We start from the raw sequence: 57671 nt of genomic DNA, 5'->3' as shown, positions 1-57671 counted from the left end.
GCCGGGACGCAAGCGGAGGCCGCCGCGTGTGGCAGTGTTGTGGCCTCGATCAGGCAGTGGCCGGGGTCCGGGGCACGACTGCGAGACTGGCGGCATGAGTCTGGCAGCGCACCTGGAAGACATCGGACGGCCGATGGTCGACGAACAGCTCCGCCATCCCACGGTCGCGGGGATCGCCGCGGGCACGTTGCCCGACGCGGTGTTCCGCTCCTGGCTGGAACAGGACTACCTGTATCTGCTCGACTACATCCGGGTATTCAGCCGGCTGGCCTGGCAGGCGCCCGACGCGCATCTCGGCGATCTCGTCGACCTGGCGCACTCGACGCTGCACGACGAACTGGCGTTGCACCGTGGCCTGGCCGCCGAATTCGGCGCCGACCTCGACCACGCGGTCAAGGGCGCACCGTGCGCGGCCTACACCGCGTTCCTGCTCGACGCGGCCGCCGACTACGGCGACGGCCTGGCGGCGCTGTACCCGTGCATGTGGGGTTACTCGACGCTGGGCGCGCGGCTGGCGCTCGATCCGCCCGCCGACCCGCGCTACCGGCGCTGGGTGGACACCTACGCGGACCCGGCCTTCGCCGACCTCACCCGGCGCTGCGCGCAGATGCTCGACGAGTCGGGCGCGGATCCCGCGCGGGCGGAGCGCTTCTTCGTCGAGGGGATGCGCCACGAGCTGGCGTTCTGGGACGTTCCCTGAGCGTGGATATCACGCGCATGCCCGGCCGCCGGATGATCACCGCCGGCACGTCGGCGTCGGTCCGCCACGTCACTCCCCGCACACGCGAACGCCCGCCACCGTTACAGCGGTGGCGGGCGTCCGCGAAGCGTCGGTCAGGCGCCGATCAGTCGCTGGGCGAGGTAGCCCTCGACCTTGTCCAGGGCGATGCGCTCCTGGGCCATCGAGTCACGCTCTCGGATGGTGACGGCCTGGTCCTCGAGGGTGTCGAAATCGACCGTGATGCAGAACGGGGTGCCGATCTCGTCCTGGCGGCGGTAGCGGCGGCCGATCGCGCCCGCGTCGTCGAACTCGACGTTCCAGTGCTGACGCAGCTGGGCCGCCAGATCCTTGGCCTTGGGGGTCAGGTCGGCGTTGCGGGACAGCGGCAGCACCGCGACCTTCACCGGGGCCAAGCGGTAGTCCAGGCGCAGGCTGACCCGCTCCTCGAGGTTGCCCTTGGCGTTGGGCACCTGGTCGACGGTGTACGCGTCGACCAGGAAGGCCATCAGCGAACGGGTCAGGCCGGCTGCGGGCTCGATGACATAAGGGATGTAGCGCTCGTTGGTCGACTGGTCGAAGTAGCTCAGTTCGGTGCCGGAGTGCTCGGAGTGGGTCTTGAGGTCGTAGTCGGTGCGGTTGGCGACACCTTCCAGCTCACCCCACTCGCTGCCCTGGAAGCGGAAGCGGTACTCGATGTCGACGGTGCGCGTCGAGTAGTGCGACAGCTTCTCCTTCGGGTGTTCGTAGAGGCGCAGGTTCTCCGGGTCGATGCCGAGGCCGGTGTACCAGGCCATGCGAGTGTCGATCCAGTACTGGTGCCACTGCTCGTCCTCGCCCGGCTTGACGAAGAACTCCATCTCCATCTGCTCGAATTCGCGGGTGCGGAAGATGAAGTTGCCGGGGGTGATCTCGTTGCGGAAGCTCTTGCCGATCTGGGCGATGCCGAACGGCGGCTTCTTGCGCGCGGTGGTCTCGACGTTCTTGTAGTTGACGAAGATGCCCTGCGCGGTCTCGGGACGCAGGTAGTGCAGGCCCTCTTCGTCGTCGACGGGGCCGAGGTAGGTCTTGAGCAGGCCGGAGAAGTTGCGCGGCTCGGTCCAGGCGCCGGGCTGGCCGGTCTCGGGGTCCTTGATGTCGGCCAGGCCGTTGGCCGGCGGGTGACCGTGCTTCTCCTCGTATGCCTCGAGCAGATGGTCGGCCCGATAGCGCTTGTGCGTGTGCAGCGACTCGACCAGCGGGTCGGTGAAGGTCGCGACGTGGCCGGAGGCTTCCCAGACCTGGCGCGGCAGAATGACCGAGGAATCCAGGCCGACGACGTCCTCACGGCTGGTCACCATCGAACGCCACCACTGACGCTTGATGTTCTCCTTCAGTTCGACGCCGAGCGGACCGTAGTCCCACGCCGACTTGGTGCCTCCGTAGATCTCACCGCACGGGTAGACCAGACCCCGGCGCTTGGCGAGGTTGGCAACGGTGTCCACCTTCGACTTGGGTGCCACGCGAGAATTCTCCATCCACTGCGAGTCGGATTCGTCTGCAAGACGCAACTACTTGGTGCCGCAACTACTCGATGCGAAGTGCACGCGGTATCAGCCTATCGGCTCACCGAATCGCCAGCGCCTTCGCCTTCGCCTGCGTCCGCGCACGCGGCCCGTCGGCGGGATCGCGCGCCTATTTGACATGCACACCTGCGCATATCAAAATGGAATTGCTTTCCAATAAGGAGATGGTCCCATGACCGCCGACACGGCCGCCGCGCACACACCGTACCGCTCCCCCGGCCCCGCCCCGGTGCCCGCACGTACCGTACTGGAAGACGCCGGTGAGTTGTTGCGCGCGCTGGCCGCGCCCGTCCGCATCGCCATCGTCCTGCAACTACGGGAATCGCCGCGTTGCGTGCACGAACTGGTCGACGCGCTCGGCGTGACCCAGCCGTTGGTGAGCCAGCATCTGCGCATCCTCAAGTCCGCGGGCGTGGTGCACGGCGAGCGCTCCGGGCGTGAGGTGCTCTACGAACTCGTCGACGACCACCTCGCGCACATCGTCGTCGACGCCGTCGCGCACGCCGAAGAAGGGTGATCCGTGGCCGACAAGACTCAGGTTTCCGCCAAGGCCGCCGTCGGCGTCCGCAGCACGCGTCAGCGCAGCGCCATCGCCGCACTGCTGGGCGACATCGACGAATTCCGGTCGGCGCAGGAACTGCACGACGAGTTGCGCAAGCGCGGTGAGGGCATCGGGCTGACCACCGTCTACCGCACGCTGCAGTCACTGGCCGACGCCGGACTCGTCGACGTGCTGCGCACCGACTCCGGCGAGTCGGTCTACCGGCAGTGCTCCACCGGTCATCATCACCACCTGGTCTGCCGCCATTGCGGGCGCACTGTCGAGGTGGAGGGTCCGACCGTGGAGGCGTGGGCCGACTCGATCGCCGGGGAACACGGGTTCACCGAGGTCAGTCACACCATCGAAGTGTTCGGCACCTGCCGGGAGTGCGGCGAGCGACGCGGCTGAGGCGCCGACCGCGAGCCGCTCACCGATCCAGCCCCCGGTCCGGCCGCACCACGGTCGGACCGGTCCCGTGCACCCGCCTGCGGAGAAACCAGGCATATAGCGCGCGGCCCGCCCCGCATCGGGACGGGACCACGCCGCAGCTCGGACAGACCCTCACAGCGGCGCAGGCAGACCCACGCAGCGGCTCGGGCAGACCGGACCGACACAACGACTCGGGCAGCGGGCCGCGAGGCGGCAGCCTGCCCGAACCGTCGTGGCGGACACTCAGACCGAGACAGCCGCAACCTTCGGTTCAGCAGCTTCGACGCCGGGCGAGCGCTGTCCCCGCTCGCGCAGCGCGGCCAGGCCGAGCAGCGCGAATCCGGCCGCAGCCCAGACCAGAAGCACGACAAGCGGCCCGGTCCCACCCGCGCCGTCGAAGAAGGCGACCGAGCGCAGCAACGAGCCCGCGGCGCCGGGGGGAAGCAGCTGACCGATCGCACCCCACGGCTGCGGCAGGAGTTCCGGGGCCGAGGTCGCCGCGGAGAACGGGTTGCCGATCAGCAGCATGGTCAGCGCGCCGATGCCGATTCCGGGCGGGCCGATCAGCGAGGCCAGTCCCACGATCACGCCCGCCACGCCGAGCGAGGAGAGGCCGGCGACAGCGGCGAGAGCGAGATAGTTGCCCGGCAGCGCCGACAGCCACCCCTGAGCCAGCAGCATGCTCGCCAGGCCACCGACGACGCCGAAGGTCAGCACGCCCGCCGACCGCGCACCCACACCGGTGACGACCAGAGAGAGCAGCGCGCCCGCCGCGATCCCCGACATGACCAGCGGCAGCACCATGGACCCGAAGACCATGCCTCGCGGGTCGTCGGCATCGGCGGCCACCACATCCTCGACGGGCGCGCCGGTGGCGCCGGACAGTTGTTGCGCCATCGCCGTGAGTTGCTGTGAGACAGCGGGACTCGCGGCAGAGGCGACCAACAGTCGCGGCGCACCCTCGCCGGTGACGATCGCGCCGTAGACCTCGCGGTTCTCGATGGCGGTGCGGGCGGCCGCGGCGTCGGGCAGCGTGGTGACGGCGAATGCGTCGGGATCGGCGGCGACCAGCCGCTCGGTGACCATGACGGCCTGCGGTCCGGCGATCGCGATCGGCAGGTCACGTGGCGCGAGGTTGGCCGCGGGCCAGGCGAAGGCGACGAGCATGAGCAGCTGGAGCAGGGCCGCGCCGATGCCCACCGCGATGGCGCGCAGGGTGGCGTTCATGACTTCTCCCCATAAATCGAATGTTCGTTCTCTTTAACGTCTTCCACGGTCCCACCACCGGCGGAAACTTGTCAAGAACGAATGTTCGTTTTAATTTGGAAGTATGCCCAGAGTCAGCGAGGAACACCTCGAGCGCCGCCGACAGCAGATCCTCGACGCGGCCCAGTTGTGCTTCGCGCGCAAGGGTTTCTTCGACACGTCCATGCAGGACGTCTTCGCCGAATCCGGACTGTCCGCGGGCGCGGTCTACCGGTACTTCAAGTCCAAGAACGAGATCGTGGCGGCGCTGGCGAGCCAGACCATCGTGCCCGTGCGGACAGTGCTCGTCGAGAGCGTCCGAGCCGATCCGCTGCCGACGCCCGCCGAGCTGATCCGGATCGTCGCCGAAGAGGTGATCCGGCACAGCGGGCCAGAAGGCGTGGTGCGCCTGGCTCCGCAGGCGTGGGCACTGGCGATGATCAACGACGATATCGGCGACTTCGTGCACACGAATATGCACAGCATCCGCGAGGTCTGGCGCGAATACGCCGACCGGATGGTGACCCACGGCTGGCTGCCGCCCGACACCGATACCGATGCGATGGCCAAGACCTTCCTGAGCCTGCTCCCCGGATTCATCCTGCAACACCTGATCCTGGGCGACGTCGAGCCCGAAGCCATCGGACGCGGTATCGACGCGCTGATGCCGCTGCGAGCGCAGGCGACCGCCGATCGGGAATGAGGGCTCAGGGCGCGAGGAGCCCGTGGCGCGCGCGTTCGGCGTTGGAGAGCACCAGCAGCAGCATGGTGGTCAGCGCCGAATCGTCCAAGCCCGCGGCCGGGAAGGTGTAGCGCAGGATGACATCGGCCAGTTTGCCGTGGCCGATGACCGTGATCGAACCGAACTGCACCGCGTTGTTGCGCTCGGCGACCCGCTTGTGCAGCTGAGGTTTGAGCGGACGATCCCACGCCAGCACACAAGTCAACGTCAGTACGTCCAAGCCCGGTGCGAGTTCGACCGCACGCAGCGAGCACAGCGCGCCCTCGTATTCGAAGCCGAGCGAGCCCTCCGGATCGACGCGCACGTCGACGCCGTAGCGCGACAGGCATGAGCCCGCGCGCGCCTGGAGTTCCTGATCGGGGGTCACCGCCGCGTCCATCTCGCCTGCCACCGTTCGCCGCGCCTGGGACCGGCTTCGCGCCGGTCTCGTTCTGCCCCCGCTACTGCGTACCCGCCTATCCGGTGCCGCCTATTTGGTGCCACCGAAACGACGATCACGGGAAGCGTACTGCAGACAGGCGTCCCACAGGTTGCGCCGGTCGAAGTCGGGGAACAGCGTCTCCTGGAAAACGTATTCGGCGTAGGCCGACTGCCAGAGCAGGAAATTGGAGGTGCGGAACTCGCCGGACGGCCGCAGGAACAGGTCCACGTCGGGCATGTCCGGCTCGTCGAGGAACCGGGCGATGGTGTTCTCGTCGACCCGCTCGGGATCGATCTCGCCCGCGGCCACCCGGCGCGCGATCTCGCGGGCCGCGTCGGCGATCTCGGCCCGGCCGCCGTAGTTGACGCACATGGTGAGGGTGAGCACGGTGTTGTCCTTGGTGAGCTCCTGGGCGACCTCGAGCTCCTTGATCACGCTGCGCCACAAGCGCGGCCGCCTGCCCGCCCAGCGCACCCGCACACCCATCTCGTGCATCTCGTCGCGACGGCGGCGGATCACGTCGCGGTTGAAGCCCATCAGGAATCGGACCTCGTCCGGGCTGCGCCGCCAGTTCTCGGTGGAGAACGCGTACGCCGAGAGCCACTTCACGCCGATCTCGATGCAGCCCTCGACGGTGTCCATCAGCACCGCTTCGCCACGTTCGTGCCCGGCCGTGCGGGGCAGCCCGCGTTCCTGCGCCCAGCGTCCATTGCCGTCCATCACCAAGGCCACGTGCTTGGGCACGAGTTCCTTGGGCAGCTGCGGCGGACGCGCTCCCGACGGATGCGGCGAGGGCGGGCGCACGGTGCGCGTCGCGGTGGCGGAGTCACGACGGAGGATCACGGCTCCCATCCTGCCCGATGCGCGGGAGCCGCCCGGCAGGTGCCCTCCACGACCGGGGACCGAGCGGCCGCTCTGTGCCGGTGCTCGACGGTGCCGGGTACACCGGCGTCGACGCCCCTGCGCTCGTCTCAGGGCCCGACCGTTCGGACCGGCTCACACCGGCTGTGCCCGGGAGCCGACTTCGAGGTGGCACCGAGCACGGACGCCGACGGCCCGTACCGAGCGATGCCGCCTCAGGCGGGGTGGCCGGCTGGGGTGGGGCGCGAGGATCGGTCGGTGCGCTCGATCAGGGGCAAGGTGCGCAGCTGACGTTCCAGATGCCATTGCAGGTGCGCGGCGATCAAGCCGCTGGCCTGCTTGCGGGTCGATTCCGCGCGCTGTTCGACGCCGTCCCACTCCCCCCGGTCCAGGGCGATCAGATGGTCGAGGACGCCCGGGGGCGGGGTGGCCGCGCCCGCGGGACGGCAGTGCACGCAGACCGCGCCGCCCGCGCCGACGTGGAAGGCGCGGTGCGGGCCGGGGGTGGCGCACTTGGCGCATTCGTCGAGGGCGGGCGCCCAGCCGGAGAAGCGCATGGCGCGCAGCAGGTAGGCGTCGAGAACCAGTTCGTGCGGGCGTTGCTTGGCGGCGATGGCGCGCAAGGCGCTCGCGGTGAGGGCATGCAGTTTCGGGGCGGGGGCGCGTTCCTCGCCCGCGAGGCGTTCGGCGGTCTCGAGGACGGCGCAGGCGGTGGTGTAGCGACCGTAGTCGTCGATGATGTCGGCGGCGAAGGCTTCCAGGGTGTGTACCTGGGTGACGGTGTCGAGATTGCGGCCCGGATGCAGTTGCACATCGATGTAGGAGAACGGCTCGAGCCGGGCGCCGAAGCGCGACTTGGTTCGTCGCACGCCTTTGGCGACCGCTCTGACCAGGCCGTGCTTGCGGGTCAGCAACGTGACGATACGGTCCGCCTCGCCCAGCTTGTGCTGGCGAACGACCACCGCCTCGTCCCGATACAAACGCACGAGCCCATCCTTGCACGCCGGGGTGACGAGCGGACGCGAGGACATCGGCATCGGAGCGGCACCCCGCGCCCATGCCCATGCCGAGGATGTCGAGCGGTGGCGCGGCGCTCCCGGAGTCGATGCGGATTGCTCGCCGATTGCGATAACCCTCATGGACGGCCGACCAGATCAGCGCTACCGTCGGATACTTCGACGGTCCAGTAGAGGGAGTTTCACATGGCAGTGGCGAATCCCGACGGCGCCGAGGTGGGCGCCGACCTCGGGCTGTCGGAGCTGGCCGCCGCGCTGGCGGCGGGCACGGTGAGTTCGGTCGCGGCGGTGGGCGCGGCGTTGGATCGGATCGAGGCGAGCCAGTCCGGGCTGAACGCGTTCCGGGTGGTGCGACGGGACGCGGCGCTCGCGGAGGCCGCCGAGATGGATCGGCGGATCGCGGCGGGTGAGCGGCTGCCACTGCTCGGTGTGCCGATCGCGGTGAAGGACGACACCGACATCACGGGCGAATCGACGGCGTTCGGGTGCGGAGGCGAGTTCCCCGTGGCGACCGAGGACGCGGAGTCGGTGCGGCGGCTACGGGCGGCGGGGGCGGTGATCGTCGGGAAGACCACCACCTGTGAACTGGGCCAGTTGCCCTTCACCAGCGGTGCGGCGTTCGGGTACACCCGCAATCCGTGGAGCGCCGAGCACACGCCCGGCGGTTCGTCCGGTGGTTCGGCGGCCGCTGTCGCCGCCGGCTTGGTGCCCGCGGCGCTCGGGTCCGACGGGGCGGGATCGGTGCGTATCCCTTCGGCGTGGACGCATCTGGTGGGGATCAAGCCGCAGCGCGGGCGCATCTCCACCTGGCCGTCGGCCGAGGCGTTCAACGGGCTCACGGTGAACGGCCCGATCGCGCGCACCGTGGCCGACGCGGCCCTGCTCCTGGACGTGGCGGCCGGTCCGCACGCGGGCGATCTGCACACTCCCGCGCCGATCCGGGTGAGCGAGGCGGTCGGGCGCGATCCGGGGAAGCTCAGAATCGCCCTGTCGCTGAGCATTCCGTTCACCGCGACGAAGACGGCGCTGGATCCGGAGGTCGCCGGGGCCGTTCACTCGATCGCCGCCACCCTACGCACACTCGGCCACACGGTCACCGTCGCGGATCTGCACTACGGGCTGCTCATGGGCGCCTCGTTCCTGCCGCGCTCGATGGCGGGCATCCGCGAGGCGTACCTGCGCATGCCCGGCGCGGTGGTGGACCCGCGCACGGTCGCCAATGCCAGGCTCGGCCAGGTCCTCGGCGGGCCGGTGTTGGCCGCGGCGCGACAGGCCGAGAAGCTGCTGCACCGGCGCATCGGCGGGTTCTTCGACGACTACGACGTGGTGCTCGCGCCCACCACCGCCACCCCGGCCCCGCGTGTCGAGGAGATCGACGGGATCGGGGTGCGCGCGACCAACGCGCTGATCACCGCGGCCTGCCCGTATGCGTGGCCGTGGAATGTGCTCGGCTGGCCGAGTGTGAACGTGCCCGCCGGGGTCACCGCGGGTGGGCTGCCGGTGGGGGCGCAGTTGATGGGACCGGACTCCTCGGAGTCGCTGCTGGTGTCGCTCGCCGCGCAGCTGGAAGCCGAGCGGCAGTGGGAGCGGGAGCGGCCACGGCCCTGGTGGTGAACGCCCCGGGCCGCGCGTCTCATCTGCCGTTGCCGGAATCGGGCCGCACCCAGTCCTCGATCTCGTTGTCCGGCCTCACGGCCGGACGCGTGTCGACCGCACCGGTGTCCGCGTCCTTACCCGTACCCGACGGGCAGCCGTCACCCACGACCGTGTTCTCACCGGCCTGATCGCCTGGCGCGTCCGCACCGGCCGCGCCGGGAAACATCACCAGGCAATGATGCGGGCCCTGCTCGCCGACGGCGTCGGTGACCAGCACGGCGATCGAGGACGATTCCGCGACTCGACCGGATCGGAAGTCGATGTGCCCGGTGACGCCGTAGATGTCGGTGTCACGCAGTTGCATGGCGATCGCCGAGCGGCTGGGCATGTGGTCGATCCTCTTGGTGACCCGGACGGATTCGAGGAACAGGCCCGCGACGTCGTACCCCAGCCCGAGGCGATCGCCCACCCAGGGCGGTCCGGCCTCGGGCCAGTCGACGCCGGGAAAGCCGCGCATCTCGGCGACGAGCCCGGGGACGGCACCGCACAGGTCGGCATACGACGCGGGCACCTTCGTATCGCCGACCGCGGCCGTGCCGCTGAGGCAACCACGCCACCCGAGCACCGCGGGCGCGGCCTTGGCGACATAGCGCACGGTCAGATTGCCCGGCAGCGCCGCGGTCACCTTCGGGTCGGCGATCACGCGGGTCAAGGTGTCGTTGCCGAGGATCGCGGGGCTCTCCCCGCTGAGGCAGCCGCGGCCGACCGCGCGGGCGAAGGTCGGGAAGTCGTCGTTGCGTCCGGCGTAGAACAGCAGCGTCTCCTGATCGAACGCAGGTGTGCAGAAGACCGGGAAACGATTCAGCTCGTCCTGCGACATCCACGTGCGCTCTTGGATCTCGACACCGCGCTGCTTCAGCCGGTCGGTGAGAGCGGCGACGAGAGTGGTGACGTAGAGGTCGGCGGGTGTCTGCGGATCATCGGGCGCCTTCGGGTGGTACAGGATCACTTTCCGGAAACGCTGCTGCCCGGCCTTGTCCGCGCCCTGCGGGTAGCGCGCGCCCTCGACATAGTCGGCGATGAGCTCGGCGTGCGTGCTGTTGCTGGGCGCGGCCTGGAAATACAGCGGCGAAGCGCCGGCCAGCCCGTTCGCCGACAAGGTTGTCGCCACCACCGGCACCCCGAGCTCACCGAGGCGAGTGATGGCCGTGCTGGTTTCGGTGCTGCTGCGGTCCATCCCGACCACACCGAGTACGCCGTCGTCGGCGAACAGTGCGCGTAGGTGGTTGTCCACCACCCGCGTCGCGCGCCGCATCTCCGTGCCGCCGTTGGCGATCACGACGCGCAACAGCGGCTCGGATTCACCGGACCTGCTCAGTGCCAGTCGCTGCTGCACCGCCAGTCCGGCCAGCTCCTCGACCTGCGCCATCGGGTATCGCGCATTGGTGTCGGTGTAGCTGAGTCCGGCGAAGTAGACCAGCGTCACCAGTGGTCTGCGCGGGTTACCCGCCAGCGCGGTCCCGGCCTCGGCATTGAGTTGGAAGACCAACTGCTGCATGGCCTTCAGTTCGCCGTCGTCGGTGAACACCTGGTCGGCGTTGTCGCTGTAGCCGATGCATTCGCCCTCGTACATCTCCACGGAGATGCCCGACGTCCACGGCCAGTGCGCGCACGGCTCACCGCGCAGCGCCGGCACGGCCACCAGAGTCGCGGCCACCAGCAGCACCACCGGCATCAGCACGGACATGGTGACGAATCCCCGGCGCGCCGCCAGCGGCGGAGCGGGCGGCACCGCGAGGTGCGCATAGCGGGGGTCGCGCACACGCCCGTCGAGCGGATCGGGCAGGCGCACCCGCAGCGGCAGGTACCACGCGTGCGGCAGCCGATTGGTGCGCATGTGGTCGATATTGCGCAGCCAGCGCTGCAGCGGGTCCGGCTCCTGATCGGCGGACGGCCGATCGACGAGGCTTTCCAGGGTGTCGAGATTCGTCAGGTCGCCGATGCGGGCGAGGTCACGGACCTGCGGACGCGCGGGCGGGGATTCCAGGCAGGCCAGCACGACCAGCGGATCGAACAGTCCGGTCTCGTTGCGGATGTCGTTGATCCTGGCCAGCAGACGCGCGCCCGCGCTGTCCGGCGCGACCGGCCCGAGCAGTGCGACGGGGTAGGCCGTGCGCCGCCACCCCGACGGACGCCACACCGGACGGCGGTAGGCGTCGCGCAGATCCTCCAGGAACGCGTGCACCAGCAGCTTGGCGATCTGCTCCTCGTTCTCGTCGCTGCGGCCGGAGGCGGTCAGACGGGTCGCGAAACCCAGGAAGCTGTCGGAGAGTTCGGGCGCGAGGTAGCGCTGGTGCATGAACCACCGGGTCACCTTGGACATGCCGGGGATGCGGCCGCTGATCCACAGCCACAACCGCAACACCGGCCACAGCGCGAACACGCCGAACACCACCCGCGAGACGATGTCGCCCGCGGCGGCCTCGCCGGCATCTCCGGCCGTAGCAGTGGGAGAACCGCTGCGCAGCAGCCTCGGCAGCCGGGCGCGCAGTTCCACCGCCGCTTCGGTCTCGTCGCTGGTGACCCGCTGGCGGGTCAGCCAATCGGCGGTGCGATAGCGGGGGAACCGGATCGGGCCCATCGCGGTGTCGTCGGTGGAGAAGCCCTCGACGAGGCGTTGCAGGATCGGCAGGCAGTGACCCTCGACTTCCTCACCGGTGGCGTTGGGGTCGGGAGCGAGGGCGTCGGCGGGCAGGTCGGCGGCCGAAAGATCGACGCGCGCACGCGGAGTCGCGCGCCGACCGCCGGATTCGCCCAGCCAGCGATAGATCTCGACGAGCAGCGCGCTACCCGCGGGCGCGCCGATCAGGCCGATGACGGGCCGCGGCAACGGCCGTCTGCGGCGAATCATCGTGCGCAGCACCCGAGGACGGGAATCCGGGACGTTCAGCGCGCGTACGAGTTCGAGCAGTTTGCCGATGTCGTTCGCCTCGGACACGCGACGACCTCCCCCACCTGGTGCAACCGCGGGCCCGTGTGGAATTGTGCCCGCGTGTAACCGGCGACTGTACCGCCCGGCGGGCCGTCCGGCATCCGAAACCACCGGCTCGATCGCCGGATGTGACTGCGCCGTCACTCTTCCCGCGCGCTAGAAGCCCAGTTTGCCGAGCTGTTTCGGATCGCGCTGCCAGTCCTTGGCGACCTTCACGTGCAGGTGCAGATAGATCCGCACGCCGAGGATGCTCTCGATCTGTTTGCGGGCGTTGGTGCCCACTTCCTTGAGCCGCGCGCCGCCCTTGCCGATGACGATCGCCTTCTGGCTGGGCCGCTCCACATACAGCAGCGCGTGCACGTCGAGCATGTCCTCGTTCTCCTCGCGCGGGAGAACCTCCTCGATCACCACCGCCAGCGAGTGCGGCAGCTCGTCGCGCACGCCCTCGAGCGCGGCCTCGCGGATGAGCTCGGCCATGAGGGTTTCCTCGGGCTCGTCGGTCAGCTCGCCGTCGGGGTAGAAGGCCGGGCCCTCGGGCATCTTCGAGGCGATCACGTCGACGAGCACTTCGACCTGCTCACCCTTGACCGCGGACACCGGAACCACGTCGGCCTCCGGGCCCAGCAGTTCCGACACCGCCATCAGCTGATGGGCGACCTGGTCACGACTCACCTTGTCGATCTTGGTGACCACGCCGAGCACGGTGGTCTTCGGCGCCATCTGCCGGATCTGCTGCACGATCCAGCGGTCACCGGGGCCGATCTTCTCGTCGGCCGGGATGCAGATCGCGATCACGTCGACCTCGGAATAGGTGTCGCGCACGAGATCGTTGAGCCGCTGGCCGAGCAGGGTGCGCGGGCGGTGCAGACCGGGGGTATCGACCAGGATCAGCTGGGTGTGCTCGCGATGCACGATGCCGCGGATGGTGTGCCGGGTGGTCTGCGGCCGCGAGGAGGTGATGGCGATCTTCGCCCCCACCAGCGCATTGGTCAGCGTGGACTTGCCGGTGTTCGGACGGCCGACGAAACACACGAAGCCGGACCGGAATTCGGCCGGGGACTGGTCAGCCACCGTTGGCCTCCGAGCCCGCCGTCGCGGTGTCCACGTGCGGGCCGTCGGGCGCGGTGTCGTCCAGGATGTCGAATACGGTGCCCGCCTGATCGGCGAAGACGATGCGCGCGTACGGGGAGACCTCCCGCACGGCGAAAACCCCTGGGTCGGCGAACCTTCCGCCGATCACCACAGCCGCCTCGAATCCCTCGGCGCCGCTGGCGATCGCGGCCGCGACCGCCGCCTGCAAGGCGCTCAGCCGCAATGCCGACAACGCCACCTCGCCCGCGGCGTAGGTGCGGCCCTCGGTGTCGCGCACCGCCGCGCCCGCGGCCCCACCGGTGCGCCCGAGCGCGCCGCGCGCGAGCACGTGCAGCTTGGTGTCCTCGTCGTCCAGTTCGATCATCGGCCTTCTCCGTCCTCATCGTTTCTCGCGGGGTCGGGCGCGGCGGGCTGATCCCGCTGCGAGCCGTCGCCCTGTGTGCCGCTACTGCCCTGTCCGGCGCCGCTGCCCTGTCCGGCGCCGCTGCCCGCCGTGTCGCCGCTGTCCTGCCTGGCGCCGCTGCCCTGCGTACCGCCGTTGCCGCCCGTGCTGCTACGCCGTGTGCCGCCACTGCCGCGCGGGCTCTCGCCGGACTGCGCGCCACCGTTGCTGCGCGCAGGCACCGGCTGCTCCTCGGCCGCTCTGCGCACCAGCACCGTGTGCACCCGCATCCGGCCGCGCGCATCCGGTCCGCCCTCGCCCCGCAGTATCAGCCCGTGGGCCTGCACCTTGGATCCCGGCAACGGCACGCGACCCAATTCGTGCGCGAGCAGTCCGCCGACGGTGTCGACGTCCTCGTCCTCGATCTCCATGCCGTACAGCTCGCCGAGATCTTCCACCGTCAGCCGCGCCGACACGCGGAAACGGCCGTCACCGAGATCTTCCACCGGCGCGATCTCGTGGGTGTCGTATTCGTCGGCGATCTCGCCCACGATCTCCTCGAGCACGTCCTCGATGGTCACCAACCCGGCGATGCCGCCGTACTCGTCGACCAGCAGCGCCATGTGGTTGCGACGGCGCTGCATCTCGTCCAGCAGCGCGTCCAGCGGCTTGGAGTCGGGCATGAACACCGCCGGGCGCATCACCTCGCGCACCCGCACCTTCCGGCTGCGATCGGCGTAGGTCACCAGATCCTTGAGATAGACCACGCCGAGGATGTCGTCGACGTTCTCGCCGATCACCGGGATGCGGGAATGCCCGCTGCGCACCGCCAGCGACATGGCCTGCGCGGCGGTCTTGGTCGCCTCGATCCACACCATCTCGGTGCGCGGCACCATCACCGCGCGCGCGGCGGTGTCGCCGAGTTCGAACACCGACTGGATCATCCGGCGTTCCTCGTCGGCCACGACGCCGCGCTCGCTCGCCATCTCCACGACCTCGCGCAACTCGATCTCCGAGGCGAACGGTCCGTTGCGGAATCCTTTACCTGGCGTGATCGCGTTGCCGAGCAGGATCAGCAGCCGCGACACCGGGCTGAGTACCGCGCCGATGAACTGCAGCGGCAACGCGGCGGCCAGGGCGAGCGAGTAGGCGTGCTGGCGACCGAGCGTGCGGGGGCCGACGCCGATCACCACGTAGTCGACCAGCACCATGATCGCGGCCGTGACGAGCAGGGCGAAGGTATCGGTCCAGAGCTTCATCAGCGCGGCGGCCAGCGCGACGGTGGCGCCGATCTCGCACGAGACCCGCAGCAGCACCATGAGATTCACATACCTGGCGCGATCTGCGACGACACGGGTCAGCCGGACCGCCCCGGGGCGTTCGGCGCGCACCATGTCCCCCAGGCGCGCGGGCGAGATGGTGTTCAACGCGGAATCCAAACCGGCGAACAGCCCGCCGAGCGGCACTATCAGTACCGCGAGCACTATCAGTACCGGAGCACTCACGCGGGGCCCAGCGCGTCACCCGGCGTCGTGAAACCCGCCTTCCCGAGCAGTCGCGCGTCCCGCTCGGCGAGTTCGGCACGGCGCGCCGCTTCCCGCAGGCTCTCGTACCACTCCTCGAGCAGCCTGGCCTGCAGCTCGAACATCTCCTTCTCCTCCTCCGGCTCGGCATGGTCGTAGCCGAGCAGGTGCAGGACGCCGTGCACGGTCAGCAGCGCCAGCTCGTGGTCGAGCGAATGCTCCGCCTTGTGCGCCTGGGCCGCGGCGAACTCCGGGCACAGCACGATGTCGCCGAGCATCGACGGCCCCGGCTCCGGGCTGTCCGGACGCCCGCCCGGCTCGAGTTCGTCCATCGGGAAGGACATCACGTCGGTGGGGCCGGGCAGGTCCATCCACCGCATGTGCAGGTCCGCCATCGTGTCCAGGTCGACGAGCACCATCGACAGCTCTGCCGCCGGGTGCACGTCCATCCGCGCGATCACGAACCGCGCGACACTGACCAGATCTTCCTCGGGGACGTCCACGCCCGATTCGTTGGCGATCTCGATGCTCACCTGATCAGGGTATTCGGTGCCGTCGGACACGTCCCGACCGGCTCGCGGCATCGGGGGCGGATCGACGCGACGGTTCGGTGAGCGCACCTGTCCGGTGCGCCGGGCGAGACGAACCGGACCCGCCGGAGACGGGGCCGGTTCGGGTGAGTCAGCGCCGGTCCGGGCGGCCGGCCGCGCGACGCTGGGCGCGATTGCCCGGCATGTGCGGGCCCACCGGGCGGGTCTCGGCCTCGAAGCGCTCGTAGGCGTCGACGATGTCGGAGACCAGGCGGTGCCGCACCACGTCGCTGCTGTTGAGTTCGGCGAAGTGGATGTCGTCGATCGCGGTGAGGATCTCCGAGGCCGCGCGCAGACCCGAGCGGGCGCCGTTGGGCAGATCCACCTGCGTCACGTCGCCGGTGACCACGATCTTCGACCCGAAACCGAGCCTGGTGAGGAACATCTTCATCTGCTCGGCGGTGGTGTTCTGCGCCTCGTCGAGGATGATGAAGGAGTCGTTGAGGGTGTTGTGCGTGAGCAGGAAGTCCTCGGTCACGTACAGCGCGTCGGACGCGGCCACCCGGATGCAGACGGCTTCCTCGGTGCCCGCTTCCTCGATGGCGTGCAGGAAGCGCATGGGCCTGCCGCCCCCGTGGGCCGCGTACTTGCGCGCCTTGTGGTCGAGCCGGAAGGGATCGATGCCCGCGGGCAGCCGGACGTCCAGGACGAAGGTCTCGCGACGGTTGCCCGTCGTACGGCTCACCGACGACCGCGTGCGGACGTTGACGATGCCGCCGAGCGACCGGACCAGGAACAGCACGTCGGCGCGCAACCGCGGCGAGGACGTCGTGTACTGGATCCGGCAGCTGCGGCCGGCCTGGGTGACGGGACCGGCCGCCGCGTCGAGCAGACCCTGCAGCACACCGAGTCGGACGGCGCTGTCGTTGAGCAGGTACTCCGGCGGGACGACCTCCGTGCCCTCGCCGATCGACAGACCGACGGTGTAGGGGTCGGCCGGGACCGGCCGCGCGGCGAACTCGACCGGGGCGCTGAGCAGCGGGAGTTCGTAACGGTGATGGTGCGCGGCGCGGAGGTTGCCGATCATCTCCTTGGTCTGCAGCACCCGGGGCGGCTTGCCGCGGCGGCGGTCGTCGCGGGTGTACACCGACCACAGGTGATCGCCCGAGGCCAGCGTGGAGGATCCGTCCTGGGTGGTGACGCGGTAGATCTCCTTGAAGCCCTGCGGGTAGACGCCCAGCACCTCGGTCGGGCGTCCGTTCGAGCCGATCACCTCGTCGCCGACGGCGATCTCCCCGATGGGCCGGAAGCCCGAGGGCGTCAGCACCCGGGTGTGCAGCGGCTGCGCGCGGCCACGCATGTAGGCCAGCGGCGCGACCTCGATGACGCCCGCGGCGGTCAGCTTCGGAATGGCCTCCGGGTCCATCATGTCGTGCAGCGCGTCGTAGAGCGGGCGCAGATACGGGTCGATCTTCTCGTTGAGCGTGCCGGGCAGGAAGCCGAGGCGTTCGCCCGCCTCGACCGCGGGGCGGGTGAGAATGATCCGGTTGACCTGCTTGGACTGCAGCGCCTGCACGGCCTTGGCCATCGCCAGATAGGTCTTGCCGGTACCCGCGGGGCCGATGCCGAAGACGATCGTGTGGGCGTCGATCGCGTCGACGTAGCGCTTCTGGTTGAGCGTCTTCGGACGGATGGTCTTGCCGCGCCGCGACAGGATGTCGAGGCTCAGTACCTCGGCGGGCGACTCGGCCGAACCGGCGGTGAGCATGGAAACGGTGTGCCGGACGGCTTCGGGGGTGATCCCACGATTGCGCCCGGTCAGCGCGACGAGCTGCTCGACGACACGTTCGGCGAGCGCGACGTCGGCGGCTTTGCCGGTGAGGGTGACCGAGCTGCCGCGCACATGGATGTCGGCATCGAGCAGACTCTCGAGTTCGCGGAGGTTCTCGTCGGCCGAGCCGAGCAGCGGGAAGACGGTTCCGGGGGCGAGTTCGATGCTGGAGCGCACGGTGCGGGCCGCGGGGCCCGAGCTGTTGTCACCTGCACCGATGCCGGTCACGGGGTTGGTCGGCTCGCCGATCTCACCTTGGGTTCGCAAAGGTCGTTACAGCCCGCTTTCCGGTCTCGACAGTAGTGCGTCCGGGCCGGTACCACATCCGCCCGGGAGTACATCGGTGATGCCCGCCGACGGTGATACCCGCCGACCAGCAAAGTTTAACGCGCCCCACCGACACCCCGACAGTGAATAACCTGGTGACGCCCCGCTCGGCGGCGGCGCGGCTACCAACGCGGGGTCAACGCCCCGAGCGCGCCGAGTGCCACCGCGGCGGCAGTGGAGGTGCGCAGCACGGTCGGGCCGAGGACGACGATCCGCGCGCCCGCCTCGGACAGCGCCGACAGTTCGGAGTCGTCCAAGCCCCCTTCGGGGCCGACGATCAGCACCACCCGGTCGGCGCCGTCGAAACCCAGGTCGGTGAATCGCCCTATGCCGGATTCGTGCAGGGCGGCCACCACCGCGCCGTCCGCGTGCGCCGTGCGCACCAACGCGACGAGGTCGCGGGTGCGGTGCAGGTCGGCGACCTCGGGAATGTAGGCGCGCCGGGACTGTCTGGCCGCCGCGCGGGCGGCCGCACGCCACTTCTCGATTCCCTTGGCCGCCTTGCCTTCCCATTTGGCGACGCATCGGACGGACTGCCACGGCACGATCACGTCCGCACCCGCCTCGGTCATCAGTTCCACCGCGAGTTCGGAGCGATCGGATTTCGGCAGCGCCTGCACCACGGTCACTTCCGGCGTGGGCCGGGGCGCGGTGGCACGGTCGAGGACGCGCAGGTGCAGGCGGTCGCGGTGGGCTTCGACCACTTCCGAGGCCGCCAGCAGTCCGCGGCCGTCGGACAGGGTAATGGCCTCGCCGACCCTGGTGCGACGCACCGTGGCGGCGTGCCGTCCCTCCGGCCCGTCGAGTACGGCGATCTGTCCGGACTCGGGGATGTCGTCGAGATAGAAGACCGTGGCGGCCAACGGATCAGCGTCCGCTGAACGAGGCCCGCAGCCGGGCGAACAGGCCGCTGTTGTGCTCGGATTGGGCCGACATCACCTCGGCGCGGTCGCGGTCGCGCATCGACTTGTACTTGCGCAGCAGATCGGTCTGCTTGCTGTCGAGCTTGGTCGGGATGACGATGTCCAGATGCGCGAGCAGGTCGCCGCGCACGCCCGAACGCAGCTTGGGCATGCCGTGACCGCGCAGCACCGCCACCTCGCCCGGCTGGGTGCCCGGCGCGATGGTCAGTTCGGTGGGGCCGTCGAGGATGGTGTCGATGACGACGGTGGTGCCCAGCGCCGCGTCGACCATCGGGACGCGCACGGTGCAGTGCAGGTCGTCGCCGTCGCGGACGAACACGTCGTGCGGCTGTTCGACGATCTCCACGTACAGGTCTCCGGGGGAGCCGCCGCCCGGGCCGACCTCGCCCTGGGCGGCCAGCCGCACCCGCATGCCGTTGGCGACACCAGCGGGGATCGGCGCGGCGATCTCGCGACGCGCGCGCACCCGCCCGTCGCCGCCGCACTTACCGCAGGGGTCGGGGATGGTCTCGCCCGCGCCGCGGCAGGTCGGGCAGGGCCGGGAGGTGAGCACCTGACCGAGGAACGAGCGTTGCACCGACTGAACCTCGCCCGCGCCGCCACACGTCTCGCAGCGGACCGGCTGGGAGTCGCCGTTGGTGCCCGACCCGTGGCACAGGTCGCAGAGCACGGCGGTGTCGACGGTGAGGTGCTTGGTGACCCCGACGGCGCATTCGGCCAGGCTCAACCTGGTCCGCAGCAGCGAGTCCGCGCCCGCCTGCACGCGACCGCGCGGCTTGCGCTGACCGCCGCCGCCCGCACCGCTCATGCCGCCGAAGAACGCCTCGAACACATCGCCGAGGCCGCCGAAGCCGGCGCCGGAGAACCCGCCCGCGCCGCTGGATTCCAGCGGGTCGCCGCCCATGTCGACGATGCGGCGCTTCTCCGGATCGGAGAGCACCTCGTAGGCGGTCGACACGTCCTTGAACTTGGCCTGCGCCGCCTCGTCCGGATTGACGTCCGGGTGGAGTTCACGCGCCAGCTTCCGGTACGCGCGCTTGATCTCCTGGTCGGTCGCATTGCGCCCGACGCCGAGTAGTCCGTAGTAGTCCCGTGCCACGTGAGTTCTCTAGTCCTTGGGTCGCTGTACTCGCACTCGCGCCGCCCCCACCGAACGCAGGAACAGCATCAGTCGGATGCACTCAACTTTATCCGGCCGGAGATCGAGCGTAGCAGCGACGTACCGTGACCTCTCTCGCGCTGGGCGGCTCAGCGCTCGGCGGCTCAGCGCTCGGCCAGCACCTCGCCGATGTACCTGGCCACGGTCGCCACCGAGGCGATCGTGCCCGGGTAGTCCATCCGGGTGGGTCCGAGCACGCCCATGCCGCCGAGCACCGAGCCCGAGGCGCCGTACCCGGTGGTGACCACCGAGGTGCCGCGCATCTCCTCGACCTGGGTCTCCTCGCCGATGCGCACCGTGACGGTGCCCGGCTGCTGCGCCGCGGCCAGCAGCTTGAGCACGACGACCTGTTCCTCGAGCGCTTCGAGCACCTGCCGCAGCGCGCCCGGCAGACCGAAGTCGGCGGCGTTGCGGGTGAGGTTGGCGGTGCCGCCGAGCACGAGACGTTCCTCCGGGTGCTCGACCAGCGTCTCGACCAGAACCGTCGACACCCGGATGAGCACGTCACGCAGTTTCTGCGGCGCGCTCTCCGGCAGCGCGGCGACCGCGGCCGAGGCCGTCGCCAGGCGCTTGCCGTCCATGGCGGCGCCGAGCAGTGCGCGCAGCGCGGCGAGATCGTCGTCGTCGATCAGCGTGCCGAGATCGACGATGCGCTGGTCGACGCGGCCGGTGTCGGTGATGACCACCAGCAGCAGGCGCGCGGGATTGAGGGCGACGACCTCGATGTGACGCACCGTCGAGGCCGACACCGTCGGGTACTGCACGACGGCGACCTGGCGGGTCAGCTGCGCGAGCAGACGCACGCCGCGACGCAGCACGTCGTCGAGGTCGACACCGGATTCCAGGAACTGCACGATGGCACGGCGCTCGGCGGAGGACAGCGGCTTGACCTCGGATATCCGGTCGACGAACTGGCGGTAGCCCTTGTCGGTGGGGATGCGGCCGGAACTGGTGTGCGGCTGGGTGATGTACCCCTCGGCTTCCAGTACCGCCATGTCGTTGCGCACGGTCGCGCTGGACACACCCAGGTTGTGCCGCTCGACCAGCGTCTTGGAACCGATCGGCTCCTTGGTCGCCACGTAGTCCGCCACGATCGCGCGGAGAACCTCGAAGCGGCGATCCTCGGTGCTCGACGACATCGGGCCCCACCTCCTCGCTCCTGCTGTACGCCGCAGGCCACCGGCGTACTCACCGGCCACCGACTCACTGGTGACCGGTACGTCCGAGTATCCAGTCTAGTTGCCCACGCACCAATAGCCCGATGACGTGGGTGAACCCGGATCCCGGGACGGTCAGGCTCGACCGACCAGCTTGCCCGCTTGGGCGTCGAGGCCGAGCATCGACAGCAGCGACAGGCAGTCGTCGGCGTTCTGCGCGTGCCCGGCGACCGTGCGGGCCGCTATGGCTCGCTTTCGCGCGAACTCGACCTTCTCGGCCGCGCGCATTTCGGCGAATTCGTACTGCTCGTGTACAGGATGGACACGTAATGACTCGGTCAAAGCGACTCCTCGAGGTTGCCCGGAGCCTACCCCGAACCGGGGCCGTGGCAATACCTGACAACCGGCCGTCCGCTTGTCCTCGGCACCACCACCTCGGTTCAGACGACCAGGCGGCGCACCAGCGCATCGGCGAGCAGGCGGCCGCGATCGGTGAGGACGAGGTGGTCGCCGGTCCGGACGGCCAGGCCGTCGGTGAGGATCTCCTCGACCGCGGGCGCGGCCGAGGGGGCCAGTTCGTCCAGCGGCAGGCCGGTGCGCAGGCGGATGGTGAGCATGACGCGCTCGAGGTATCGGTCGTCGGCGGTGAGCGCTTCCCAGCCCGCGGCGGGCAGCCCGCCGCGGGCGACCCGTTCGGCGTAGCGGGCCGGGTGTTTGACGTTCCACCAGCGGACGCCGCCGAGGTGACTGTGCGCTCCCGGGCCCGCGCCGAGCCAATCGCCGCCGTCCCAGTAGCCGAGATTGTGCCTGCACCTGGCGTCCTCGTCCGCGGCCCAGTTCGACACCTCGTACCAGCTCAGACCGGCTTGCCCGAGGCGATGGTCGATGCGTTCGTAGCGACCGGCGAGCACGTCGTCGTCCGGGGCGGGCAGTTCACCGCGCCGGACCCGGCGGGCCAGGGCGGTGCCGTCCTCGACGATGAGCGAGTAGGCCGACACATGGTCCACACCCGCGTCCAGCACTGCGTCGAGACTGGCGTCGAGATCGGCGTCGGTCTCCCCCGGGGTGCCGTAGATGAGGTCGAGGTTGACGTGCTCGAAACCGGCGGAGCGGGCCTCTTTCGCGGCGGCGACCGGGCGGCCGGGCGTATGGGCGCGGTCGAGCACGGCCAGCACGTGCCGGGCCGCGGACTGCATACCCAGCGACACCCGGGTGTAGCCGGCCGCACGGAGGCGTTCGAAGAATTCCGGCGAGGTGGACTCCGGGTTGGATTCGGTGGTCACTTCGGCCCCGACGGCGAGGGTGAAGTTCGCGCGGATCGCGTCGAGCACGTCGGCCAGGCCGTCGCCGCCGAGCAGCGAGGGCGTGCCGCCCCCGACGAAGACGGTCTCGACCGCCGGGGTCGGGCTCGGCAGCGCGGCGAACGACTCGGCGGCGGTGGCCAGTTCCCCGCGCAACGCCTCCAGCCACGACTGCGGCGAGGCCGAGGTGCCGAGTTCACCGGCGGTGTAGGTGTTGAAATCGCAGTAGCCGCACCGCGTCGCGCAGAACGGGACATGGATGTAGACGCCGAACGGCCCGCCACCGAAATCGCGCAGTGCGAGTGCGTCGGCGTCGGGTCGGGTCGGGGCTGCGGCGGGACTCACCTCACCAGTGTGCCCGGCCGGTACGGGCGCTCCGATGCCACGGTCACGCCCCGGTGAACCGGCTCACCCCGGCAGCGCCGCGTCGCCGTCCGGTCACCCGCTCATCCCTCGCGGACAGGAGTGTTCTGATTCGCGGTCAGCAGCCAGCGCCCGCCCTCCTCGGTGAGTACGTACATCGGCGTCCCTTCGCTGTCGAGGACACCCTCCGGCGTGAAGTAGCGCTGTCGCACCTTCACCGCCACGACGTCCGGCCGCAGGAACAGCACGTGCTCGATCTCGTAGGTGGCCGAGCCGTGCGCGGCGGAGCCCGGCAGGACGCCTGCGGTGAACGCGGCGATCGCGTCGCGGCCGAACAGCCGCTTGCCGTGCCCGGTGGTCCAGATGGCGTCGGCGCGGAACAGGTCGACGAACCCGTCGACGTCCTCCTCGCGCTGTACGCGTTCCACGGTGGCGACGACCTCGCGGAGGCGCGCCAGCTGTGCGTCCGGATCGGCGGGCAGGTGACCGGTGACATGCGCTTCGGTGATCATGGAACCAGCCTGCAACCTCGAGCAAGGTCGAGGTCAAGCTCTGCGACCGGGCGGGACGAGCGGGACGACCGCCCGACGTGGAGGCAAATCTATGACGGTCGTCACAATCGACCGGCGAATGCAGGGCATTTCCCGCGTTTGCCCGGGAAATGCTGGTCCGGGGGTTCGAACGGCCCGTTTCACATGGCAGAATGATCCCCATGCGCGCATCGGGAGTACGACTTGTGGCACGTCGCCACGTCGATTACAAGCGCGTCTGCAGCGCAGGCTGTCTGCCTTGTCTCTGAACAGGTAGATCAGCGAAGCGTCCATTCCGGGTCTCGAACGAATCCGTCCGAGCGCAACCCTCCGCTGACAACCGCGGGCGTGGGTCAGTCCCCCGCGCCCTGAACACGGATGTTCCACCCACCCCAGCAGGAGCGACCCCATGACGTCGAGCACCGACGCCGTCCAGTCCGAGGCCGTCCAGCCCACCCCCGCCCGGGCGCGTACCGGTAAGCCGGTCCGCCGCCGGTCCGAGGGTCAGTGGGCGCTCGGCTACCGCGAACCGCTCAATCCCAACGAGCAGAGCAAGAAGGACGACAACCCGCTCAACGTCCGCGCCCGGATCGAGAACATCTACGCCCGCAACGGGTTCGACAGCATCGACAAAGCCGATCTGCGCGGTCGGTTCCGCTGGTGGGGTCTCTACACCCAGCGTGAACAGGGCTACGACGGCACCTTCACCGGCGACGAGAACGTCGACCTGCTCGAGGCCAAGTACTTCATGATGCGGGTGCGCTGCGACGGCGGCGCGCTGAACGTGGCGCAACTGCGCACCGTCGCCGGGATCTCCACCGAGTTCGGCCGTGACACCGCCGACCTGTCCGACCGCGAGAACGTCCAGTACCACTGGATCGAGATCGAGAACGTGCCGGAGATCTGGCGTCGCCTCGAAGAGGTCGGCCTGCACACCACCGAGGCGTGCGGCGACTGCCCGCGCGTGATCCTCGGATCCCCGCTGGCGGGCGAATCGCTCGACGAGGTCGTCGATCCCACCCCCGCGATCGAGGAGATCGTGCGCCGCTACATCGGCGACAAGCGTTACTCGAATCTGCCCCGCAAGTTCAAGACCGCCATCTCCGGCCAGCAGGACGTGGTCCACGAGATCAACGACGTCGCCTTCGTCGGCGTGGTGCATCCCGAGCACGGCCCCGGCCTGGACCTGTGGGTCGGCGGCGGTCTGTCCACCAATCCGATGCTGGCTCAGCGGCTCGGCGCGTGGGTGCCGCTGGACGAAGTGCCCGACGTGTGGGAAGCGGTGGTGGCGCTGTTCCGCGACTACGGCTACCGCCGCCTGCGCACCAAGGCCCGCCTGAAGTTCCTGGTCAAGGACTGGGGCGTGGAGAAGTTCCGCGAGGTGCTCGAGGAGAAGTACCTCGGGCGCAAGCTGATCGACGGCCCCGCGCCGGAGCAGCCCACCAAGCCGATCGACCACGTGGGTGTGCAGCGATTGCGCAACGGCCTCAACGCCGTCGGCTTCTCCCCCATCGCCGGTCGTGTCTCGGGCACCATCCTGACGAAGGTCGCCGACGCCGTGGAGCGCGTCGGGTCCGATCGCATCCGCTTCACCCCCTACCAGAAGCTGATCGTGCTCGACGTCCCCGACGGCAAAGTCGAGCAGCTGATCGACGAGCTCGAACCGCTCGGCCTGCAGGCGCGGCCGTCGGTGTGGCGGCGCAATCTGCTGGCGTGCAGCGGCATCGAGTTCTGCAAGCTGTCCTTCGTCGAGACCCGTAAACGCTCGCAGGTGCTGGCGCCGGAACTCGAACAGCGGTTGGCCGACATCAATGCCGAGCTGGATGTGCCGATCACGGTGAACATCAACGGCTGCCCGAACTCGTGCGGTCGTTCGCAGATCGCCGACATCGGATTCAAGGGTCAGCTGGTCGACGACGGCGCGGGCAACCAGGTGGAGGGCTTCCAGGTGCACCTGGGCGGCAGTCTCGGCCTGGACAGCGGTTTCGGCCGCAAGCTGCGCCAGCACAAGGTGACCAGCGCCGAGCTCGGCGACTACATCGAGCGCGTGGTGCGCAATTTCGTCAAGAACCGGGACGGCGGCGAGCGCTTCGCGCAGTGGGCCGTCCGCGCCGAGGAAGCCGACCTGCGCTGACGCGCGGGAAGGCGGATCACATGGTGACGGGAGATCAACTGTGACAACCAGAGTCGTCGAGAAGCGAGCCGAGGACGAACTGCGGGCGCTGGCCGAGCGCGGTGCCGCCGAACTCGGTCCGGATGCCTCGCCCGCGGAGCTGCTGCGCTGGACCGACGAAACCTTCGGCGCCGGGTACATCGTCGCCTCGAACATGCAGGACGGCGTGCTGGTCCACCTGGCCGCCCAGGTGCGTGCCGGGGTCGATGTGCTGTTCCTGGACACGGGCTATCACTTCGCCGAGACCATCGGCACCAGGGATGCGGTCGAGGCCGTGTACGGGGTGAACGTGATCAACGCTCGCGCCGAGCACACCGTGGAAGAGCAGGACGCGCTGCTGGGCAAGGATCTGTTCGCCCGCGACGCCAACGAGTGCTGCCGGCTGCGCAAGGTGGTGCCGCTGAAGCAATCGCTGGCGGGCTACAACGCCTGGGTGACCGGTATCCGACGGGTGGAGGCGCCGACCCGCGCCAACGCCCCGCTCATCTCCTTCGACGAAGCTTTCGGCCTGGTGAAGATCAATCCGATCGCGCCGTGGTCCGACGAGGACATGGACAACTACATCGCCGAGCACGGCATCCTCGTCAATCCCTTGGTGGAGGAGGGTTATCCGTCCATCGGCTGCGCTCCGTGCACACGGAAGCCGGAGCCTGGTTCCGATCCGCGAAGCGGCCGCTGGGCCGGCCTCGCCAAGACCGAATGCGGGTTGCATCAGTCATGAACGACACCATCACCAACGAGACCGACACCCCGGCCCCGGGCACGCACGGCGCCGAACGTTCGCTGGGCATCAGCGAATTCGACACTCTCGCCGCGCTCGAATCCGAGGCCATCCACGTCTTCCGCGAGGTGGCCGGCGAGTTCGAGCGACCGGTGATCCTGTTCTCCGGCGGCAAGGACTCCACGGTGCTGCTGCACGTGGCCCTCAAGGCCTTCTGGCCCGCGCCGCTGCCGTTCGCGCTGCTGCACGTGGACACCGGGCACAACCTGCCCGAGGTGCTGGAGTTCCGCGACAAGGTCGTGGCGAAGTACGGCCTGCGCCTGCATGTCGCCTCGGTCGAGGACTACCTGGCCGACGGCCGTCTCACCGAACGCCCCGACGGCATCCGCAACCCGCTGCAGACCGTGCCGCTGCTGGACGCCATCGCCGAGAACCGTTTCGACGCGGTCTTCGGCGGCGGCCGCCGCGACGAGGAGCGTTCGCGTGCCAAGGAGCGAATCTTTTCGCTGCGCAACGCCTTCGGGCAGTGGGATCCCAAGCGCCAGCGGCCCGAGCTGTGGAACCTGTACAACGGCCGCCACGCCCCCGGCGAACACGTGCGGGTGTTCCCGCTGAGCAACTGGACCGAGCTCGACATCTGGCGCTACATCGCCCGCGAGGACGTCGATCTGGCGAGCATCTACTACGCCCATCAGCGTCCGGTCTACCAGCGCGACGGCATGTGGATGACGCCCGGCGAGTGGGGCGGCCCGCGCGAGGGCGAGACGCTCGAGACCCGTTCGGTGCGTTACCGCACCGTCGGCGACGGCTCGACCACCGGCGCCATCCTGTCCGAGGCCGCCACCAACGAAGCGATCCTCGCCGAGGTCGCCGCGTCCCGGCTGACCGAGCGGGGCGCCACCCGCGGCGACGACCGGGTGTCGGAGGCCGCGATGGAAGACCGCAAGCGAGAGGGTTACTTCTGATGTCTGCTCAACAGACCACCACGGCACAGCCGAACGCCGAGCAGAACGTGCGTACCGAGCCGCCCGCCCAGCTCTTGCGTCTGGCCACCGCCGGTTCCGTCGACGACGGCAAGTCCACCCTGGTGGGCAGGCTGCTGTTCGACACCAAGTCGGTGCTGGCCGACCAGATCGACGCGGTCACCCGCGCCTCGGTCGACAAGGGCCTGTCGACGCCGGACCTGTCGCTGCTGGTCGACGGGCTGCGCGCCGAACGCGAGCAGGGCATCACCATCGACGTGGCCTACCGCTACTTCGCCACGCCCAAGCGCTCTTTCGTGCTGGCCGATACCCCCGGTCACGTGCAGTACACCCGCAACACCGTCTCCGGCGCGTCCACCGCGCAGCTGGTGATCCTGCTGGTCGACGCGCGTAAGGGCGTCATCGAGCAGACCCGCCGCCACGCCGCGGTGCTGGCGCTGCTCGGCGTGCCCCGGCTGGTGCTCGCGGTGAACAAGATCGACCTGGTGGAGGACCCGGCGACCGTGTTCGCCGAGATCTCCGCGGAGTTCAACGAGCTGACCACCCGGCTGGGCTGGTCGCCGGAGGACGTGCTGGAGATCCCGGTCTCCGCGCTGCACGGCGACAATGTCGCCAGCCGGTCGGACAACACCCCGTACTACGACGGTCCTTCGCTGATCGAGCACCTCGAGTCGGTGCCGGTCGACGCCGACAGCACCGGGGCGCACTCGATCGGGCTGCGTTTCCCGGTCCAGTACGTGATCCGTCCGCGTACCGCCGAATACCCGGACTACCGCGGGTACGCCGGGCAGATCGCGGCCGGTTCGGTCGCGCCGGGCGACGAGATCGTGGTGCTGCCCTCGGGCGTGCGGACTACCGTCGAGCGGATCGACACCCCGGACGGGGAACTCGCGGTCGCGCAGGTGGGCCGCAGCGTCACGCTGATCCTGGCCGACGAGGTCGACATCTCCCGTGGCGACATCATCGCCGCGGCCGACGACGCGCCGGAGCCGCTGGACTCCTTCGACGCGACCGTCTGCTGGCTGGGTGACAAGCCGCTGCGTCCCGGCGCGCGACTGCTGCTCAAGCACGGCACCCGCACCACCCAGGCCATCGTCGGCGCGCTCATCGAGCGCTTCGACGAGCAGCGCCTGGCCGCGGACCCGAACCCGGAGGCGCTCGAGCTCAACGACATCGGCCGCATCGCGGTGCGTGTCGCCGAACCGATCGCCGCCGACGACTACCGGGTCAACCGGCACACGGGCAGCTTCCTGCTCATCGACCCCGCAGGCGGCAACACCCTCGCCGCCGGTCTGGTCGGTGACGTGCTGACCGCCGTCGAGGTCGGCGCCGGAGTCTGAGGTGGCTGGGCCCGCGCCGCTCGACGCCGCGCTGATCACCGTCGGCCACGGCAGCCGCGACCCCCGGTCGGCGGCCACCGTGGCGGCGGTGGCGGACGCGGTGGCCGCGGCCAGGCCGGGCGTCACGGTGCGCCCGGCGTTCCTCGATCTGAGCGCGCCCTCGGTGGACCAGGTGGTCGACGCGGTCGCGGGCGCGGGCCACACCCACGCCGTCGTTGTTCCGCTGTTGCTGGGCAACGCCTTTCACGCGCGTGTCGACCTGCCCGGGTTGCTCGCTTCCGCCCGGCGCCGTCATCCGCTGCTGCGGATCGACCGAGCCGACGTGCTCGGTCCCGACCCGAGGCTTGTGCACGCCCTCGCCGATCGTGTGCGAGCGGCGTGCGCACCGGATTCTCCCTCGCTCGCACCGCATGAGCGGAACCCGCACCGGCGGCTCGGCGTGGTGGTCGCCGCCGTCGGGGCGTCCTCGGCGACAGCCAACGCCAGGACGCGGCTGGTGGCTCGGGCACTCGCCGAGCACACCGGTTGGTCCACCGACATCGGTTTCGCCACCACCGAGCCCGGCGTATCGGCGGCCAAGGCGCGGCTGTCGGCCCGCGGCGTCGACCGGATCGTCGTCGCGCACTACTTTCTCGCCCCCGGCCTGCTGACCGACCGCATCACCGCGGCGACACCGGATCTGACGCATACCGCGGCGCTCGGCGCCCACCCGGCCCTCGTCGACCTGGTGTGGGATCGCTACGACGCGGCCTGCGGTGCACCGCGCGCACTGTCCGCGTGAATCGCTGGACGGCCCACACCAGCACGCCCCGTCATGCCGACCGCGTGCTCGAGCCATGCGTCGCGTCGTCGGGCAGTGGCGGGCCGTCGAAGCTCCCCGGCACTCGACACCGCACCGCCTGCGCAATCGCCTTCCCTGCCGGATCACCGACCGCCACTCGAGCGGTCACTGTCGCCGCAGCCGCACCGAGCGCATCGGAAGTCGGGTTGCACACTCACCGCGTCCACGCGGTCGGCGCTCCCGGATGGGGCGATCCGCCGCCCCCGCCGAGCGGTGGTGGCGGCCCGCGCGGAAGTGCCGCCGGGCCGCGCGTGATCCGGTGCGGGAGAACCCGACCGCCGGTGCGCTCGGCGGTGGCGGTCGGCGACCGGTGTGGGTCGTGCGCTAACGGCGGCGGACGTCCGCGGGGGTCACGTCGACATCGGCCGGTGGCCGCAGACGGCGCAGGGTGCCGTCCATGCTCGTGACGAACAGCGCCCAGGAGTCCCCGTCGCGGGCGATGCGCACCGAGGTCGCGCCGTCCGCCGGGGTGCGCATGTCGGGCTGCTTCACAAAGCCCGTCGCGATCGCGCAGGCCGACCTGGTCGCCGGATTCACCCGGTACACCGCGCCCACGACGTGGTCGGCGAGGAACAGCTGATCGTCGCGGGTGGCCTCCATGTCGTCGGGCAGCGCGAACAGCTCGGGCACGCCGATGACCGGCGAGGGCGCTCGGGGAGCGTCCAGGAAGATGCGCTGGACCCGCATGGCGAGATCGGAGACGTAGATCGAACGGCCGTCAGGCGCCAGCGCCATGCCGTTGGAGAACATCACGTCGGACCAGGTCTCGGTGTATTCGCCGGTGGAAGGCCGGTACCGGGAGATCCCCGTCGGCGCGCGGTTCATGCCGATCGCTGTGAACAGCAGGTCGCCGTCGGGCAGCAGGAGCAGTCCGTTCGGGCCGTTCAGATCGGTGAGCAGGACGGTGACCTCGCCGGTGGCGATCTCGTAGCGCTGCAGGGTTCCAGGCAACGTGTTCGTCCCGTCCCCGGTCAAGAAGTAGACGTACGGGCCGGCGACGCGCACTCCGGCCGGCTTGTCCAGGCCGGTGACCAGCTTCTCGAGCGTGCCCTCGGCATCGATGTGGCCGAGATAGCCGTCGGCGATGCCGGTGACGTAGAAGCCGCCCGCGCCGTCGGAGTCCAGGTTCTCCAGGTTCCCGACGCCCGCGGCGATCACGCTCGTGGTCCAGCCCTGCGCGCACATCGGCGGAAAGATCTCCGCTCCCGCCGGGCCAGCCGCGGCGAGACCCGCCGCCACGACACCCGCCAGCGCGGCCGATCCCATCGAGAGCACTCTACGACGCAACGTCATTCGGATCATTCAACCAGCGACGCCGCGTCTCAGGGCGCAGGATCGCCGAGCAGGCGGGAGATGATCGTGCGCGCGGTGGACACCCCCGCGTCGTCGCCGAGCTGGCGGGCGGTATTGGCCGCGGTGACGACGGCGGCGATCTCGAAGGCGAGCGTGTCCGGGTCACGCCCCGGCAGTTCGCCCGCGTCGGCCGCGTACCGGATCTGTTGGTCCAGCAGTGCCAGCCATTCGGCGTGGTCCGCGGCCAGGGCGTCACGAACCGGGCCGTTCCGGCTGTCGAACTCGGCGAGGGTGGCGGCGCGGAAACAGCCGCCCGGGAACACCGGCTCGGTGACGTAGTCGAGCCAGCGGGCGACCAGCGCGCGGACCCGGGTGATGCCGCGCGGCTCGCGCATACCCGGCTCGATGATCGTCGCGACGAAGACCTCCCTGGCCGCGCGGACCGCCGCCAACTGCAGCGCCTCCTTGGAACCGAAGAGTGTCGCGATGCCGCTCTTGCTGATGCCGAGATCGGTGGCGAGTTTGCCGATGCTCAGCCCCTCGAGTCCGTCGACCGAGGCGACGTCGGCGGCGTGCCGCGCGATCGCCGCACGGGAGCGCGCGCCCTTGGCCAGGCGTTGGTCGGTGTTCGGTTCGGTCATGCGGTCCATTCTTCCATCGGGGCTTGTGCATACGAACGGTCGGTCGTATGTTGATGAACGAACGATCGTACTTTTTGTTTCCCGACGCGTCGTCCCTTACATCTCTCTCGCCACAAGGATCCCCATGTCCCTGGTCTCCGAGCGAACGGACAGTTCGCCCCCGCCGAACCTCGCCCGCCGCACCCTGCTGCTGGCCTGCGGTGCGGCGTTCATCGCCTTCCTGGACCTCTCGGTCGTCAATATCGCCTTTCCCTCCCTCGCCCGCGACTATCCGTCCACTCCCGTGACCACCCTGACCTGGGTCGTCAGCGGCTATGCGGTCGCCTTCGCGGCACTGCTCACCCCGGCGGGCCGCCTCGCCGACGCTCTCGGCAGGCGCCAGCTGTTCCTGGCCGCACTCGCCGGATTCGCACTGACCTCCCTGCTGTGCAGCCTCGCGCCGAACGCGCCGATGCTCATCGCCGGACGACTGCTCCAAGGCGCCACCGCCGCGGTGATGCTGCCCGCCGCGCTGGGACTGGTCCTCGCGGTCACCCCGCGCGAACGGATCGGCGCGGCCATCGGCGCCTGGTCGGCGGCAGGCGGATTCGCGGCGGTGGTGGGCCCCGCGGTCGGCGGCGCGCTGGTCGAGATGTTCGGCTGGCGCTCGATTTTCGTGATCAATGTGCCGATCGCGGTGCTGCTCGTCGTGCCCGCTCTGCGCCTTCCTGTCCCCGAGACCGGACGGACCGGGGCATTGCCGGATCCGGTGGGCACCGTCGCGGTCGCGCTCGGGCTGGGCGGGCTCGTCGCCGGAGTCACCGAGGGACAACGGTGGGGCTGGAGCTCCCCCGCCACGCTGCTCGCCCTCGGACTGGGCGCTGTTCTCCTGGTGGCGGCCATCGTGCGCTCGGCACGGCAGCACGCCGACGGCTCCGCGCGTTCGGCGCTGGCGGTGGAACTCTGGCGCAGCAAGCCCTACGCGTCGGCCAATGCGGCCTCCTTCGTGTTCGCCGCCGCGATGTACTCCTGGTTGCTGGCCGGCCCGCTGTTCCTGGACGCCGTATGGGGCTACTCGGTCATCGGGTCGGCGGCGGCGCTGACCGTGGGCGCTCTCGCGTCCATGGTGACCGCGAACATCGCCGGGCGGATCACCGGGAGCGGTCCGCGACGGTGGGCGGGCGTGCTGGGCGCGGCCGCGTTCGCCGCCTCGGCATGGTGGATGAGCACCGACGCGTTCGGTCCCGATCCCGCGCTGTGGTCGGCGTGGATTCCCGCCGGAGTACTCGGCGGCGGCGGCATCGGCCTGGTGCTGACCGCGCTCGGCACGGCGGCCGCCAGTTCGCTGCCGCCCGAACAGTTCGCCGTCGGCATCGCCATGAATCTCACCGCCCGCCAGGTCGGCGGCGCGCTCGGCGTCGCGGTGATGGCCGCCGTCCTGGCCGCCCATCCCGGTGACGCGCTCGCCGGTCTGCACACCCATTTCGCGGTCTGCGCGGTGATCGCCGTACTCGCCGCCTGCCTGTCCGCCATCCCTTCCACCTCGGAGAAACCGTGAACGACAACGACTTCCCGCTCGCCCGCTCCGCGTCCGTCGACTCTCTCGACACCAGTTCGTTCGGTGCCGGCTCCTTCGACACCGATTCCTCCGACGGTGCGGGGCTGATCACCCGGGAACCGCCGACCGAACTCTCCGATCCGATGCTGCTCGCCCCCGGCGAAGCACGACAGCTGCTACGGGGCGCGTCCTGGCAGCGCTTCGCGGTGATCGGCGACTCGATTGCCCTGGGCATCGGCGATCCGAGCCCCGGCTACGAGCCGACCGGCTGGGCGGACCGCGTCGCGAACGCGCTACGCGGAGCGAATCCCGGCATGCGGTACCTGAACACCGGCCGCAAAGGTGCCACCACGGCCCAGGTCCGCGACGAACAGCTCGCCCGCGTCGTGGAATTCGAGCCGGACCTGGTGCACATCGTCTGCGGCGGCAACGACTTGTTCGTCGCCGAACCCGACTTCGACGCCCTGCGTGCGAATCTCGACACCATGTTCGCCGCGCTCGCCGCGACCGGAGCCCAGGTGTGCACCTTCACCGTCGCCGACATCTGGGAGACCGAAAGCATGGCGGCATTGGCCCCCATGCGTGATCGCATGGCCGCACTCAACGCGATGGTCCGCGATGCCGCCTCGACCTACGACGCACTGCTGGTGGACTTCTGGACGCATCCGCTGCGGCTACGCCCCGATCTCATGAGCGCCGACCTCATCCATTTCGCCACCAGCGGCCATGCCGTCGTAGCCGCCGAGATGATCCGAGCCCTGTCCACCCTCATCCGGCCCACACCGGCCACGCACTGAGGCCCGGCCCGCGGGACGCCTGGCGGTTCGATGCCGAGGAGAACCCGCCGATTCGGCCCGAGGCGGTGAACGCGGGGCCGAGCGGCGGGTGCTCGTCACCACTGCGTCGAGCGCGAGACGGTGCGGGCATGGGGGCGGGCACGGGGGCGGGGGCAGGAGCGGGTGCGGGGCAGGAGCGGGTGCGAAGGCGAGGTCGGACGAGCGTCCATCCGCGTGTAGCGGCAACCATGGCCTGACCTCCGGGATGCGACGCTCGTCAGCGGGAGCCGCCACCACCGCCGAGGCCACCGCCACCCATGCCACCGCCACCCATTCCACCGCTACGGCCGACGCCACCACCGCCGGAGGGAGAACCAGCGCCGCCCATGCCTCGCCCGGTCCCACCATGACCTGCGCCGCCTTTGCCGGATCCGGCACCGCCTCCAGGCGTCGCGCTTCCGCCCTGGCCGAGGCCGCCTCCTCCGCCGGTGGAGGACTTCCCCGGCCCGCCCGTCCCTGTCCCACCGGTCGACGAGTTGTCCGAGCCACCCACGGCACCACCGGCGCCCGCACCACCGGGCGTGCCACCGCCGGGATTACCGCCATCGGAGGGGGCGCCGCCACCGGAAGTGCCACCACCGCTGGAATCGCCTCCCCCGGAGGACGTTCCGTCGGCGCCGGACCCGCCACTCGAAGCCCCGCCACCGCCGGACGAGCCGTCACCGCCCGGGGCGCCACCACCGCCCGTAGAACCGCCATCGTCCGGTGACACGCCACCGGAGGAATCGCCGCCACCGGGAGCCGCGCCGCCGGAGCCGTCTTCTGTCGATGCTCCGCCGCCCGCGCCTGTGGGATCCGCGCCGCCGTCCGATCCCCCGGTTCCCCCGCTCGCGCCGCCACTTTCGCCGTCATCGGACGATCCCTGCCCGGCGTCCGGTGCGGTCGTGCCCTCGCCGCCCGGCTCGGGACCGGGAGCAGGTGCGGGCGCTGCGCCGTTGTCGCCGGGCGCGGCCGGATCGCCGCCAGGGGGCTCGCTCGGCGGCTCGCCGGGTGTTCCCGGATCCGAGGGAGTGCCACCGGTTCCCGGAGCCGGAGCGATCGGGTGATACCGGCCCGCGTCGGAGATCCAGCCGAAGGGCAGCAGGTGGGGGAAGTGCGCGGGGCCGGACTCATCGGAGAGCAGCAGTGTGCGACGGTCGGGATGGGAGTCGCCGCGGGATTCGGCGATGGTCGGCCCCATGGGCCTGCGGCCGGTGGGGACGAAGCGGCCGTCCGGGTTCCGGGTGAGGCCGGGGATCGGTTCGGTGAGTCCGATCGGGATGCCGTAGCGGACATCGCCGTCGGAATGTGCGCCGGAGGTGGTGTCGATATAGGCGTGGGTCCGCACGTCGAGCGGCCGGGCGAGATCGGGGTATCGCTGAAGCATCGGCTCGAGCACGGGGTCGGTGTTGCCGCCGAGCACGGTCGCGGCGGAAACCGCCAGAGCCGAAGCCACGGCCGCGCCGGAGAACACCGCACCGCGCGTGGGGCGCGGCACGTCGTCGGTGGAGGCGAACGAGCGGGCCGCGAAGTAGGCGGCCCCGGTGGCGATGATCTGCCCCGGATCCGCCGAGGTGATGACCGGCCTGCCGAGTTCGGCGAGGGTGGCGCAGACCTCCGGCGGGCGCGACGCCGCGCCGACCACCAGGATCCGGCCGATGTCGGAGAGGCTGCGGCCGGTGGAACCGAGGCAGGACCGGACCACGTCGAAGGAATCCCGGATGTGGTCGGCGCGCAGGCTGTCGACATCGACGAGGGCGGACAGCGGAATCGCGCCGGGCTGTGTACCCCGCGAGTAGCGGGCGATGGTCGCGCCGAGCGGACGCCCGCCGAAGTCGTAGCAGCGGCGTGGATTTCCGACGACCGGATGGTCGGACCAGTCCGGGCCGACCCGCACGACGGTGACGTCGAGGCTGGCGCCGCCGAGGTCGTAGACCAGCGCGAATCCCGGCTCGAGCGGGCCGTGTTCGTATTCGAGCCATTCCGCGGCGGCGACCGGCTCGGGCACCATGATCACCTCGCGCATCCCGCCCAGATCGAGAGCCTGGCGCAACAGCGCGACCTGCTTGTCGGAATACACCGCCGGATAGGTCACCACCGATCCCGCGATCAATTCACCGGTGTCGAGCAACTCCCGCACGACGGTGGCGACGAGACCCGGCGCGGTGTAGAGGCGTCCGCCGAGGACGAACGGTTCCGGATCTCTCGCCAGGTCGGCGAAATCCGTGACGGCGGAATCGAACCGGGGCAAGCTGCCGACCCTGGCGGCACCGTGGTCGTCGAGAGTGAGTGCGGTGCGCCTGGTGCGCACCCAGGGCCGAGAGCGTGAAGGACTCACCGAAGCCGTCACGGAGTTCACCGCGCCGATGCTCAAACCCACGCACAAAGACATTCGCCATCCCGTCAACGCACCGAGACCACGTCCAGCACACAGTCGAACCGTGTGGCCGCGGTCGTCTTCCAAACAGCACGAACAGGCTAACCGATCGGATGCGGCGGTGATGACGTATCCGCATCAATCGTCACGCATCCGGGAGGCATCCACGACAAAACCGCAGGACAATCCGACGGACTCCAGCATCAAGCACCCTCGACACCGGAATCACGCTGCAGGCAGCCCCTTTCCGCTACTTCACAGCGATCACCCGGGCCGACGGAAAGGGTCCCCCCGGGCCGCCGCCACATCGGACCGGCAAAGATCCGGCATGCGCGAGAGTGCAATCCGGGCACTCATTGCCACCTGTTCGCCGCCGACGGTTCTCCACGCATTCGGGCCGGACGGCGCGACGACCACGAGCCGAGGCCGCGGACACGCGGGCCGAAGCCACAACCTTTCGGCAACCGAGGATTCGGAGACGAACGGGCGGACGAGGCGACCTCGTCCGCCCGTTCGTACGCGATATCACCGACGACGGGTTCACACCCGACGAGCGGTTCAGAGCCTGGCCAGCAGCCGCCGCAGCGACCCGGTCTCCCCGGCGCGCCGCGCGGCCGCGCCTCCGGCCCGCGCACCCGGCCTGCGCGCACGCACCAACCGGTCGAATTCTTCGGCGCCGTAGCGGGGTTCGGCCAGTAGACCCGCGTTGACATCCTGGGCGAGCCGCTGCACCGTCTGCTGCGCGCAGGACTTGTTGGTGCCGATGAAGCCGGTCGGCCCGCGCTTGATCCAGCCGGTCACATACGTCCCCGGCAAGGCTGTATCACCTTCGAGGACGCGGCCTTCCCGGTTCGGGACGACCCCCGCGCGCTCGTCGAACGGCAGTCCCGGCGTCGGCACCCCTCGGTAGCCGACGGAGGTCAGGACGAGTCCGGCGTCGATCTGCTCGATGTCGCCGGTGGGTGTCGCGACCACGCGCCCTTCGGCGTCCGTGCTCAATGCCGTGCGGACGATCTCGAGGCCGGTCACGTGGTCGGTGCCGAGCACCCGTACAGGTGCGCCCAGGTAGCGGAACACGATCCGCTTGCGCCCGCCGACCCGGCGATCCGCGACCTGGTGCAGCAGGCGCAGCTTCTGCTCGGTCTCGAAGGGCAGGCCGGGGACGACCTCGGGTAGTTCACCCTCGACCACGATGTCGACATCGGCGCCGAGCAGGCCGACGAATTCCGGCACCGTGAACGCGGATTCGGCAGGACCGCGCCTGCCGAGCACCACGACTTCCTCGATCTCGCTCTGCCGCAGGGCCGACAGCGCGTAAGGCGCGATATCGGTGCCCGCGAGGGTGTCCGGATCGCTGGTCAGCACGCGGGCCACGTCCAGGGCCACATTGCCGTTCCCGACGATCACCGCCCTGCGGTGCGTCAGGTCGACGAGGTCGCCCGCGTGGTCGGGATGGCCGTTGTACCAGGCGACGATGTCGGTGGCCGAGACATTGCCCGGCAGCCCCTCTCCCGGAATCCCGAGCTTGCGATCCGAGGACGCGCCGACCGCGTAGATCACCGCGTGGAAGTGGTCGAGCAGTTCCCGGTGCGAAATATGCTCGCCCACCTCGACATCGAGATACGAGCCGAATCCGGGCTGTGCGGACATCACGTCGAAGAGCCTGCTCACCTGACGGGTCCTCGGGTGATCGGGGGCGACGCCGAAGCGCGCCAGCCCATAGGGCACCGTCAGCCGATCGAAGACGGTGACCGAGACGTCCGGCTGGGTGAGCAGTTCGTCGGCGGCGTACATGGCCGATGGGCCCGAGCCGACGATCGCCACCCGCAACGGACCCCGCGCGGTGTCGATCTCGGGGGCGGGCACCGGCCGCGCCAGCAACGGACGCGGACGCTCCTGGCGATAGAACGCCGCGTTGATCTCGACGAACGGAAGTTGTTCGCCCGTCAGCTTCTTCACCGAGGTGATGGCGTCGACGGGGCAGGCCGTGGCGCAGGCGCCGCAGTCCACACACGCTTCGGGGTCGACGTAGAGCATCTCCGCGGTGGCGAAGTCCGGCTCGTCGGGGGTGGGATGGATGCAGTTGACCGGGCACGCGTAGACGCACGAGGCGTCACTGCAACAGGATTGGGTGACGACGTAAGGCATCGATCGGACCGCCGCTCAGCCGGCTTTGGCCAGGCGCAACGGCTCGGACCGGTAGCGGCTTGCCGGGCCGTCGATCCCCAGGAGCTTCCAGACCCGCTTCGCGATCGGGTTCATCAGACCCAGATTCTCGGCCAGCGCGCGGACGTCCACGAAGTAGTCGCTGAAGGTCTGCTTGGCTTCCTTCGAGCCGTAGAACAGCTCCTTGCGCACCTGCTCCGGGATGTCGAACTCACGGAAGAACGATTTCGGCGGAGTGGCGATGGAACGACCGAGGATGAACATGATCGTCGGCATGGCCAGCGAGAGTACGAACTTGTTGACCCGTCCGGTTCCGGGGACGTGGTTGCTCAGGAACTCGTGCGCGAAGGAGATGTGCCTGGCTTCCTCCGCGACATGGATCGACATGACGCCGAGCATGATCGGGTGCACCTCTTCGCCGGAGCGCAGGATCTGCTTCTGGATGTGGTCGATCGGCTCCTCACCGGCGAGCACGGCCATGAAGAACAGGTTCGGCGCGAGCGCGGCGACCGGCGCGGCGATGTACTTGAACTTGCTGACCAGCGGGCCCATCCCCGGCACGTCGATGCCGATGCGATTGACCATCTCCTGGAACATCAGAGTGTGGTTGTGCTCCTCGATCATCTCGTGGGAGCAGTAGCGGAACTCCGGCGAGCCGTTGGGCAGGCCGAAGTTGTGCGTGACCATGCCGCTGATGAGGATCGACTCGAACTGCAGGCCTACTTTGGCGATATTGGCCTGGCGGTACTTGCCGAGCTCGATCTTCCTGGCCTCCGGCAGCGCCTGATACCACGGATGGCGGCCGAGCGGATCGGCCGAGACCGGCAGGACCCAGCGATGTTCGCCCGCCGTCGCGGCGAAATCGGGGTTGTCCCAGTCGATGTCTTCGAAGGGGTCGAAGTGCCGGTTCACCGAACCCTCGGACAGCAGCAGCAGCTTGGCCGCGTACTCCTGCGCCTTCGCGAGATCCGGGTCGATATCGGTCGTCGCGGCTTTCGACATCATCGTCACTGCCTCTCCTCGGGTGCCGATTAACTGTTTCCAATAGTTACAGCTACTGCCGAGTAGGTCAACCCCCGCTGTCCGAGCGGCCGAGAAACCAGTATCTACCAGCGGAAACGGACGGCCTGCAAGATCGGCCGACAGTCCAGGGAGACCGGTTTTCCTCGGATACCCAGAACTCGCAGTCTCATTTATCCCGCCGCGAAGTTCCGCTCCAGTTTCGCGGACTCATGATCGATGACACATCAAGTACCGCGTCCGAATGCCGCCAGCACTACCCGCGCTCGATCGCTTGACTGAGTACGGCGGCAACGCACACGCCGAGACCGAAACAGCGGTCACGAGAGGGGAAGTGGAGACGGATGAACGAGACAGCGATGTCGGCACGTTTCGCGGAGCAGGTCGCGGTGATCACGGGTGCGAGTTCGGGAGTGGGCAGGGCGGTGGCATTGCGACTGGCCGCCGAGGGCGCCGCGGTGGTTCTGGGTTCGCGCGGCAAAGACGCCGGTGAGCAGGTCGCCGAGGAGATCCGGGCGGCGGGTGGGCGGGCGCTGTTCGTCCCGACCGATGTCACGGTGGAGAGTGATGTGGCCCGGCTGACCGAGGCCGCCGTGGTCGAGTACGGACGCTTGGACATCGCGTTCAACAATGCGGGAGCGGTGCGTTCGGCCGGGCCGGTGGAGGAGATCGACGAGGCGGGCTGGCGCGCCGATCTGGAACTCAACCTCACGGCCGTGTTCTACGGCCTGCGCCACCAGGTGCCCGCGCTCGCCGCGTCGGGCGGTGGCGCGATCCTCAACAACGCCTCGAACCTCGGTGTGGTCGGGATGGGATCGGTGGCGCCGTACGTGGCCGCCAAGCACGGGGTGGTCGGGCTGACCAGGGCCGTCGCGCTGGAAGCCGCGGACCGGGGCGTGCGGGTCAATGCGCTGGTGTCCGGCGCGGTGGACACTCCGGCGTTCCGCGCGTCCATGGGCGCCACCCCCGAGGGCGAGGCGGCGGTCACCGCGCTGCACCCGATCGGCCGGATCGCCGCGCCGGACGAAATCGCCTCGTTCTGCGCGTATCTGCTCAGTCGCGAAGCGGGTTTCGTCACGGGCGCGGCGCTCGCGATCGACGGCGGCTTCACCGCACGCTGAACGCTGTCACGCGCGTTCCGGAGCTATCCGGTTGTGCGCGCGCCGGTTTCGCGGGCGGCGGACGCGTCCTTCTGCTCGGTCCCGGCGGTCTGGACGGCCGCGTCGTCTCCGGCACTTTCGGCGGCCCCGGCAGGCCCGCTGGTTTCGGCAGCCCCGGTAGCCCCCGCCGCCTCGGCGGTTTCGGCAGCCCCGACGGTTTCGGGCGTCCCGGCGGACGGGACACCCGTGGCGGACACAGCAGGGGAAGCTGCCGGCTCGGCGGAAGGCTCGGCAGCCCCGGAGTCGGCTGCCAGTTCCGGGTCGGGCTCGGTCACCGTGGGTTCGGCGGACTCGGCCTCGGCGGCCGCCTGCCCGACCGGCGCGGAATCGGCGGAGGAGATCTCGACCGGGACAAGGCCACCGGGCAGCTCCGGAATCCGGGTGGCGCGCGCGAAGACGGTCTCGCCCTCGCTCAGCCGCAGCGCCTCGGCGTCACCGCGGGTCACCTGGGCGGAGAACAGGTCGCCCGTGGCGGCGTTGCGCATCTCGACGCGCACCTGGAAGCCCAGATGGACCACGCGATCCACGGTGGCGCGGGTGACGCCCGCCGATTCCGCCGTGCCCTCGTGCGCGGCCAGCGCCATGCCGGGGTCACGGCCCACCCGGATGTCGTGGGGACGCACCATGTGACCGTTGAGCTTGGCGACATCGCCGAGGAAGGACATGACGAACTCGTTGGCGGGCCGGTCGTAGACGTCCTCGGGGCTACCGATCTGTTCGATCCGGCCCTTGTTCATCACCGCGATCCGGTCGGCGACGTCGAGCGCCTCCTCCTGGTCGTGGGTGACGAGCACGGTGGTGACGTGCACTTCCTCGTGCAGTCTGCGCAGCCAGGTGCGCAGGTCCGCGCGGACCTTGGCGTCGAGCGCGCCGAAGGGCTCGTCCAGTAGCAGCACCTGCGGGTCGACCGCCAGGGCGCGGGCCAGCGCCATGCGCTGACGCTGTCCGCCGGACAGTTGCGCCGGATAGCGGTGCTGGAAGCCGTCGAGACCGACGATGCCGAGCAACTCGTCGACCCGCTTGGCGATCTCGGCTTTGGGCCGTTTCCGGATCTTCAGGCCGAAGGCCACGTTGTCGCGCACCGTCATGTGCTTGAACGCGGCGTAGTGCTGGAAGACGAAGCCGATGTCGCGCTTCTGCGGCGCCACCCGCGTCACGTCCTTGCCCGCGATCACCACGACGCCGTCGTCGAGCGACTCGAGGCCGGCGATGGAGCGCAGCAAGGTCGACTTGCCGGAGCCGGACGGGCCGAGCAGCGCGGTCAGTTCGCCGGAGGGGATGTCGATGGTGACGTCGTCGAGCGCGGCGAAGCTGCCGTAGTTCTTGCGGGCGTTGGTCACGGTGATCATTTCTTGCCTCCGGCACGGGCGATCAAGGATGTACCTTCTGCGCGGGTGGTCACTTGGCCTCCCGCTTGCGTTCGAGAACGGTCATCAGCAGCAGAACCACCAGGGCGATACCCATCAACAGGGTGGCGGCGCTGTACGCGCCGAAGGTGTTGTGGTCGTTGATGTAGCGGCTGTGCACCAGCAGGGTCAGCGTGAGCGACTGGCCGGGCAACGCCGAGGACACCATGATCACCGCGCCGAATTCGCCGAGCGCACGGGCGACGGTGAGCACGACGCCGTAGGTCAGGCCCCAGCGGATCGCGGGCAGCGTGATCCGCCAGAACGTCTGCCACTTGGAGGCGCCCAGTGTCGCGGCCGCCTGCTCCTGGTCGTCGCCGATCTCGTGCAGCACCGGTTCGACCTCGCGCACCACGAACGGCAGGGTCACGAAGATGGTCGCGATGACCATGCCGGGCAAGCTGAAGATGACCTTGAATCCCAGGTCCTCCAGCCCACCCAACCAGCCACCCGCACCCCACAGCAGGATGAGGGCGACGCCGACGACGACCGGCGACACCGCGAACGGCAGATCGACGATGCCCTGTACGAGATTGCGCCCGGGGAACCGCCCGCGCACCAGCGCGAGGGCGGTGATCACGCCGAACACCACGTTCACCGGCACCACGATGGCCACGATCAGCAGCGAGAGCTGGAACGCCGAAATGGCCGCGGGCGTGGTGATCGAGTCGATGAACGCGCCGATGCCGTTTTCGAAGGTGCGCCACAAGATGATGATCAGCGGCAGCACCAGCAGCACGAACAGGTAGGCCAGTGCGACCGTCCGCAAGGACAGGCGGATCAACGGGGTCGGTTTCATCGGGCCGCCTGTTCCTTGCGCGCGGAGCGATCGGCCAGGAAGCGCAGCACGAGCAGCGTCACGAAGGCGATCAGCAGCAGGGCCACCGACACCGCGGCGGCATTGACCGGCCGGTCGATCTCGATCTGCTTCTGGATGTACTGCGAAGCCACCTCCGTCTCGCGCGGAATCGCGCCGCCGATCAGCACCACCGAGCCGTACTCACCGATGGCGCGGGCGAAGGCCAGGCCGCCGCCGCTGATGATCGCCGGGGTCAGCGCGGGCAGCACGATCCGGCGGAAGGTCACCCAATTGCTCGCGCCGAGCGACAGCGCCGCCTGCTCCACCTCACGATCGGCCTCGATCAGCACCGGCTGCACCGAACGCACCACGAAGGGCAGCGTCACGAACGCCAGCGCGACCACCAGACCCGGCTGGGTGGCGTTCAGGTGGATGTTCACCGGGCTCTGCGGACCGTAGAGCGAGAGCAGCACGATGCTGGCCACGATCGTCGGCAGCGCGAACGGCAGGTCGATCAGCGCGTTGACCACGCCCTTGCCGGGGAACTCGTCGCGGACGAGCACCCAGGCGATCAGGGTGCCCATCACGACGTTGATCAGCGCCACCACCACCGACACACTCACGGTGATCCGCAGCGAGTCGAGGGCGGCGGGCGCGGTGACCGCCTCCCAGAATCCGGCCCATCCGTCCTCGAACGAGGTCACGGTGAGCGCGGCGAGCGGCAGCAGCACGATGATGCTCAGCCACAACACCGCGGTGGCGATTCCCAGCGGGCCGACCGAGCCGCTCACCTGCAACCACGTCTTCGGCGAGCGCCGGGAATGTGGCTGTTTCCTTGTGAGGTCGACGCCGGGTTCCGCCCCGGCGCCGACGCTACTGCTCTCAGTCACGTTGCTCCAGTATTCCGTGTGCTTCAGCTCACCTGGTTATCTGGTCGCGTTCTCGTAGATGATCGCGATCGAACCGGTGTCCGGGGTGAACAGTTCGGTGTTCACCGTGTCCCAGCCGCCGAGGTCGTCGATGGTCCACAGCTTCGCCGGAGTGGGGAAGTCGGCGGCGAAATCGGCGGCGACCTGCGGGTCGACGGGGCGGAAACCCGCCTCGGCCCAAGCCTTCTGGCCCGCCGGGGTGAACAGGAAATCACGGAAGGCGACCGCCTTCTCCGGGTTCTGGGCGTTCTTCAGCACCGCGACCGGATTCTCGATCTTGAAAGTGTCCGCGGGCACGACGTGCTCGATCGGATCACCGTTGCGCTCGGCGAAGATCGCCTCGTTCTCGTAGCTGAGCAGCACATCACCGGTGCCCTGCAGGAACGTCTCGGTCGCCTCGCGTCCCGACTTCGGCTGCACCTTCACATGCTCGGGCGAGATCAGCTGACTCAGGTAGTCCAGACCGGCCTGCGGATTCTTGCCGCCCTCGGACTTCGCGGCGTAAGGCGCCAGCAGATTCCACTTGGCCGAACCCGAACTGAACGGGTTCGGCGTGACGACCTCGATGCCCGGCTTCAGCAGGTCGTCCCAGGTCTGGATGTTCTCGGGATTGCCCTCGCGCACCGCGAGCACCACCACCGAACCGAACGGCACACCCTTGTCCGCGCCCGCGTTCCAGCTCTCGTCGACCAGGCCTGCCTCGACCAGACGAGTGATGTCCGGTTCTACGGAGAAGTTGACGACATCGGCCTGCGCGCCGTCCTTCACCTTCCTGGACTGGTCACCCGAGGCGCCGTAGGACTGCTGGATCTGGACGCCCTCGCCCGCTTCGGTCTTCTGGAACTCGGGGATCACCTTGTCGAAGCCGGGCTTGGGGACGGCGTAGGCGTAGAGATTGACGCTGCCGCCGCTACCGTCGGCGCCGCCACCGTCCACCGAATCACTGGCGCCGCCGCCGCAGGCCGTCAGGACGACCGCGGCGGCGGTGGTGAGAGCGGCGGCGGCGAAGCGACGGCGCGGAGCGAGCCAGGTTCTGCGTGACATTCTGGTGCCCTTTCGGTGCGGACCGCCACGACGACCACGTGGTCGCGGCGGAGACAGGCTGAGAATCGGGTAGACCCTGCCGACAGGGGTACGACGACAGCGGCGCGTCTACCGGCCGAGGGCCGGCGAGCACGGGTCACGCCTGCGTGGTGCGCGCCGGTCTACGGGACTGGAAGCGCAGACGTGTCCGAACACGCTTCAGCGACAGAGAATGTCGGCGACCGCGAGATTGCCGACAGCGATCAACGCCAATTCATGGCGGACCTGCGGTACGGCGTTCGAAGACACGCGCAGACTCTAGCAGAGCGCGCGGTGGCGTTCGAATCGAACGAATCTACTCCCTCACCGGCGCCCGTGGAGAATCAGCGGGTGAAGAACCAGGCGACCACTACCAGTACCAGCAGTGCGACGAGAGCGAGTTGAACCCGAGAGCGTGGCATCAGCGGGCCCCGCTGCCCGCGGGCTCGCGACGCATCGGCTCGGCGGCGGGTTCCGGCGATGCCGCCTGGCGGTCCCGGCCGAGCATCCGCAGCGCGGCGCGCAGGCCGCGGTCGAGCAGATAGGCGATGGCGAAGCTCACCGGCACCATGCCGATCAGGACGACGAAGAACTGCGGGATGAACGGCAACCCCGCCACCCACAATTCGAATCCGTCCCACCAACCCGCGATGCGCTCCACACCGCCCAGCCTACTGGTCGACGCCGGGCACCCCGCGCCCGGCGGTGGACGGGGAGCGCGCCGGACACCGATGATGGGTTATGGCGTCGCACATCGATCCCACCGACCTGCCGGTTCGCGGCGCGTTCGCGACGGACCCGCATCCGACCGCGTTCCCGCCGATCGACGAGTACGCGTTCCTGTCCGACTGCGAGACGAACTGTCTGGTCGCGGCCAACGGCTCGGTGGAATGGATGTGCCTGCCGCGTCCGGACTCCCCCAGCGTGTTCGGGGCGCTGCTCGACCGCAGCGCGGGCCATTTCCGCCTCGGACCGTACGGGCGCACCGTCCCCGCCGCGCGCCGCTACCTGCCCGGCGGCATGATCCTGGAGACCACCTGGCAGACCGAGACCGGCTGGCTGATCGTGCGCGACGCGCTGGTACTCGGTCCGTGGCACAACAACGACCAGCGCAGCCGGACCCACCGCCGCACGCCGATGGACTGGGACGCCGAGCACATGCTGTTGCGCACGGTGAAATGCGTCAACGGCACCGTCGAACTCGAGATGAGCTGCGAGCCCTCGTTCGACTACCACCTCGCCCCGGCTTCCTGGGAGTACACCGGCAAGGTGTACGAGCAGGCCACCGCGGTGGCACGCAACGATCCGAGCGCGAACCCGACGCTTGTGCTGACCACCGATCTGCGCCTCGGTCTCGAGGGCAGGCAGGCGCGAGCCCGGACCCGGCTGCGCGAGGGCGACCAGGTGTTCGTCGCGCTGACCTGGGCGGAACTGCCCGCGCCCGCGACATTCGCCGACGCCGCGGCCAAGATGCGCAACACCATCGACAGCTGGCGACAGTGGATCACCCTCGGCAAATTCCCCGACCATCCCTGGCGCAGCTACCTGCAACGCAGCGCGCTGACGCTGAAGGGCCTCACCTACGCTCCGACCGGTGCGCTGCTGGCCGCGGCCAGCACCTCGCTGCCCGAACAACTCGGCGGGCGACGCAACTGGGACTACCGCTACACCTGGGTCAGGGACGCGAGTTTCGCGCTGTGGGGTCTGTACACCCTCGGTCTGGACCGCGAGGCCGACGACTTCTTCGCTTTCCTCAACGACGCCACGACCGGACCCGACGGCGACCCCGTGCCGTTGCAGGTCCTCTACGGCATCGGTGGTGAGCGCGCGATCGTCGAACGCGAACTGACGCACCTGAGCGGCTATGACAACGCGCGGCCGGTGCGCATCGGCAACGACGCCTTCAACCAGAACCAGCACGACATCTGGGGCACCATGCTGGACGCGGTCTATCTCCACGTCAAGTCCCGCAAACAGGTGCCGGAGACGCTGTGGCCGCTGCTGGAGCGGCAGGTCGGCGCCGCGATCGCGCACTGGCGCGAGCCCGATCGCAGCATCTGGGAGGTGCGCGGCGAACCGCAGCACTTCACCTCGTCGAAGGTGATGTGCTGGGTGGCGCTGGATCGCGGTGCGAAACTGGCCACGATGCACGGTCAGCTCGAGCGTGCCGCGCAATGGCGGGAGATCGCCGAGGAGATCAAAGCCGATGTCCTCGCCCACGGTGTCACCGACGAGGGCGTGTTCACCCAGACCTACGGCGGCGACACCCTCGACGCCTCGCTGCTGCTGGTGCCGCTGACACGGTTCCTGCCCGCCGACGACCACCGGGTCCGCGCGACCGTACTGGCCATCGCCGATCGGCTCACCGACAACGGGCTGGTGCTGCGCTACCGCACCGCGACCACCGACGACGGCCTGACCGGCGGCGAGGGCTCGTTCACCATCTGCTCGTTCTGGCTGGTCTCGGCCCTGGTGGAGATCGGCGAACTGCGGCGGGCCAGGCACCTGTGCGAGCGCCTGCTCGGCCTGGCCAGCCCGCTCCGGCTCTACGCCGAAGAGATCGACCCGCGCCGCGGCAGGCATCTGGGCAATTTTCCGCAGGCGTTCACCCATCTGGCCCTGATCAACGCGGTCACGCATGTGATCAGGGCCGAGAACGACCACGAGGCGGGCGGATTCCACCCCGCCCATCACGCGAGCTGACCGGCCGGGAAGGTTCAGGCCGCCATGTCGGTCGCGCGGTCGCGCACGGCGCGCAACTTGACCAGTTGGGAGTTCAGTTCGGCCAGCCGTTCCTCGCGCCGGTCGCCGTACCTGCCGTGCGCCTCCTCGGCCACCCGCAGCGCCTCGTCGACGGTGCGCATCGCTTGACCGGCGATCTCGGTGAAGTGGTCGCGCAGCGAGCGCTGCATGGCGCGCAACCGATTTCGTGACTCCTTGCCGACCTGGAAGATCACGTCGTCCATCAATCGCGCCACCGCGACCTTCGCCTCCGCGCGCCTGCGCAGCTTGCGATTCTTGCGGTCGTCCCAGATCGCGTTGACGCCGAGCAGCACACCCGCGCCCGCCGAATACCAGTTCACCAGCGACATTCCGAGCAGGCTGGTCGCCAGACCCACCATCAGGATGCCGCCGTAGGAACCGCGCAGACCGGACAAGACCTGTTGCGTCACACCGGGATTCGCGCTGTCGAGTTCCTCCAGCGGCGCGACGTGTTCGAGCACCTCGCCGGGATCGCTCAGACGTAGGTCCGGCAGCGGCGGTGGCCGATCGCCCGCGGGGAACTTCGAGGCCACCTGCTCGCACAACTCCACCGAGCGGTAGTGCGCCATGACGAAGTTCTCCTCGATGGCCTCGCAGATACGCGAGTCGAGATCGGCGCCGAACTCTTTCCAGTTGCGCGCCGGATCGGTGCGAGCGATCTCGGCTTCGGCGTCGCGGGCCAGCTTGCGCAGGCGGTGGCGCAGATCGTGTTCGATGTCTGCCATGAGCTCACCCGCGCCGTCGGCCAGCGCGATCTGCCAGTTCGCGGTGCGCTGCCGCAGCTGGTCGGCCTCGTCGCGGGCGATGGTCAGCTGCTGGGTGATCTCGGCGCGCCTGCGCGGATCACGCAAGGACTCGGCCTCGGTGTAGAGCGTGACGGCGAGATTGTCGGCGGTCAACTGGATGTCGCGCAGGGCGGCGTCCCTGGCCACCGCATCGGCTCGTGACACCACTTGGTCGCGCAGGTGGTCGATCAGTTGTGGCACGCCGGATTCCATGTCGCGGCGAATGTCGCCGCGGTGCAGCCGCGCCGAGACCGGGGCCACGGCGAATCCGAGCCCCGCGGCGTCGAGAAGTTCCCGATTCCGCTGTTGCACATGCGTCCAGTGCGGATACAGGTCGATCTTGTTCAGCACGCACACGACCGTCGGACAGAACTGCTGGATGCGCTGCAGGTGATCCAATTGCGCGGCAGACAGTTCCGCCGCGGCTTCGGTCACGTACAGCACGGCGTCGGCGGCGGCGATCATCGACCACTTCACCCGTTCGTCCCCGGTGCCGGGCGCGTCCATCAGGACGATGCCGTCGGCGAGCAACGGGCTCGGCTCGCTCCGCTCGGCACGGACCACGCCCTGCGCGGTGAGCATCGAACGCAGATGCGCCGGATCGACCGGCTGACGCTCGTTACGTCCCGGTCCGACGGCCTTGACCACCGTCGCGGTCGGCGCATTGCCGTATTCGACGATCACCGGCGCACTGAACTCGGCGTCGGTGGCGCTGACCGGCGCTCCGACCAGGCCGTTGACCAGAGTGCTCATGCCGTTCTTCGGTTCGCCGACGACCACCAGACGCACCCGGGGGTCGCCGATCCTGGCGCGGACCATGGTCAGCCGCGCGTCCAGGTCGTCGCGGCCCGCGGATCTGGTCATCTCCCGCAGTTCGTCGAGCATCCGGATGAGCGGTGTCATCGCGGCGGGATGTTTCACCGTTGCCGGCACCAGCCCAGCTGCGGCAGACAAGCCTCCTCCTTACTCCTGCGTGTCGCGCTCGGATCGTTCGATGGGCATGCTCCCCCTGGCCGCGAGTCCCCGGATCAGTACAGCACCGGGTCGAGCCCGGAAGTCCCCACCAGGTGCGGATCCGCGTCCTGGGACCACAGCCCGGAGTCCAGGCCGCTGGACAGTGTCGCATGCTGTGCACTCGCCGCGTAGGTCGAGTAGTGATACGCCTGCGCCCCGTCGTCGCTGATCGGATCCAGACGCACCGGCGGGTTGGCCGGGACGGCGGCGGTCGGCACGGCGACGCTCGGCGCCGTGGGCAGATCCACCGTCGGCTGCGTCGCCCCGCCACCGGGCGCACCCGCGGTGGGCACCGTCTGGGTGGGGATGGTCTGGGTGGGCGCGGGCTGCCCGGTCGGCACGGGCATGGTCTGGCTCGGCACATGCGGGGTCGGTGTCGGCACGTCGGCGCTCGGCACGGTCGCCGACGGTGTGGGCACCGACACCGACGGCGTGGTCGAGGGCTGCGATCCGCTGTCGGGCAGGGTGACGTCGTCCGGGGTGGGAGCCGTGGTGATCGGGGTGCCCGGCAATTTCGTGACGACGCCGGGACCGGTGGTCGGCACCTCGGGGGAGGTCAGGTCGTCGGTCGGCAGCGGCACGCCGGTGGGCGGCGTCGACAGGTCCGGGGTCGGCAGCGTCGGGGTGAGGGTGGGCAGGCCCGGCTCGGTCGTGCCGGGAAGGACGCTTCCGGTGTCGAGGTCGGTGTTGTCCGGAACCGGCACCGGCGGAGGCGTCTTGGCCGGCAGATCGAGCACAGCGGGGATCTCGGCGGCAGGCACGACCAGCGGCGACGGATTGGGCGAGGAGCCGATCACGTTCGCGATCGGGTTCGACGCGGCGTCGGGCTGCACGGTGGTCTGCAGCGGCGTGGCCACCACCGGGGCGGCGGCCGCGGGTGCGGTCGGCGCGGGGGCCGGTGCCGGGGCGGGGGCCGGAGCCACCGGGGCCGCGGCGACGGGAGGCGCGACCTGCGGGGCGGGCGCAGGGGCGGGGGAACTCGCGGGCGCGGGAGCCCCCGCGGCGCCGCCCGCAGGCGTGGCGCCCGCGGCACCAGCGGTCGAGGAAGCACTGCCGGACTGCTCGTTGAGACGATTACCGGTCAGGCCGGGGCGGCTGCCGTCCATCCACTCGGAGATCTTGTCGATCTGCTCGCCGACGTTGTTGCCCGCGGCCGCCTTGACGGTGAGCCCCGCCGAGGCGTCCACCCGGACGTCGGTGGTCAGGTAGACGCCCTCGGGCCCGATTTCGAGATCCACATCGACCTTGGCCCAGATCTGGGCGTAGGCGTCGGTCTCGATCCAGACACCGAAGCCGTCGCCCGCGCCGTCACCGACGCCGTCGAACGGATCCCTGCCCTGGAACGGGTCGAAGCCGCCGTACCAGTCCTCGGCACGAGGGCCCGAATCGGCGGAGGCGTCATCGGATTCGACCTCCCCGGCGGCGGGCGTCGTCGGCAGCAAGGGGTTGACGCCCGGCTCGAACAGATCGTTCAGGCCGGGAACGCCGGAGTCGTAGATGGGCTGATTGCTGCCGTGGCCGGGCAGACCGAAGCCGTCCGGTCGCCACCAGTCCGAGGGATCTTCGTGACCGGGACCGTAGCCGCCGCCGGTGACCGGCACACCGCCGGACCCCTCGGACGGCTCCGGCTCACCGCCGGCGCCGTAGTCGTAGCCATCGCCGTAGCCGCTACCACCGTAGTCCGGGGAGTCACCGGAATCTCGCCAGTACTCGTCGTACTCGGGGTACTCGCCGTAGGACTGCGCGCCCTGCGGCTGTCCGGCCGGGTCGCGCCCGGCCATCGTCACGTCGACCACGGTGGGCGCGTCACCGAAGCCGGGCACGGAGCCGGGCAGCGGTTCGGAGTCGTAGACGAAGCTCGGCACCGGGTCCGGGAAAGTGACCACCGGGCTCGGTACATCCGGCTGGGGATCGCTGTTGTAAGCCCAGCCCGCGTTCCAGCTGTCGAGCTGCTGCTCGTCGGACTGCCCGGAGCTTCCGGCCCCGTGCGAGGCGACCAGCGCGCCGCCGGTGACATAGGCACCCGCCCGCGCCACCCGGGCCACCCCGGTGGCGATCTTGTAGGCGGTGTCGTCTCCGGACGCGGGGACAGCGGTGTCGTCGTCGAAAGGCAGGTCGCGCTTCATAAGTGCTCCACGTCTCGGGATTGCCGGCCATCCTCGCCCGGCCGACCGAGAGAAGATCTCCATACGATATTTCCGCAGGCCCCAGCTGTCACATCTTCGGCACGGGCAGGTGACCACAGTGTGACAAGCGCCACATATACGTGGTCGCTATTTCTTCTCCTTCGGCTTGTCCGCGGCGGCGTCCGAGGAAAGCGCGGCCACGAAAGCCTCCTGCGGAACGTCCACCCGGCCGATGGTCTTCATCCGCTTCTTGCCTTCCTTCTGCTTCTCGAGCAGCTTGCGCTTACGGCTGATGTCACCGCCGTAGCACTTGGCGAGCACGTCTTTGCGGATCGCGCGGATGTTCTCCCTGGCGATGATCTTCGAGCCGATGGCGGCCTGGATCGGCACCTCGAACTGCTGGCGCGGGATCAGCTCGCGCAGCTTGGTCGTCATCTTGTGGCCGTAGGCCTGCGCGGCGTCCTTGTGCACGATCGCCGAGAACGCGTCCACCGCTTCGCCCTGCAGCAAGATGTCGACCTTCACCAGATCCGAGATCTGCTCGCCGGACTCCTCGTAGTCGAGGCTGGCGTAGCCGCGGGTGCGCGACTTGAGCGAGTCGAAGAAGTCGAAGATGATCTCGGCCATCGGCAGGGTGTAACGCAGCTCGACGCGGGTCTCCGAGAGATAGTCCATACCGCCCAGCTCGCCGCGTCGGGCCTGGCACAGCTCCATGATCGAGCCGATGAACTCGCTCGGGGAGATGACGGTGCACTTCACCACCGGCTCGAACACCTTGCGCACCTTGCCCTCCGGCCAGAACGAGGGATTGGTGACGACATGTTCGGAGCCGTCCTCCATCTCCACCCGGTACACCACGTTCGGCGCGGTGGAGATGAGGTCGAGGTCGAATTCGCGCTGCAGGCGCTCGCGGGTGATCTCCATGTGCAGCAGGCCGAGGAAGCCGCAGCGGAAGCCGAAGCCCAGCGCCACCGAGGTCTCCGGGGTGTAACTTAGCGCGGCATCGTTGAGCTGCAGCTTCTCCAGCGCGTCACGCAGATCCGGGTAGTCCGAGCCGTCCACCGGGTACAGACCAGAGTAGACCATCGGCCGCGGCTCGCGGTAGCCGGTGAGCGGATCGGTGGCGCCGTTGCGCGCGGCGGTCACGGTGTCGCCCACCTTGGACTGGCGCACGTCCTTCACGCCCGTGATCAGGTAGCCCACCTCGCCGACGCCCAGACCGGTGGTCGGCTTGGGCTCCGGTGACACGATGCCGATCTCGAGCAGCTCATGGGTCGCGCCGGTGGACATCATCTTGATCTTCTCGCGCGGGGTGAGCTTGCCGTCCACTACGCGCACGTAGGTCACCACGCCACGGTAGGTGTCGTAGACCGAGTCGAAGATCATCGCCCTGGCCGGTGCGTCCGGGTCACCGACCGGCGCGGGCACCTGCTTGATCACCTCGTCGAGCAGCTCCGGCACACCGACGCCGGTCTTGCCGGACACCCGCAGCACATCCGAGGGCTCGCAGCCGACGATGTGGGCCAGCTCGGCGGCGTAGCGATCCGGGTCGGCGGCGGGCAGGTCGATCTTGTTCAGCACCGGGATGATCGTCAGATCCTTCTCCAGCGCCAGATACAGGTTGGCCAGCGTCTGCGCCTCGATGCCCTGCGCGGCGTCGACCAGCAGGATCGCGCCCTCGCACGCTTCCAGCGCACGGGAGACCTCGTAGGTGAAGTCGACGTGCCCCGGGGTGTCGATGAGGTGCATGACGTAGTCGGTATCGCCGACGCGCCACGGCAGGCGCACGTTCTGCGCCTTGATCGTGATGCCGCGCTCACGCTCGATGTCCATCCGGTCCAGGTACTGGGCGCGCATCGCCCGCTCCTCGACCACACCGGTGAGCTGCAGCATCCGATCGGCCAGCGTCGACTTGCCGTGGTCGATGTGCGCGATGATGCAGAAGTTCCGGATCCGCGACGGATCGGTGAACGTCGTGTCGGCGAAGCTGGCGGGCACTGAACTCCTCAGCTGGGTATCGGCAAACTGTCCCCATCGTCCCATGTGCGCGCGGGCCCGATCGCCACCGGTCCCGGGCCCGTGGGGGCGAGCGCCGTTATTCTCCAGAGATGGCGCGTAATTGGAACGCTATCGGCAAGCAGTTGGGCACGATCGCGAAACAACAGGGCCCCCGTATCGCCGCGCAGCAGGGGCCGCGACTGGTCCAGCGCCTGGTCGGCGGCATCACGCAGCGGCGTTCGCCGTCGGCCGCGGCCGGGCGGCCGGCCGCGTCGCTGCCGGTACCGACCGCGCAGCGGGCCAGGCAGATCGTCTACGCACCGCACCTGGACGGGCGCGCCGATCCGGGCGAGATCGTGTGGACCTGGGTGCCCTACGAGGAGGATCCGAGCAACGGCAAGGACCGTCCGGTGCTGGTCGTCGGCCGCGACAAACGGACGCTGCTCGGGCTCATGCTTTCGTCGAACTCCGAGCGCCAGCACGACCGCGACTGGCTGGCCATCGGCACCGGCGACTGGGATCACCAGGGCAGGGCCAGCTGGGTGCGGCTGGACCGGGTGCTCGACGTGCCGGAGGCAGGAATCCGCCGCGAGGGCGCGATTCTGCCCCGCAAGACCTTCGACCTGGTCGCCCACCGGCTCGTCGTCGAATACAACTGGAGCTGATCGCGGCCGGTGCCCCCTGGGTGGCGGCCGGGTCCACCGGACAGGTGTCACTCGTTGCCGGTTCCCTTGGCGTCGGTTCCCTTGCGGTCGATGCCCTCGGTATCGGCGCCCTCGATGTCGACCGCCTCGACGTCGACGAGTTCGGCCTCGACGAGTTCGCGGCGGCGGCCGAACAGCAGGCCGTAGATCAGCGCCCCGAGCACCCCGCCGATCAGCGGGAACACCACGAACGCCCACACCTGAGCGCCCGCGCCGTCCTGGTAGAAGGCGACGCCGAGGCTGCGCGCGGGATTCACCGACGTGTTGTCGACCGGGATCGAGATCAGGTGCAGCACCGCCAGCGTGACACCGATCGACAGGCCGGCCAGGGGAATGTCGGAGATCTGATCGGTGGAGGCGAGCACTACGAAGACCAGGATCGCGGTGAGCAGGACCTCGACGATCACCATCGCCGCGAACCCGTAGCCGTCCTGGACGACGACCTCACCGAGCGGTCCGGTGGCAGCCGAGGGACTGTGCGGCCCCCATCCGTTGGCGCCGAGCCCGTCGGCCGCGCGGTCGTAGGAGGGCAGATTCTTCGCCAGCGCAAACAACACCAGACCGGCGAGGAATGCTCCGATCAGCTGGGCCACCACGTAGCCCGCCGCGTTCACCGCCGACACCCGTCCCATCACGAGCTGACCGACGGTGACCGCCGGATTGACGTGGCACCCCGACAGCGGGCCGATCGCGTAGACCAGGAACATCAGGGTGAAACCGAAGGCCAGCGCGACACCGAGCGCACCGACCCGGTCACCCGCCAGCACCGCTGTGCCGACACCGCCCATCACCAGGACGAAGGTGCCGAATCCCTCCGCCGCCCACTTCTTGCCGTCGGGAATCGGCCGGTTCTCGGCGAATTCCTCCACTACTTCCTGCGCCGTCGGAGACATACAGACACACCTTCCGCCATCTCGGGGTTTGCTGCCGCTGTGCCAGACGAGGTATTGCCGGAACGATCCTGTCTGGAAAGCTACGCCAGGCGGGTGCCTGGAACAATGACCCCCGACCGGAGGCGATTTCGTGTGCCGGGTCGAGGCTGGTACCCTCGACATTCGGCATGGCGTGACCCGATTTTCCGGAGTTTCGCCTTCGCGAGACTTCTCAAGCAACCATTCAGCGACAGGAACACGAGGAACAGGCGTGGCCAACATCAAGTCCCAGGTGAAGCGGATTCGTACCAACGAGGAGGCGCGCAAGCGCAACCAGTCGGTCAAGTCCGCGCTGCGCACCGCGATCCGCAGCTTCCGTGAAGCCGCAGCGGCCGGCGACAAGGACAAGGCCACCGAGCGCCTGCAGTTCGTGAGCCGCAAGCTGGACAAGGCCGCCTCGAAGGGCGTTATCCACGCCAACCAGGCCGCCAACAAGAAGTCGGCGCTCGCGCTGGCCCTGAACAAGCTCTGACATCTCGGTCCCGCACGCCGGGACCAGCTTTCGCTGACGCAGCCGCCGCGGCCTCGACGACCACGGCGGCTTTTGTCGTGCCCGCCCGTCGACCGATCCGACGTCTGTCACCGCGGACGGTTACCATTCCGCGCATGGTAACCGTCTACGCGAATCAGACCGTGGTCAGAGCAGAGGATCTGCCGGACGTGATCCGGGCCGCCGAGGTACTCGGAATCGGCCTGCGCATCGAGAACGTCATGGTTCCCGATGACGAGGGCGTCTACACGGCCGAATGGATCGTCACGCGGGAGGACGAGATCCCGGTGTACGACGAGTGGGAGGGCCGTTTCGACGAGTCCGACACCGACGAGGAACTGGTGATCGCCGCCACCGTCGAGTGATCAGCCGCCGGTCAGCGGCCGTCGTACGCGAGCGGCGCTCTCGGCGCACCCGGTGGGTAGTAATCCGGTGGGAGTCCGTTGTCACGGGCTCCCACTTCTCGTCTTCGGGTCCGGTCTGTCGACCGGTGGATGGATACCTCGAGGAGTCGACGGCCGTCGGTCGCGACGCCGAGATCAGGGGGTTCGATCAGTGGGTGGCCCGCAGGTCCAGAATGCGTCCGAGGGCGTTTTCGAGGGCGTAGCCGGAGTCTGCCGCCCCGCCCTTCACCTCGGCGTTCAGGCCGGCCACGATCTGCAGGGCCGCGCCGATGGTGGCCGGGGTCCATCCCCGAGCCTGTGCCTGCGCCTTCTTCACCTTCCACGGCGGCATACCGAGTTGCTGCGCGAGCGCGAACGGATCGCCCCGGCCCGCCGACCCCACCCGCGCGATGGTGTGCACGGAATCGGCGAGCGCGTCGGCGAGCAGCACATGCGCTACGCCGCGGTCGGTGGCCCACCGCAATGCCTCCATGGCCGCCGACCGGTCGCCGGTCACCGCGAGTTCGGCCACCTCGAATCCGGTGACTTCCGCTTTGCCCGAGTAGTAGCGCCGCACCGCGCCGACGTCGACCTTGCCGCCGGTGTCGGCCACCAGCTGTGAACAGGCGGCGGCCAGTTCGCGCAATTCCGAACCCACCGATTCCAGCAGCGCCTGTACCACATCGCCGGAGGCCCGGACTCCGGCCGCGCGGAACTCCGCGCGCACGAACTCGACCCGCTCGGCGGCTTTGGTCAGCTTGGCGCAGTGGTGCACCACCGCCCCCGCCTTCTGCAGCGCGGGCACCATCGCCTTGGCCCGGCCGCCGCCGGAATGCAGCACCACCAGCACGACTCCGTCCGGGGGATCCTTCGCCGCGTCGGCGATCAGCCCGGCCGCTTCCTTGCCCGCCTCGGCAGCGGACTCGAGGACGATCACCCTGTCCTCGGCGAACAGTGAGGGACTCAGCAGCTCGGCCAGCTCCGCCGTACCGGCATCGCCGGCACGCCGCCGATCCACGGGCACCGCGTCAGGGTCCGGCGCGACCGCCCGAACCCCGGAGACGATCGAGGTCACCGCACGCTCGATCAGCAACTCCTCCTCACCGAGGACAAGGTGTACCGACGCCGGCCGTTCGCTCATCCGGCCGATCCTACGGACCCCGGCCCGGAGCCCGGAACCGAGCGGCGCAAACGCCGCCGCGGCGGCCCGCGGCGGCCGTGGCGTTCCCGACACCGCCGTGCTCGCCGCCGAACGAACCCAGCCCACAGCCGCGTCGACCGGTCGGCGCGCGCGAACGAAACAGCAACACCACGAAGAGTGCGACGGCCGCGGCACCGATCCCACCCACGGTCCCGTCCGGCACGTCGATCGCCGCTCCCGGCAGGGCCGAGGCGCGGTCGGCGACAGTCAGCAACCACCACATCGGCGCTGCCGCCAGATGCAGGACCGCCTGCCCGAGCGGTTGCCACAGCCACGCGACGGCGGCAGCGAGGGCACCGATCACGGTGATGGGCGCGACCACCGGCGCCACCAGGACGTTCGCCGCGATCGCGACCACACTGACCCGCCCGGTCAACGCCACCATGATCGGCGCGGTGACCGTGAACGCGGCGGCCGACACCGCGACGAGTTCGGCGGGCAGCCGCCACCACCCGCGGTCCCGAAGCCGGTCCGACCAGCCCGGCGCGAGCAGGATCAGCCCGCCTGTCGCCAACACCGACAACGCGAAGCCCGCGCTCACCGCCAGTTCCGGCCAGATCAGCAGCACGCCGACGACGGCGGCGCACAACGCGGGCAGCGCCTGTCGTCGTCGGCCCGTCAGCAAGGCGAGCAACGTCACCGCTCCCATCGCCGCGGCGCGTAGCACGCTCGGATCGGGCCGCGCGATCACCACGAACATCGCCATCGCGCCGGCCGCGACACCCACCGAAGCCCGCGGGCCCAATGTCAGCCTGCGAGCGCCGGCCA

51 protein-coding genes and 1 pseudogene (1 of these 52 only partly in view) are annotated in these 57671 nt (G+C 69.6%); 18 read left to right on the top strand and 34 right to left on the bottom strand.

Annotated features, from left to right (window positions below):
• The first annotated feature begins 94 nt into the window (after positions 1-94).
• Positions 95-700, top strand: a complete 606-nt coding sequence (locus IU449_RS21100; protein ID WP_195003856.1) for a TenA family protein — start codon at positions 95-97, stop codon at positions 698-700.
• A 134-nt stretch (positions 701-834) separates the two neighbouring features.
• Here IU449_RS21100 and IU449_RS21095 read toward each other — a convergent pair whose 3' ends face one another.
• On the bottom strand, positions 835-2235 hold the full coding sequence (locus tag IU449_RS21095; RefSeq protein WP_195003855.1) for a glycine--tRNA ligase: 1401 nt from the start codon (positions 2233-2235) through the stop codon (positions 835-837).
• Between the two features lie 220 nt (positions 2236-2455).
• On the opposite strand from IU449_RS21095, the gene IU449_RS21090 reads away from it, so the two are divergent.
• Together IU449_RS21090 and IU449_RS21085 are read left to right on the top strand one after the other, a co-directional pair.
• Positions 2456-2800, top strand: coding sequence for an ArsR/SmtB family transcription factor (locus IU449_RS21090; RefSeq protein WP_195003854.1), 345 nt, complete (start codon positions 2456-2458; stop codon positions 2798-2800).
• A gap of 3 nt (positions 2801-2803) precedes the next feature.
• On the top strand, positions 2804-3232 hold the full coding sequence (locus IU449_RS21085; protein ID WP_195003853.1) for a Fur family transcriptional regulator: 429 nt from the start codon (positions 2804-2806) through the stop codon (positions 3230-3232).
• A 264-nt stretch (positions 3233-3496) separates the two neighbouring features.
• Here IU449_RS21085 and IU449_RS21080 read toward each other — a convergent pair whose 3' ends face one another.
• Complete coding sequence (locus IU449_RS21080) at positions 3497-4480, bottom strand: hypothetical protein (protein WP_195003852.1); 984 nt, start codon at positions 4478-4480, stop codon at positions 3497-3499.
• Between the two features lie 103 nt (positions 4481-4583).
• On the opposite strand from IU449_RS21080, the gene IU449_RS21075 reads away from it, so the two are divergent.
• Complete coding sequence (locus IU449_RS21075; protein WP_195003851.1) at positions 4584-5201, top strand: TetR/AcrR family transcriptional regulator; 618 nt, start codon at positions 4584-4586, stop codon at positions 5199-5201.
• A gap of 4 nt (positions 5202-5205) precedes the next feature.
• Here the strand turns inward: IU449_RS21075 and IU449_RS21070 are convergent, their stop codons facing one another.
• The 3 genes from IU449_RS21070 to recO all read right to left on the bottom strand — a co-directional run bounded on the left by IU449_RS21070 (position 5206) and on the right by recO (position 7508).
• Positions 5206-5619 (bottom strand): YbjN domain-containing protein, encoded by a 414-nt coding sequence (locus IU449_RS21070; RefSeq protein WP_195004106.1) that lies wholly within the window; start codon positions 5617-5619, stop codon positions 5206-5208.
• A gap of 90 nt (positions 5620-5709) precedes the next feature.
• On the bottom strand, positions 5710-6513 hold the full coding sequence (locus IU449_RS21065; RefSeq protein ID WP_195003850.1) for an isoprenyl transferase: 804 nt from the start codon (positions 6511-6513) through the stop codon (positions 5710-5712).
• A gap of 224 nt (positions 6514-6737) precedes the next feature.
• Entirely contained in the window at positions 6738-7508 is a 771-nt protein-coding gene (recO, locus tag IU449_RS21060; RefSeq protein ID WP_195003849.1) for a DNA repair protein RecO, read from the bottom strand.
• 216 nt (positions 7509-7724) lie between these two features.
• Between recO and IU449_RS21055 the strand changes: the two genes are divergently transcribed.
• Entirely contained in the window at positions 7725-9152 is a 1428-nt protein-coding gene (locus IU449_RS21055; RefSeq protein WP_195003848.1) for an amidase, read from the top strand.
• 19 nt (positions 9153-9171) lie between these two features.
• On the opposite strand, the gene IU449_RS21050 is transcribed toward IU449_RS21055, so the two are convergent.
• The 12 genes from IU449_RS21050 to IU449_RS20995 form a co-directional block, all read right to left on the bottom strand.
• Positions 9172-12132 (bottom strand): ABC transporter substrate-binding protein, encoded by a 2961-nt coding sequence (locus IU449_RS21050; RefSeq protein WP_195003847.1) that lies wholly within the window; start codon positions 12130-12132, stop codon positions 9172-9174.
• A 150-nt stretch (positions 12133-12282) separates the two neighbouring features.
• Positions 12283-13197, bottom strand: a complete 915-nt coding sequence (gene era / locus IU449_RS21045; RefSeq protein ID WP_195003846.1) for a GTPase Era — start codon at positions 13195-13197, stop codon at positions 12283-12285.
• Positions 13190-13582: a cytidine deaminase gene (locus IU449_RS21040; protein WP_195003845.1), complete on the bottom strand. Its 393-nt coding sequence runs from the start codon at positions 13580-13582 to the stop codon at positions 13190-13192. The genes era and IU449_RS21040 overlap by 8 nt, the downstream gene beginning before the upstream one ends.
• Positions 13579-15105 carry a hemolysin family protein gene (locus IU449_RS21035; protein ID WP_324188358.1) on the bottom strand — a complete coding sequence of 509 codons (1527 nt, stop codon included), beginning with the start codon at positions 15103-15105 and terminating at the stop codon, positions 13579-13581. Before IU449_RS21035 ends, IU449_RS21040 begins: the two co-directional genes overlap by 4 nt.
• Positions 15102-15656 carry an rRNA maturation RNase YbeY gene (gene ybeY, locus IU449_RS21030; RefSeq protein WP_040795125.1) on the bottom strand — a complete coding sequence of 185 codons (555 nt, stop codon included), beginning with the start codon at positions 15654-15656 and terminating at the stop codon, positions 15102-15104. The genes IU449_RS21035 and ybeY overlap by 4 nt, the downstream gene beginning before the upstream one ends.
• Positions 15657-15804: 148 nt before the next feature.
• Positions 15805-17703 carry a PhoH family protein gene (locus tag IU449_RS21025; protein WP_324188381.1) on the bottom strand — a complete coding sequence of 633 codons (1899 nt, stop codon included), beginning with the start codon at positions 17701-17703 and terminating at the stop codon, positions 15805-15807.
• Between the two features lie 230 nt (positions 17704-17933).
• Positions 17934-18674 carry a 16S rRNA (uracil(1498)-N(3))-methyltransferase gene (locus IU449_RS21020; RefSeq protein WP_195003843.1) on the bottom strand — a complete coding sequence of 247 codons (741 nt, stop codon included), beginning with the start codon at positions 18672-18674 and terminating at the stop codon, positions 17934-17936.
• Positions 18675-18678: 4 nt separating this feature from the next.
• Positions 18679-19833: a molecular chaperone DnaJ gene (gene dnaJ, locus IU449_RS21015; RefSeq protein WP_195003842.1), complete on the bottom strand. Its 1155-nt coding sequence runs from the start codon at positions 19831-19833 to the stop codon at positions 18679-18681.
• A 164-nt stretch (positions 19834-19997) separates the two neighbouring features.
• The gene (hrcA, locus tag IU449_RS21010) at positions 19998-21032 is read right to left on the bottom strand and encodes a heat-inducible transcriptional repressor HrcA (RefSeq protein WP_195003841.1); all 1035 of its coding nucleotides are present in this window, start codon (positions 21030-21032) and stop codon (positions 19998-20000) included.
• A 153-nt stretch (positions 21033-21185) separates the two neighbouring features.
• Positions 21186-21392 (bottom strand): hypothetical protein, encoded by a 207-nt coding sequence (locus IU449_RS21005; RefSeq protein WP_195004154.1) that lies wholly within the window; start codon positions 21390-21392, stop codon positions 21186-21188.
• A gap of 98 nt (positions 21393-21490) precedes the next feature.
• Complete coding sequence (hemW, locus tag IU449_RS21000) at positions 21491-22696, bottom strand: radical SAM family heme chaperone HemW (protein ID WP_195003840.1); 1206 nt, start codon at positions 22694-22696, stop codon at positions 21491-21493.
• Positions 22697-22797: 101 nt separating this feature from the next.
• Entirely contained in the window at positions 22798-23226 is a 429-nt protein-coding gene (locus IU449_RS20995; protein WP_195003839.1) for an SgcJ/EcaC family oxidoreductase, read from the bottom strand.
• Positions 23227-23375: 149 nt separating this feature from the next.
• Here IU449_RS20995 and IU449_RS29890 point away from each other — a divergent pair, with 149 nt between their 5' ends.
• The 6 genes from IU449_RS29890 (at position 23376) to IU449_RS20970 (ending at position 29242) form a co-directional block, all read left to right on the top strand.
• A complete protein-coding gene (locus IU449_RS29890) occupies positions 23376-23513 on the top strand; it encodes an Ms4527A family Cys-rich leader peptide (RefSeq protein ID WP_416382204.1) in 138 nt (45 codons plus the stop codon).
• Positions 23514-23653: 140 nt separating this feature from the next.
• Entirely contained in the window at positions 23654-25378 is a 1725-nt protein-coding gene (locus tag IU449_RS20990; protein WP_195003838.1) for a nitrite/sulfite reductase, read from the top strand.
• A gap of 40 nt (positions 25379-25418) precedes the next feature.
• Entirely contained in the window at positions 25419-26138 is a 720-nt protein-coding gene (locus tag IU449_RS20985) for a phosphoadenylyl-sulfate reductase (RefSeq protein WP_195003837.1), read from the top strand.
• Positions 26135-27103, top strand: a complete 969-nt coding sequence (gene cysD, locus IU449_RS20980) for a sulfate adenylyltransferase subunit CysD (protein WP_228805452.1) — start codon at positions 26135-26137, stop codon at positions 27101-27103. The genes IU449_RS20985 and cysD overlap by 4 nt, the downstream gene beginning before the upstream one ends.
• A complete protein-coding gene (locus tag IU449_RS20975; protein WP_228805451.1) occupies positions 27103-28461 on the top strand; it encodes a sulfate adenylyltransferase subunit 1 in 1359 nt (452 codons plus the stop codon). The genes cysD and IU449_RS20975 overlap by 1 nt, the downstream gene beginning before the upstream one ends.
• A 1-nt stretch (position 28462) precedes the next feature.
• A complete protein-coding gene (locus tag IU449_RS20970) occupies positions 28463-29242 on the top strand; it encodes a sirohydrochlorin chelatase (RefSeq protein ID WP_195003836.1) in 780 nt (259 codons plus the stop codon).
• A gap of 384 nt (positions 29243-29626) precedes the next feature.
• On the opposite strand, the gene IU449_RS20965 is transcribed toward IU449_RS20970, so the two are convergent.
• Both IU449_RS20965 and IU449_RS20960 read right to left on the bottom strand, forming a co-directional pair.
• The gene (locus IU449_RS20965) at positions 29627-30595 is read right to left on the bottom strand and encodes an SMP-30/gluconolactonase/LRE family protein (protein ID WP_228805450.1); all 969 of its coding nucleotides are present in this window, start codon (positions 30593-30595) and stop codon (positions 29627-29629) included.
• 29 nt (positions 30596-30624) lie between these two features.
• Positions 30625-31245: a TetR/AcrR family transcriptional regulator gene (locus IU449_RS20960; RefSeq protein ID WP_195003835.1), complete on the bottom strand. Its 621-nt coding sequence runs from the start codon at positions 31243-31245 to the stop codon at positions 30625-30627.
• Positions 31246-31360: 115 nt separating this feature from the next.
• Between IU449_RS20960 and IU449_RS20955 the strand changes: the two genes are divergently transcribed.
• On the top strand, positions 31361-32773 hold the full coding sequence (locus IU449_RS20955; protein WP_195003834.1) for an MFS transporter: 1413 nt from the start codon (positions 31361-31363) through the stop codon (positions 32771-32773).
• Entirely contained in the window at positions 32770-33570 is an 801-nt protein-coding gene (locus tag IU449_RS20950) for an SGNH/GDSL hydrolase family protein (protein ID WP_324188357.1), read from the top strand. The genes IU449_RS20955 and IU449_RS20950 overlap by 4 nt, the downstream gene beginning before the upstream one ends.
• Before the next feature lie 256 nt (positions 33571-33826).
• Here the strand turns inward: IU449_RS20950 and IU449_RS29530 are convergent, their stop codons facing one another.
• From IU449_RS29530 to IU449_RS20935, 3 genes are all read right to left on the bottom strand, one after another.
• On the bottom strand, positions 33827-35947 hold the full coding sequence (locus tag IU449_RS29530) for an Hsp70 family protein (protein ID WP_195003833.1): 2121 nt from the start codon (positions 35945-35947) through the stop codon (positions 33827-33829).
• Positions 35948-36523: 576 nt separating this feature from the next.
• On the bottom strand, positions 36524-38113 hold the full coding sequence (locus IU449_RS20940; RefSeq protein ID WP_195003832.1) for an FAD-dependent oxidoreductase: 1590 nt from the start codon (positions 38111-38113) through the stop codon (positions 36524-36526).
• 15 nt (positions 38114-38128) lie between these two features.
• Positions 38129-39133 (bottom strand): AurF N-oxygenase family protein, encoded by a 1005-nt coding sequence (locus IU449_RS20935; protein ID WP_195004101.1) that lies wholly within the window; start codon positions 39131-39133, stop codon positions 38129-38131.
• 362 nt (positions 39134-39495) lie between these two features.
• Here IU449_RS20935 and IU449_RS20930 point away from each other — a divergent pair, with 362 nt between their 5' ends.
• A complete protein-coding gene (locus IU449_RS20930; RefSeq protein ID WP_228805449.1) occupies positions 39496-40272 on the top strand; it encodes an SDR family NAD(P)-dependent oxidoreductase in 777 nt (258 codons plus the stop codon).
• A gap of 401 nt (positions 40273-40673) precedes the next feature.
• Here the strand turns inward: IU449_RS20930 and IU449_RS20925 are convergent.
• The 6 genes and pseudogenes from IU449_RS20925 to IU449_RS20905 all read right to left on the bottom strand — a co-directional run.
• Positions 40674-41660: pseudogene (locus IU449_RS20925) on the bottom strand (sulfate/molybdate ABC transporter ATP-binding protein); the annotation flags it as partial.
• Between the two features lie 49 nt (positions 41661-41709).
• Positions 41710-42516 carry a sulfate ABC transporter permease subunit CysW gene (gene cysW, locus IU449_RS20920; RefSeq protein ID WP_195003831.1) on the bottom strand — a complete coding sequence of 269 codons (807 nt, stop codon included), beginning with the start codon at positions 42514-42516 and terminating at the stop codon, positions 41710-41712.
• Entirely contained in the window at positions 42513-43313 is an 801-nt protein-coding gene (gene cysT, locus IU449_RS20915; RefSeq protein ID WP_195004099.1) for a sulfate ABC transporter permease subunit CysT, read from the bottom strand. The genes cysW and cysT overlap by 4 nt, the downstream gene beginning before the upstream one ends.
• Before the next feature lie 129 nt (positions 43314-43442).
• Positions 43443-44489, bottom strand: a complete 1047-nt coding sequence (locus tag IU449_RS20910) for a sulfate ABC transporter substrate-binding protein (protein WP_195003830.1) — start codon at positions 44487-44489, stop codon at positions 43443-43445.
• A gap of 198 nt (positions 44490-44687) precedes the next feature.
• Positions 44688-44777: an Ms4533A family Cys-rich leader peptide gene (locus IU449_RS29705; RefSeq protein WP_324188356.1), complete on the bottom strand. Its 90-nt coding sequence runs from the start codon at positions 44775-44777 to the stop codon at positions 44688-44690.
• 151 nt (positions 44778-44928) lie between these two features.
• A complete protein-coding gene (locus IU449_RS20905) occupies positions 44929-45168 on the bottom strand; it encodes a hypothetical protein (protein ID WP_195003829.1) in 240 nt (79 codons plus the stop codon).
• An 80-nt stretch (positions 45169-45248) separates the two neighbouring features.
• Between IU449_RS20905 and IU449_RS20900 the strand changes: the two genes are divergently transcribed.
• Positions 45249-47210 carry a glycoside hydrolase family 15 protein gene (locus tag IU449_RS20900; RefSeq protein WP_195003828.1) on the top strand — a complete coding sequence of 654 codons (1962 nt, stop codon included), beginning with the start codon at positions 45249-45251 and terminating at the stop codon, positions 47208-47210.
• A 14-nt stretch (positions 47211-47224) separates the two neighbouring features.
• Here the strand turns inward: IU449_RS20900 and IU449_RS20895 are convergent, their stop codons facing one another.
• From IU449_RS20895 to lepA, 3 genes are all read right to left on the bottom strand, one after another.
• Positions 47225-49009: a dynamin family protein gene (locus tag IU449_RS20895; RefSeq protein WP_195003827.1), complete on the bottom strand. Its 1785-nt coding sequence runs from the start codon at positions 49007-49009 to the stop codon at positions 47225-47227.
• A 74-nt stretch (positions 49010-49083) separates the two neighbouring features.
• On the bottom strand, positions 49084-51195 hold the full coding sequence (locus IU449_RS20890) for a hypothetical protein (protein WP_195003826.1): 2112 nt from the start codon (positions 51193-51195) through the stop codon (positions 49084-49086).
• Between the two features lie 147 nt (positions 51196-51342).
• Positions 51343-53238 (bottom strand): translation elongation factor 4, encoded by a 1896-nt coding sequence (gene lepA / locus IU449_RS20885; RefSeq protein WP_228805448.1) that lies wholly within the window; start codon positions 53236-53238, stop codon positions 51343-51345.
• A 65-nt stretch (positions 53239-53303) separates the two neighbouring features.
• Between lepA and IU449_RS20880 the strand changes: the two genes are divergently transcribed.
• Entirely contained in the window at positions 53304-53858 is a 555-nt protein-coding gene (locus IU449_RS20880) for a type II toxin-antitoxin system PemK/MazF family toxin (RefSeq protein ID WP_195003824.1), read from the top strand.
• Between the two features lie 47 nt (positions 53859-53905).
• Here IU449_RS20880 and IU449_RS20875 read toward each other — a convergent pair whose 3' ends face one another.
• Complete coding sequence (locus IU449_RS20875; protein ID WP_195003823.1) at positions 53906-54790, bottom strand: aquaporin; 885 nt, start codon at positions 54788-54790, stop codon at positions 53906-53908.
• A 250-nt stretch (positions 54791-55040) separates the two neighbouring features.
• Here IU449_RS20875 and rpsT point away from each other — a divergent pair, with 250 nt between their 5' ends.
• On the top strand, positions 55041-55301 hold the full coding sequence (gene rpsT, locus IU449_RS20870) for a 30S ribosomal protein S20 (protein ID WP_195003822.1): 261 nt from the start codon (positions 55041-55043) through the stop codon (positions 55299-55301).
• Positions 55302-55435: 134 nt separating this feature from the next.
• Positions 55436-55684 carry a hypothetical protein gene (locus IU449_RS20865; protein ID WP_195003821.1) on the top strand — a complete coding sequence of 83 codons (249 nt, stop codon included), beginning with the start codon at positions 55436-55438 and terminating at the stop codon, positions 55682-55684.
• A 187-nt stretch (positions 55685-55871) separates the two neighbouring features.
• Here the strand turns inward: IU449_RS20865 and holA are convergent, their stop codons facing one another.
• Together holA and IU449_RS20855 are read right to left on the bottom strand one after the other, a co-directional pair.
• Positions 55872-56843: a DNA polymerase III subunit delta gene (gene holA, locus IU449_RS20860; RefSeq protein ID WP_195003820.1), complete on the bottom strand. Its 972-nt coding sequence runs from the start codon at positions 56841-56843 to the stop codon at positions 55872-55874.
• A 10-nt stretch (positions 56844-56853) separates the two neighbouring features.
• Positions 56854-57671 carry the 3' end of a ComEC/Rec2 family competence protein gene (locus IU449_RS20855; RefSeq protein WP_195003819.1) on the bottom strand. Its footprint extends 1054 nt past the window's final position, so only the last 818 of its 1872 coding nucleotides appear in the window; the start codon falls outside the window, past its right edge — the gene reads right to left on this strand; its stop codon occupies positions 56854-56856.

This window comes from Nocardia higoensis, assembly GCF_015477835.1.
Taxonomy (GTDB): Bacteria; Actinomycetota; Actinomycetes; order Mycobacteriales; family Mycobacteriaceae; genus Nocardia; species Nocardia higoensis_A.
This window is presented reverse-complemented; position numbering and strand designations above follow the sequence as displayed.

Bases quoted from the DNA above. Each gene is read 5' to 3' on its own strand.
- cysW (WP_195003831.1), bottom strand. From the start codon at position 42,516: ATGAAACCGACCCCGTTGATCCGCCTGTCCTTGCGGACGGTCGCACTG.
- IU449_RS20940 (WP_195003832.1), bottom strand. From the start codon at position 38,113: ATGCCTTACGTCGTCACCCAATCCTGTTGCAGTGACGCCTCGTGCGTC.
- IU449_RS20935 (WP_195004101.1), bottom strand. From the start codon at position 39,133: ATGTCGAAAGCCGCGACGACCGATATCGACCCGGATCTCGCGAAGGCG.
- IU449_RS21040 (WP_195003845.1), bottom strand. From the start codon at position 13,582: ATGATCGAACTGGACGACGAGGACACCAAGCTGCACGTGCTCGCGCGC.
- IU449_RS21100 (WP_195003856.1), top strand. From the start codon at position 95: ATGAGTCTGGCAGCGCACCTGGAAGACATCGGACGGCCGATGGTCGAC.
- IU449_RS21075 (WP_195003851.1), top strand. From the start codon at position 4,584: ATGCCCAGAGTCAGCGAGGAACACCTCGAGCGCCGCCGACAGCAGATC.
- IU449_RS20890 (WP_195003826.1), bottom strand. From the start codon at position 51,195: ATGAAGCGCGACCTGCCTTTCGACGACGACACCGCTGTCCCCGCGTCC.
- IU449_RS21090 (WP_195003854.1), top strand. From the start codon at position 2,456: ATGACCGCCGACACGGCCGCCGCGCACACACCGTACCGCTCCCCCGGC.
- IU449_RS20965 (WP_228805450.1), bottom strand. From the start codon at position 30,595: ATGACGTTGCGTCGTAGAGTGCTCTCGATGGGATCGGCCGCGCTGGCG.
- IU449_RS20975 (WP_228805451.1), top strand. From the start codon at position 27,103: ATGTCTGCTCAACAGACCACCACGGCACAGCCGAACGCCGAGCAGAAC.
- hrcA (WP_195003841.1), bottom strand. From the start codon at position 21,032: ATGTCGTCGAGCACCGAGGATCGCCGCTTCGAGGTTCTCCGCGCGATC.
- IU449_RS21055 (WP_195003848.1), top strand. From the start codon at position 7,725: ATGGCAGTGGCGAATCCCGACGGCGCCGAGGTGGGCGCCGACCTCGGG.
- lepA (WP_228805448.1), bottom strand. From the start codon at position 53,238: ATGGGACGATGGGGACAGTTTGCCGATACCCAGCTGAGGAGTTCAGTG.
- IU449_RS20955 (WP_195003834.1), top strand. From the start codon at position 31,361: ATGTCCCTGGTCTCCGAGCGAACGGACAGTTCGCCCCCGCCGAACCTC.
- IU449_RS20865 (WP_195003821.1), top strand. From the start codon at position 55,436: ATGGTAACCGTCTACGCGAATCAGACCGTGGTCAGAGCAGAGGATCTG.
- IU449_RS20875 (WP_195003823.1), bottom strand. From the start codon at position 54,790: ATGTCTCCGACGGCGCAGGAAGTAGTGGAGGAATTCGCCGAGAACCGG.
- IU449_RS20910 (WP_195003830.1), bottom strand. From the start codon at position 44,489: ATGTCACGCAGAACCTGGCTCGCTCCGCGCCGTCGCTTCGCCGCCGCC.
- IU449_RS21070 (WP_195004106.1), bottom strand. From the start codon at position 5,619: ATGGACGCGGCGGTGACCCCCGATCAGGAACTCCAGGCGCGCGCGGGC.
- IU449_RS21095 (WP_195003855.1), bottom strand. From the start codon at position 2,235: ATGGAGAATTCTCGCGTGGCACCCAAGTCGAAGGTGGACACCGTTGCC.
- holA (WP_195003820.1), bottom strand. From the start codon at position 56,843: ATGAGCGAACGGCCGGCGTCGGTACACCTTGTCCTCGGTGAGGAGGAG.
- IU449_RS21065 (WP_195003850.1), bottom strand. From the start codon at position 6,513: ATGGGAGCCGTGATCCTCCGTCGTGACTCCGCCACCGCGACGCGCACC.
- IU449_RS20995 (WP_195003839.1), bottom strand. From the start codon at position 23,226: ATGATCACCGAAGCGCATGTCACCGGTCACCTGCCCGCCGATCCGGAC.
- IU449_RS29890 (WP_416382204.1), top strand. From the start codon at position 23,376: ATGCTGGTCCGGGGGTTCGAACGGCCCGTTTCACATGGCAGAATGATC.
- IU449_RS20960 (WP_195003835.1), bottom strand. From the start codon at position 31,245: ATGGACCGCATGACCGAACCGAACACCGACCAACGCCTGGCCAAGGGC.
- IU449_RS20990 (WP_195003838.1), top strand. From the start codon at position 23,654: ATGACGTCGAGCACCGACGCCGTCCAGTCCGAGGCCGTCCAGCCCACC.
- cysD (WP_228805452.1), top strand. From the start codon at position 26,135: ATGAACGACACCATCACCAACGAGACCGACACCCCGGCCCCGGGCACG.
- IU449_RS20880 (WP_195003824.1), top strand. From the start codon at position 53,304: ATGGCGCGTAATTGGAACGCTATCGGCAAGCAGTTGGGCACGATCGCG.
- IU449_RS20930 (WP_228805449.1), top strand. From the start codon at position 39,496: ATGAACGAGACAGCGATGTCGGCACGTTTCGCGGAGCAGGTCGCGGTG.
- IU449_RS21080 (WP_195003852.1), bottom strand. From the start codon at position 4,480: ATGAACGCCACCCTGCGCGCCATCGCGGTGGGCATCGGCGCGGCCCTG.
- IU449_RS20900 (WP_195003828.1), top strand. From the start codon at position 45,249: ATGGCGTCGCACATCGATCCCACCGACCTGCCGGTTCGCGGCGCGTTC.